The sequence below is a fragment of the Aeoliella straminimaris genome, from assembly GCF_024054565.1.
GTDB classification, from domain to species: domain Bacteria; phylum Planctomycetota; class Planctomycetia; order Pirellulales; family Lacipirellulaceae; genus Aeoliella; species Aeoliella straminimaris.
Genome location: NZ_JAMXLR010000026.1, coordinates 230,686 through 288,356 on the forward strand (window position 1 = coordinate 230,686; position 57,671 = coordinate 288,356).

Annotated in this window: 44 protein-coding genes (2 of these 44 only partly in view); 22 read left to right on the forward strand and 22 right to left on the reverse strand. The window is 60.2% G+C overall.

The annotated features are described in order from the left end of the window. Both fusA and NG895_RS07825 read left to right on the forward strand, forming a co-directional pair. Positions 1-869, forward strand: the 3' end of a protein-coding gene (fusA, locus tag NG895_RS07820) for an elongation factor G (RefSeq protein WP_252851917.1). It extends 1,240 nt beyond the left edge of the window; only the last 869 of its 2,109 coding nucleotides appear in the window; its start codon lies beyond the left edge, outside the window; it ends in the stop codon at positions 867-869. 128 nt (positions 870-997) lie between these two features. Beyond that, positions 998-2,401 carry a PhoPQ-activated pathogenicity-related family protein gene (locus NG895_RS07825; protein WP_252851918.1) on the forward strand — a complete coding sequence of 468 codons (1,404 nt, stop codon included), beginning with the start codon at positions 998-1,000 and terminating at the stop codon, positions 2,399-2,401. Positions 2,402-2,403: 2 nt separating this feature from the next. Here the strand turns inward: NG895_RS07825 and NG895_RS07830 are convergent, their stop codons facing one another. Then, entirely contained in the window at positions 2,404-4,257 is a 1,854-nt protein-coding gene (locus tag NG895_RS07830) for an ATP-binding cassette domain-containing protein (protein WP_341871434.1), read from the reverse strand. Positions 4,258-4,345: 88 nt separating this feature from the next. On the opposite strand from NG895_RS07830, the gene NG895_RS07835 reads away from it, so the two are divergent. From NG895_RS07835 to NG895_RS07850, 4 genes are all read left to right on the forward strand, one after another. After that, the gene (locus NG895_RS07835; protein ID WP_252851919.1) at positions 4,346-4,624 is read left to right on the forward strand and encodes a hypothetical protein; all 279 of its coding nucleotides are present in this window, start codon (positions 4,346-4,348) and stop codon (positions 4,622-4,624) included. Next, positions 4,575-5,135: a hypothetical protein gene (locus tag NG895_RS07840; protein WP_252851920.1), complete on the forward strand. Its 561-nt coding sequence runs from the start codon at positions 4,575-4,577 to the stop codon at positions 5,133-5,135. Before NG895_RS07835 ends, NG895_RS07840 begins: the two co-directional genes overlap by 50 nt. A 398-nt stretch (positions 5,136-5,533) precedes the next feature. Continuing rightward, positions 5,534-7,678: an NAD-dependent DNA ligase LigA gene (gene ligA / locus NG895_RS07845; protein WP_252851921.1), complete on the forward strand. Its 2,145-nt coding sequence runs from the start codon at positions 5,534-5,536 to the stop codon at positions 7,676-7,678. Between the two features lie 34 nt (positions 7,679-7,712). Further along, positions 7,713-8,306 (forward strand): HAD family hydrolase, encoded by a 594-nt coding sequence (locus NG895_RS07850; protein ID WP_252851922.1) that lies wholly within the window; start codon positions 7,713-7,715, stop codon positions 8,304-8,306. On the opposite strand, the gene NG895_RS07855 is transcribed toward NG895_RS07850, so the two are convergent. Both NG895_RS07855 and NG895_RS07860 read right to left on the reverse strand, forming a co-directional pair. Further along, a complete protein-coding gene (locus NG895_RS07855) occupies positions 8,303-9,961 on the reverse strand; it encodes an RNA polymerase sigma factor (RefSeq protein ID WP_252851923.1) in 1,659 nt (552 codons plus the stop codon). The two genes, NG895_RS07850 and NG895_RS07855, sit on opposite strands and share 4 nt — an antisense overlap. Positions 9,962-10,094: 133 nt before the next feature. Then, positions 10,095-11,123, reverse strand: a complete 1,029-nt coding sequence (locus NG895_RS07860; RefSeq protein WP_252851924.1) for a DUF1207 domain-containing protein — start codon at positions 11,121-11,123, stop codon at positions 10,095-10,097. A 295-nt stretch (positions 11,124-11,418) separates the two neighbouring features. On the opposite strand from NG895_RS07860, the gene NG895_RS07865 reads away from it, so the two are divergent. Next, positions 11,419-11,718 carry an MTH1187 family thiamine-binding protein gene (locus NG895_RS07865; RefSeq protein ID WP_252851925.1) on the forward strand — a complete coding sequence of 100 codons (300 nt, stop codon included), beginning with the start codon at positions 11,419-11,421 and terminating at the stop codon, positions 11,716-11,718. Positions 11,719-11,900: 182 nt separating this feature from the next. Here the strand turns inward: NG895_RS07865 and NG895_RS07870 are convergent, their stop codons facing one another. From NG895_RS07870 to NG895_RS07900, 7 genes are all read right to left on the reverse strand, one after another. Then, positions 11,901-12,335, reverse strand: coding sequence for a secondary thiamine-phosphate synthase enzyme YjbQ (locus NG895_RS07870; RefSeq protein ID WP_252851926.1), 435 nt, complete (start codon positions 12,333-12,335; stop codon positions 11,901-11,903). A gap of 251 nt (positions 12,336-12,586) precedes the next feature. Further along, a complete protein-coding gene (gene lhgO / locus NG895_RS07875; RefSeq protein WP_252851927.1) occupies positions 12,587-13,783 on the reverse strand; it encodes an L-2-hydroxyglutarate oxidase in 1,197 nt (398 codons plus the stop codon). Between the two features lie 10 nt (positions 13,784-13,793). Next, positions 13,794-14,270, reverse strand: coding sequence for a flavin reductase family protein (locus NG895_RS07880; RefSeq protein ID WP_252851928.1), 477 nt, complete (start codon positions 14,268-14,270; stop codon positions 13,794-13,796). A 10-nt stretch (positions 14,271-14,280) separates the two neighbouring features. Further along, entirely contained in the window at positions 14,281-14,757 is a 477-nt protein-coding gene (locus NG895_RS07885; RefSeq protein WP_252851929.1) for an SHOCT domain-containing protein, read from the reverse strand. Between the two features lie 93 nt (positions 14,758-14,850). Next, on the reverse strand, positions 14,851-15,717 hold the full coding sequence (locus NG895_RS07890; RefSeq protein WP_252851930.1) for an Lnb N-terminal periplasmic domain-containing protein: 867 nt from the start codon (positions 15,715-15,717) through the stop codon (positions 14,851-14,853). 194 nt (positions 15,718-15,911) lie between these two features. Next, a complete protein-coding gene (gene hisG / locus NG895_RS07895; RefSeq protein ID WP_252851931.1) occupies positions 15,912-16,763 on the reverse strand; it encodes an ATP phosphoribosyltransferase in 852 nt (283 codons plus the stop codon). A 61-nt stretch (positions 16,764-16,824) separates the two neighbouring features. Next, positions 16,825-17,157 carry a phosphoribosyl-ATP diphosphatase gene (locus NG895_RS07900; RefSeq protein ID WP_252851932.1) on the reverse strand — a complete coding sequence of 111 codons (333 nt, stop codon included), beginning with the start codon at positions 17,155-17,157 and terminating at the stop codon, positions 16,825-16,827. Between the two features lie 181 nt (positions 17,158-17,338). On the opposite strand from NG895_RS07900, the gene miaA reads away from it, so the two are divergent. Further along, on the forward strand, positions 17,339-18,286 hold the full coding sequence (gene miaA, locus NG895_RS07905) for a tRNA (adenosine(37)-N6)-dimethylallyltransferase MiaA (protein ID WP_252851933.1): 948 nt from the start codon (positions 17,339-17,341) through the stop codon (positions 18,284-18,286). Here the strand turns inward: miaA and NG895_RS07910 are convergent. The 6 genes from NG895_RS07910 to NG895_RS07935 form a co-directional block, all read right to left on the reverse strand. Then, positions 18,283-18,894 carry a hypothetical protein gene (locus NG895_RS07910; RefSeq protein WP_252851934.1) on the reverse strand — a complete coding sequence of 204 codons (612 nt, stop codon included), beginning with the start codon at positions 18,892-18,894 and terminating at the stop codon, positions 18,283-18,285. The two genes, miaA and NG895_RS07910, sit on opposite strands and share 4 nt — an antisense overlap. Before the next feature lie 127 nt (positions 18,895-19,021). After that, positions 19,022-20,020, reverse strand: coding sequence for a polyprenyl synthetase family protein (locus tag NG895_RS07915; protein WP_252851935.1), 999 nt, complete (start codon positions 20,018-20,020; stop codon positions 19,022-19,024). Then, on the reverse strand, positions 20,017-20,616 hold the full coding sequence (gene moaC, locus NG895_RS07920) for a cyclic pyranopterin monophosphate synthase MoaC (RefSeq protein WP_425267212.1): 600 nt from the start codon (positions 20,614-20,616) through the stop codon (positions 20,017-20,019). The genes NG895_RS07915 and moaC overlap by 4 nt, the downstream gene beginning before the upstream one ends. A gap of 24 nt (positions 20,617-20,640) precedes the next feature. After that, positions 20,641-21,216: a hypothetical protein gene (locus tag NG895_RS07925; protein WP_252851936.1), complete on the reverse strand. Its 576-nt coding sequence runs from the start codon at positions 21,214-21,216 to the stop codon at positions 20,641-20,643. Positions 21,217-21,280: 64 nt separating this feature from the next. Continuing rightward, positions 21,281-22,624 carry a hypothetical protein gene (locus tag NG895_RS07930; RefSeq protein WP_252851937.1) on the reverse strand — a complete coding sequence of 448 codons (1,344 nt, stop codon included), beginning with the start codon at positions 22,622-22,624 and terminating at the stop codon, positions 21,281-21,283. Positions 22,625-22,672: 48 nt separating this feature from the next. Continuing rightward, a complete protein-coding gene (locus NG895_RS07935) occupies positions 22,673-24,730 on the reverse strand; it encodes a DUF4139 domain-containing protein (RefSeq protein ID WP_252851938.1) in 2,058 nt (685 codons plus the stop codon). Positions 24,731-24,934: 204 nt separating this feature from the next. Between NG895_RS07935 and NG895_RS07940 the strand changes: the two genes are divergently transcribed. Then, complete coding sequence (locus NG895_RS07940; protein ID WP_252851939.1) at positions 24,935-25,672, forward strand: hypothetical protein; 738 nt, start codon at positions 24,935-24,937, stop codon at positions 25,670-25,672. A 22-nt stretch (positions 25,673-25,694) separates the two neighbouring features. Here NG895_RS07940 and NG895_RS07945 read toward each other — a convergent pair whose 3' ends face one another. After that, entirely contained in the window at positions 25,695-31,373 is a 5,679-nt protein-coding gene (locus NG895_RS07945) for a lamin tail domain-containing protein (protein WP_252851940.1), read from the reverse strand. 727 nt (positions 31,374-32,100) lie between these two features. On the opposite strand from NG895_RS07945, the gene NG895_RS07950 reads away from it, so the two are divergent. Then, entirely contained in the window at positions 32,101-34,476 is a 2,376-nt protein-coding gene (locus NG895_RS07950; RefSeq protein ID WP_252851941.1) for a glycoside hydrolase family 2 TIM barrel-domain containing protein, read from the forward strand. A 49-nt stretch (positions 34,477-34,525) separates the two neighbouring features. Here the strand turns inward: NG895_RS07950 and NG895_RS07955 are convergent, their stop codons facing one another. Both NG895_RS07955 and NG895_RS07960 read right to left on the reverse strand, forming a co-directional pair. After that, positions 34,526-35,908, reverse strand: a complete 1,383-nt coding sequence (locus tag NG895_RS07955; RefSeq protein WP_252851942.1) for a hypothetical protein — start codon at positions 35,906-35,908, stop codon at positions 34,526-34,528. A gap of 366 nt (positions 35,909-36,274) precedes the next feature. Beyond that, the gene (locus NG895_RS07960; RefSeq protein ID WP_145249560.1) at positions 36,275-36,847 is read right to left on the reverse strand and encodes a helix-turn-helix domain-containing protein; all 573 of its coding nucleotides are present in this window, start codon (positions 36,845-36,847) and stop codon (positions 36,275-36,277) included. 867 nt (positions 36,848-37,714) lie between these two features. Here NG895_RS07960 and ppc point away from each other — a divergent pair. Then, positions 37,715-40,477, forward strand: a complete 2,763-nt coding sequence (gene ppc, locus NG895_RS07965; RefSeq protein ID WP_252851943.1) for a phosphoenolpyruvate carboxylase — start codon at positions 37,715-37,717, stop codon at positions 40,475-40,477. A 1,016-nt stretch (positions 40,478-41,493) separates the two neighbouring features. Continuing rightward, positions 41,494-42,210 (forward strand): PEP-CTERM sorting domain-containing protein, encoded by a 717-nt coding sequence (locus NG895_RS07970; RefSeq protein WP_252851944.1) that lies wholly within the window; start codon positions 41,494-41,496, stop codon positions 42,208-42,210. A 115-nt stretch (positions 42,211-42,325) separates the two neighbouring features. Here the strand turns inward: NG895_RS07970 and NG895_RS07975 are convergent, their stop codons facing one another. Then, on the reverse strand, positions 42,326-43,699 hold the full coding sequence (locus tag NG895_RS07975; protein WP_252851945.1) for a hypothetical protein: 1,374 nt from the start codon (positions 43,697-43,699) through the stop codon (positions 42,326-42,328). A gap of 174 nt (positions 43,700-43,873) precedes the next feature. Here NG895_RS07975 and NG895_RS07980 point away from each other — a divergent pair, with 174 nt between their 5' ends. The 6 genes from NG895_RS07980 to NG895_RS08005 all read left to right on the forward strand — a co-directional run bounded on the left by NG895_RS07980 (position 43,874) and on the right by NG895_RS08005 (position 51,714). Further along, positions 43,874-45,304 (forward strand): D-arabinono-1,4-lactone oxidase, encoded by a 1,431-nt coding sequence (locus NG895_RS07980; RefSeq protein ID WP_252851946.1) that lies wholly within the window; start codon positions 43,874-43,876, stop codon positions 45,302-45,304. A gap of 153 nt (positions 45,305-45,457) precedes the next feature. Beyond that, positions 45,458-48,322, forward strand: coding sequence for an excinuclease ABC subunit UvrA (gene uvrA, locus NG895_RS07985; RefSeq protein WP_252851947.1), 2,865 nt, complete (start codon positions 45,458-45,460; stop codon positions 48,320-48,322). Next, complete coding sequence (locus NG895_RS07990; RefSeq protein ID WP_252851948.1) at positions 48,315-48,644, forward strand: hypothetical protein; 330 nt, start codon at positions 48,315-48,317, stop codon at positions 48,642-48,644. Before uvrA ends, NG895_RS07990 begins: the two co-directional genes overlap by 8 nt. A gap of 67 nt (positions 48,645-48,711) precedes the next feature. Further along, positions 48,712-49,764 carry a ThiF family adenylyltransferase gene (locus tag NG895_RS07995; RefSeq protein WP_252851949.1) on the forward strand — a complete coding sequence of 351 codons (1,053 nt, stop codon included), beginning with the start codon at positions 48,712-48,714 and terminating at the stop codon, positions 49,762-49,764. Positions 49,765-49,905: 141 nt separating this feature from the next. After that, positions 49,906-50,562 (forward strand): hypothetical protein, encoded by a 657-nt coding sequence (locus tag NG895_RS08000; protein WP_252851950.1) that lies wholly within the window; start codon positions 49,906-49,908, stop codon positions 50,560-50,562. A 225-nt stretch (positions 50,563-50,787) separates the two neighbouring features. Next, positions 50,788-51,714, forward strand: coding sequence for a serine/threonine protein kinase (locus NG895_RS08005; protein ID WP_252851951.1), 927 nt, complete (start codon positions 50,788-50,790; stop codon positions 51,712-51,714). A gap of 100 nt (positions 51,715-51,814) precedes the next feature. On the opposite strand, the gene NG895_RS08010 is transcribed toward NG895_RS08005, so the two are convergent. Beyond that, entirely contained in the window at positions 51,815-53,446 is a 1,632-nt protein-coding gene (locus NG895_RS08010; protein WP_425267213.1) for a sigma-70 family RNA polymerase sigma factor, read from the reverse strand. Between the two features lie 187 nt (positions 53,447-53,633). Between NG895_RS08010 and NG895_RS08015 the strand changes: the two genes are divergently transcribed. The 4 genes from NG895_RS08015 (at position 53,634) to tnpA (ending at position 56,944) form a co-directional block, all read left to right on the forward strand. Next, positions 53,634-54,587: an acyclic terpene utilization AtuA family protein gene (locus tag NG895_RS08015; RefSeq protein ID WP_252851953.1), complete on the forward strand. Its 954-nt coding sequence runs from the start codon at positions 53,634-53,636 to the stop codon at positions 54,585-54,587. Between the two features lie 60 nt (positions 54,588-54,647). Further along, the gene (locus tag NG895_RS08020) at positions 54,648-55,448 is read left to right on the forward strand and encodes an enoyl-CoA hydratase/isomerase family protein (RefSeq protein ID WP_252851954.1); all 801 of its coding nucleotides are present in this window, start codon (positions 54,648-54,650) and stop codon (positions 55,446-55,448) included. 60 nt (positions 55,449-55,508) lie between these two features. Beyond that, positions 55,509-56,264, forward strand: a complete 756-nt coding sequence (locus tag NG895_RS08025) for a DUF1559 family PulG-like putative transporter (RefSeq protein WP_252851955.1) — start codon at positions 55,509-55,511, stop codon at positions 56,262-56,264. Positions 56,265-56,488: 224 nt separating this feature from the next. Further along, entirely contained in the window at positions 56,489-56,944 is a 456-nt protein-coding gene (gene tnpA / locus NG895_RS08030; RefSeq protein ID WP_341871435.1) for an IS200/IS605 family transposase, read from the forward strand. Between the two features lie 223 nt (positions 56,945-57,167). Here the strand turns inward: tnpA and NG895_RS08035 are convergent, their stop codons facing one another. Next, positions 57,168-57,671: the 3' end of a metallophosphoesterase gene (locus NG895_RS08035; RefSeq protein ID WP_252851957.1), read on the reverse strand. It continues 663 nt past the right edge of the window; 504 of the gene's 1,167 nt are visible here — the last part of the coding sequence; its start codon lies beyond the right edge, outside the window; the stop codon is at positions 57,168-57,170.

Sequence of the window (57,671 nt, forward strand, 5' to 3'; positions counted from 1 at the left end):
GCGACAAGCTGAGCAAGGCCCTGCAACGCTTCCGCAAGGAAGACCCCACGTTCCACGTTTACACCGACGATGAAACCAACGAGACGATCATCGCCGGCATGGGCGAGTTGCACCTCGAGGTCTACGTCGAGCGTATTCGTCGCGAGTACGGCGTCGACGTCGAAGTGGGTGCTCCGAAGGTGAGCTACCGCGAGAGCGGCCAGCAAGCCTACGAGTTCGACCACAAGCGAAAGAAGCAGTCTGGTGGTTCCGGTCAGTACGGTCACATCATCGGCGTCATGCGTCCGATGACCGACGAAGACCGCGCCGCGATGGAAGAAAAGGGCGAGTCGGGCGAACTATACTTCGAAGACCAGGTCACCGGTGGTCGTATTCCCAAGGAATACATCCCCGCGGTAAAGAAGGGCTTCGAAGAAATGATGTCCAAGGGCCCAGTGGCTGGTTACCCCGTGGTCGACATGGCTGTCGAACTGAAGGACGGCACCTACCACGATGTTGACTCCAGCGACATGGCGTTCAAGCTCACCGCGCGTGAGTGCTTCCGTGAACACTTCAACCGGATGAAGCCGCTGCTGCTCGAGCCGATTATGAAGATGGAAATCGAGTGCCCGGACGAATTCCAGGGCTCGGTGGTCGGTCAGGTCAGCTCCAAGCGTGGCATGATCGTCGAGACCGAAACCGCCAACGGTGTCACTCGCATTATCGCCGAAGTGCCGCTGGCCGAGACGTTCGGCTACTCGAACGACCTCCGCAGCCAGACGCAAGGCCAGGGAACGTTCTCCATGGAGTTCGCGAAATACGCTCCGGTACCTTCGAGCATCCAGGCCGAAATCGTCGAAGAGCGCAAGGCCGAGTTGCAACCTGCCTAACCGGCAACTGGTTATCTGCAGCGACAACCTGAGTTAGAATACGAGCCCGGCGCCAAAGCGTCGGGCTCGTTTTTTGTTCAAGCGGGCCCGACCGCGACTGAAACTGTTGCAAACCGAGGACTCGTCACATGAATAGTGCTTTACGAAGTACCATCGCCATCGCCCTGCTGACGGGCGGGGCAATTGTAGAATTCGCCCGCGCGGAACCAGGCAACCTTCGCCACCAACAAATGGGCAGCCCTGCCACTGGACTGGATGACTACGTCGCCAAGCCGGACGACTCGTACGCCTGGCAAGTGATATCGCGTCGCGACTCGGTCGACGGACAGTTCTTCGTCATTCAGTTAACCTCTCAAACCTGGCAGACCGAAGACGTTGCGCCGGGCATCTGGAAGCACTGGCTGAAGGTTTGCGTGCCCAAGAACGCGACCGGCCCGCTGGGCATGTTGTTCATTTCCGGCGGCAGTCACGATGAAACACCGCCGACTCAACCGGCGGCGGAATTGCTGGCGATCGCCAAGGAAACTTCTTCGGTGGTAGCCGAGCTGCGTTGCGTGCCCAATCAGCCACTGGAGTTTGGCGGCGACGGAATTGGCCGGTACGAGGATGACCTGTTAGCCGAATGCATGCGACTGGCTGTCGAAACCAAGGACCCCTCTCGCCTGGGTCAGCTTCCGATGGCCAAGGCGGCCGTCCGTGCGATGGATGCATTGCAGGAATGGTCCGCGAGCGATGCAGATGTCCCCGAGGTATCTCGCTTCGTAGTGTCGGGAGCCTCGAAACGGGGCTGGACCACGTGGTTGGCGGCGGCCGTTGACGGGCGCGTCGACGCCATCATTCCCATCGTGATCGACGTGCTCAACGTCCGCCCCTCACTCGAGCATCAACTGGACGTCTATGGCGAGTGGTCCCCAGCGCTGAAAGACTATCAAGACCGAGGATTTCAAGGAGAGCTGTCGCACCCCAAGTTCGACAAGCTACTGGAGTTAATTGATCCCTACACGTACCGGCAGCGTTACAAATTGCCGAAACTGATCGTCAATGCCACGGGCGATGAGTTCTTTCTACCCGACTCGTCGCAGTTCTATTTCGACGATTTACCGGACGAGAAGCACCTGAGCTACGTTCCCAACGCGAGTCACTCGCTGCAGGGCTCCAGCGCGCTGGACTCCATCATTGGCTTTTACTCCCTGGTGCTTGCCGACCAAGAGCGTTCTTCGATCGAGTGGCACCCCACACCGCAGGGCGGCTGGCAAATCACCTGCAGCCACACGCCCAAACGTGTGCAGCTATGGCAAGCCAACAACACGGAGAATCGCGATTTTCGTCTTGCCACGCTGGGACCAGCATTCAAGCCCCAAGAGCTTTCGGCCGGAGCGGACGACGCCTACCTGGTGGCTCGGCAGCGGCTCACGGGCGAGCAAGGCTGGACAGCTTCGTTTGTCGAAGCCGAATTCGATACCCCCAGCGGGCGAACGCTTCGGCTAACGACCCCGGTCTGGGTAGAAGAAGCCACTCCTTCCAGCAAGTAGCATCAGGGACCATGCTGCTCGAGTTCTTCCCAGCGTTCGTAAGCTTGCGCCAGTTCGTCGCTCAGCTGCTTGGTTCGTTCGCTGGCGGTCGCGATCTCCTCGGGAGGTTTCTTGAAGAACTCCGGATCGCTCATCAGGGCGGTCAATTCCAGCGATTCCGCCTCGAGTTTCTCGATCAGCCCGGGCAGCATCTCGAGTTCGCGTTTGTCTTTGTAGGACAGTTTGACCGCTTGCGGTTTCGCCGCGTCCGGTTTGGGTTCGCTTGCTTTGGGAGCTGGTTTTGTCTCCTTCGCCGGCGCGGCGGGCTCTTCGATCTTCCGCTGCCGAATCCAATCGTCGTAGCCGCCCACGTACTCCCGCGCGCCGCCCGGTTCGAACGCGATCACGCTGGTCACCACGTTGTTGAGGAATGCTCGGTCGTGGCTCACCACGAGCAGCGTGCCATCGAACTCGGTGAGCCGCTCCTCGAGCATCTCGAGCGTCTCGGCGTCCAGGTCGTTGGTCGGTTCGTCCATCACGATCACGTTGGCCGGCTTGGCGAAGAGCTTGGCCAGTAGAATACGGTTCTGCTCACCGCCAGAGAGGAACCGCACCTCGGTGCGGGCTCGCTCGGGCGTGAACAGGAAGTCCTGCAGGTAGCCGAGCACGTGCCGACTGCGGCCATTGATGGTGACGCTATCGGATCCTTCGCCCACGTTTTCCTGTACGGTCTGGTCGCCGTCGAGGCTGCGCCGCAGTTGATCGAAATAAGCAATCTCCACGTTGGTACCCAACCGGACGCTGCCCTCCTGAGGCTCGAGTTGCCCCAACAGCAGCTTTAGCAGCGTGGTCTTGCCCGCTCCGTTCGGCCCGATGATCCCAATCTTGTCGCCCCGCATGATGTCGGTGGAGAAGTCCTCCACGATTGGCCGATCGGCGTAGGCAAAGGAGATGCCTTCCACCTTGGCCACCAGGGCCCCGGTCTTTTGCGAGCTCTGGATTTCTATCTTCGATTTGCCAACCCGCTCGCGCCGCTGGGCCCGCTCCTCGCGCATGGCTTTCAGTGCCCTGACGCGTCCCTCGTTGCGGGTGCGGCGGGCTTTGATGCCTTGGCGGATCCAGACTTCCTCTTCGGCCAGTCGCTTATCGAACAGGGCGTTCTGCTTTTCTTCGGCCGCTAGCGCCTGCTCCTTGCGAACCAGAAAGGTATCGTAGTCGCACGACCAATCGAAGATGCGGCCGCGATCGATCTCCAAAATTCGCGTAGCCAGCCGCCTGAGAAATGCCCGGTCGTGCGTGACGAACAGCAGCGTCGTGGGCCAGCCTAGCAATAGCTCTTCGAGCCAGGTGATCGCGTCGATATCCAAATGGTTGGTCGGCTCGTCCAAGAGCAGCAGATCGGGCTCGGTAACCAAGGTCTGAGCCAGCAACACACGCCGCTTCATGCCGGAGGATTGCGATTGAGCGTCGAGCGAGCCGTCGAGGTTCATACGGCCGAGCAGCTTTTCCACGCGGGGCTCAAGATTCCACTCCTCCAATTCGGGATCATGCTCGTGCAGCGCCGCGGCCACCACCTCGGCGATGGTGCCCGGCAGGTGCTGCGGCACGTCTTGCGTCAGAATGGCCACGCGGCTGCCCGCGGCCAGCGCCACTTCGCCGTGGTCGGGCTGCACCTGGCCGGCCAACAGCCGCATGAGCGTGGTCTTGCCAGCACCGTTGCGGCCGAGCAGGCCAATCCGCTGCCCCGATTCGATCTGGCACGACACCTCGTCCAACAGCGCAGGCCCACGGTAAGCGATCGTCACATTGCGTAATTCGGCCAGGGCCATAGACTGCAGCAGGTGGGTTGAAGGAGGCGAGCCGATGCCCTCGGGCATCGGGTAGTTGGGGTATTCGACCGGCCCCGAGCCGGCCCGATGGCTGCACTTTCGACTGGCGCAACGCACATGCTAGAATATAAGGGCCATGAACATTCCCGAAAACACCCAGATGGATGCCGAATTTTGGCGCGACGTCGAGCGTGCCAAGCGGCTCACGCCACAAGAGCGGGTGCGAATCGGCCACGAGTTGTTTGAACGCTCGATCTACCTCATGACTCAGGGACTGCGTATGCAGTATCCCGATTGCACGGAAGAGGAACTCGCTGCCATGCGGCGGGAGCGGTTGGCACGCATTCACCAGTGGGAGTCACGAAGTGCTCAAGTCGGAACTAATCGTGAAGCGGGTGCTGGCCTCGCTGAATGAGCACGGCCATGCGTTCATGCTGGTTGGCTCCTATGCCACGAATCTCTACTGCGTGCCAAGGGGTACGCAAGATATCGATTTGGTGGTCGAAAGCAAATTTATCTCGGCTGCTCAAGAAATTGCCAGCGAGCATCCCGATATTCACCTCGATCGACAGTTGGGTTTCGAATCAGTAACCGCCACCAAGAGAGTTCTGCTTACCGCAGATGATACCGATTTCAAGGTGGAAGTATTCGAACTGAGCAATGATCCACACGATCAATCCCGTTTCCAGCGACGCCTGGCTGTAGAACTATATGACGAAAAGGCATGGGTTGCGACCGCGGAAGACACGATTGTCACCAAACTGAATTGGGCTGCAAAAACCGGTCGTGGCAAGGATCGAGACGACGCTCAGAATGTGATGGCAGCCCAACACGAGACGCTCGACTGGCCCTACATCGAGCATTGGTGCGGTGAGCATGGTACCCTGGAGAAGCTCTCCGAGTTGCGGACTCAATTGGGGGTGTAGTCCAGCGACCGTCGATTTCGTGGCTTCTTCTCTTCTCAGGTGGAAATTGGACACGCCAGATGGTCCAATGTGGGTTTGTCCAGTACTCCAGCCAATCACCGACCGCACTGGGCAAGACGCCGGTACGATCCCACAATGGGAATGGAATTTTGTCGCACCTGCGGTGAACCGCGCGCAACAACTTGCCCCGGCTGGCCTGAGGTGACGAACGTAAAGCCTTGCCAACACAAAGCTTACGCCAATCGACCAGGCCCCGAGCTCCCGAGTTTTGCCGCACCCAATCGCTTATTTCATAACGCCGCGCGCGACAGAACTCGAACTGGTTGCTGTATAGAGACTTACAAAAAGAGGTTTCGTCGCACCTGCGACTTTATCCACCATCCGAATCGCCCCCTCCCATGGACGACGCCCAACGCATCCAGCAGCTTCGCGATGAGATTCGCGAGCACGATCGGCAATACTACGTCGACGCGAAACCAACCATTTCCGACCGCCAGTACGACCGGCTGCTGGAGGAACTCAAGCAGCTCGAGGCGGCCAACCCGGAGCTGATCACTCCCGATAGCCCCACGCAGCGCGTCGGTGGGGAACCGATCGAGGGCTTCGAGCAGATCGAACACGCCCGGCCGATGTACTCCATCGACAACAGTTACGATCCCGACGACTTGCGGAAATGGGCCGACCGCTTGCCTCTGGAAGTCGATAGCTTTGCCATCGACCCCAAGATCGATGGCGTGGCAATCAGCCTGCGATACGAGGATGGCCAGCTTGTGCTGGCCGCCACACGGGGCGATGGACGGCAGGGCGACAACGTGACGCAAAACGTCCGCACGATTCGCTCGGTTCCGCTGTCGCTCGACACGCAAGGCTCGCCGCCCCCGGCGGTGCTGGAGGTTCGCGGCGAGATCTACTGCCCTTGGGAGGTGTTCAACAAGTGGAACGAGCAATTAGAGGAGGAGGGTCAGCAATTGCTGGCCAACCCTCGTAACGCCACGGCAGGTCTGTTGAAGCGACACGACTCGCGGATCGTCGCCCAACGGCGATTGGAATTTTGCGCACACGGCCGCGGGCAGCTCGATGGCGTCGATGCAACCAGCGTCACTGAGTTTAACCAGCAGATCGCCGCCTGGGGCATCCCAACCAATCCCTTCACCAACACCGCCAACGACATCGACGAGGTGCTGAAAATCATCGCCGAGTTCGAAACCACACGGCATAACCTGCCCTACGCGGTCGACGGGATGGTCGTGAAGGTGAACCGTTTCGACTTGCAGGATGAACTCGGCTTTACCAGCCGGTTCCCGCGGTGGTGTATCGCGTACAAATATGCTGCCGAGCAGGCAGAGACCACGCTACTGGAGATCCTGTGGCAAGTCGGCAAGACGGGCAAGCTCACCCCCCGGGCGACGCTCGAACCTGTGCTGGTGGCCGGCACCACGGTGCAGCACGCTACGCTGCACAACATGGGCGAAGTGCTGCGAAAGGACCTGCGCATCGGCGATCGCGTGATCATCGAAAAGGCGGGCGAGATCATTCCGCAGGTGGTGCAAGCACTCACCAAGGAGCGCCCTCAGAACGCCAAGCTACCTACTCCGCCGACCCAGTGCCCCGAGTGCGGTGGAGACGTCGAAATCGAGTTCGACCAACGGCGGATGCACGACGTCAAGGCGTGGGAGTCGCGCGTCGAGCGCGAGAAGCAGCGTGCTGAAAAGAAGGGCGAGAAACCGCGCGAGATTCCGCAACCAGCGCCAATCACCGAGCTCGATGAAACGGCCCGCTACTGTATGAACCCGGAGTGTCCGGCCCAGTTTCGCGAGCGGCTGGAACACTTCGCCGGCCGCGGGCAACTGGACATCGACGGCATGGGCGAGAAAGTTGTCGAACAACTGACCGAAGCAGGGCTTGTTCGCACGATTGGCGACGTGTTCCGTCTACGCGAGCGACGCGATGAAGTACTCGAACTCGAACGGATGGGCGAGAAGAAAGCGGACAACCTGTTCGCCGGCATCGACGCTGCCAAACAACGGGGCCTGGCTCGGACCCTTTCGGCACTAGGGATTCGCCATGTTGGCTCCACGGCTTCGCGCATTCTGGCCGAGCACTACCGCACGATCGACAAGATGATCGCAGCCAGCGAAGAGGATATCGCCACGTTCAAAATTGGAGAGAATGAGTCAGGCATCGGCCCTGAAATCGCCAAGTCGATCTACGCCTTCCTGCACTCCCACACGGGCGAGGCCGTCGTGGAGGAACTCCGCACCGCTGGTGTATCGCTCGAGATGCCCGAGGAAGAAACCAGCGGATCGGCCGGATCGGCCCTGGCGGGAAAGTCGCTGGTGGTGACGGGGACGCTGGCCAAGTACTCTCGCAAAGAGATTGAGGAACTGATCGTCAAGCACGGTGGCAAAGCTTCGAGCAGCGTGTCGAAGTCGACGGCCTATTTAGTAGCGGGCGAAAAGGCGGGCAGTAAGCTGGAAAAAGCCACCAAGCTAGGGGTGCCCGTATTGACTGAAGAAGAGTTTGAGACATTGATTGCAGAGTAAATCCAGGCGCCAAACCAGACAAACGAAAGAGACTATGCTTCCGATTCCTTCCGATACGCAGGCTCTGCTGTTCGACTGCGACGGCACGCTCGCCGACACCATGACACTGCACTACGAAGCCTGGCACGAGACCCTGCTGTTGCACGACGTCGATTGCCCTCGTTCGTTCATCGACGAGCATGCCGGTGTGCCGACCGATCTGATTGTGGAAGAAGTGAACGCCCGGTGGGGCAAGTCGCTCGATCCTCCTGCGATCTCGGAAGAGAAAGAGGATCGCTTCCGCGAACGTATCCACCTCACCGAGCCCATCGAAGAAGTGCTGGCCACCGCACATGCCTATCTCGGTAAACTGCCGATGGCGGTCGTGTCGGGTGGCCCCTTGGATGTCGTTACGGCAACACTGGTTGCCATCAACGCGTTCGACTTGTTTCCCGTGTTGGTCACCGCCAGCGACCCGGTGGCGCCAAAGCCCTCGCCAGACATCTTTCTGGAAGCAGCCCGACGTTTGAACGTCGATCCCACGAAGTGCCATGTGTTCGAGGATGGCGATCCGGGCATCGTCGCGGCCCAGGGAGCGGGGATGACGTATACCGATGTCCGCGAGGTGATTGCCCAGCGCGGAGTTTAGTGTCGCACGCCGTCTACAGCAGGCCCATCCATGATGCCCATTTCGGCCCCGCGAATCGCCTTGTTCAAGGACGTGGCAGGTTGCGACTCCATCAACTGCGACAAGAGTTCATTGATTTGCTTGTGGACGTGGTAGGTCTGATTGATGATGATTCGATCGTGGACTTCTACGGCCGTCCCCTGCCCCTTGTTGACTTCCCAGGAGTCGGGTGCAACGACCTGCATGAGCTTATCAACGGTGAAATCCTTCAAGTGCGGATTCGGATAGACGCGAGCTTCCAGTCGATACTCTTCATCTTCCTCGGAAAGAATCAGCAGCACTTGCTTGTCGATAACGTAGGTCAAATCCAGTGGAGCGAGCATGAGTTCAATTGCTGACTCGAGGTTCACGTTCCTGATGTTAACGTCAATCGGTTCGTCTGTTGAGATGCCGATGCCGTCGAGAGAACTAACGTCGAGTTGGACTTCGATGTTGTATTCGTCTCGGAGGAAATTGACGACCTCGGAAAGAGGAGCGGACTGAAACTCGAGACCTAAGCTGTTCAACGGCTGCGCTAGCGCTCGTTCGATGGCCAACTCCGATTTCGAGCGAGGCTTGAAGTCGACAATGCGACGCCCCGATGCGGACTTGGCAGCGGTCGCGCCCGTTATCGTGCGGGTGGAAGGTGCGGCCACGCTAGATGCACTATCAGCAGCAAATGGATCGGCTGAGCTCGTCCGCTGGGCAGGTAGAGATGTGCTGGCGGCCGGCTCTTCCTCCGCCGAGGAGGAAGCCGCAGCATCCAGCGCAAAGGGGTTGCCATTGCCATGACCTTCGCCTTGGGAAAACGCGACCTGAGCCGTCAGCGCTGCGGCCAGAATACCACCGAAAGTCGCCGCAGCAACGACGGGCTTGGACAGAATCGTGACGTTCATGGCACTTAGCTCCTGAAGGGCAATGTGGGTAGATGTAGCTGGTTCGTTAGCAAGTGCGGCGATTGTTGCACTGCTTCCTGAAAACGCGAGATCGACTGTCGAATTGACCAGTTCCGACGGAATGTCGCTGGCAACCACGCGGGTAGATTTGAGCATGGCCACAACCACCGCTAGCGTCACACCTCGCCGTAGGAGTCGCATCCGCAGTCGTTGCTTGCCACGCTTGAGGCGGCCCTCTAACGCGCCGATCGTGATACCTAGTTCCTCGGCTACCTCGGCATTACTCCGGCCCACCAGGTACCGGAGCACCAGCGGTGTGCGGAGCGAATCGGGCAATTTGTTCAACTCCTCGTCGGCAACGTTGCCATCGTGGCGGGCGAGCAACTCGTCCAGGGGATCGACTTCGGGTGCCGCGGTGTCCATAAGCTCGTGCGTGCTCCGTCGGGCTGCATTTCGTCGCATTCGCATGGCAACTCGCGTCGCCACACCGTACAGCCATGCCGCCACGGAGTTGCCCTTGCGAATCTTGTTGGCCGAACGGGCGAGCACCAGAAAGGTAGCCTGGAACGCATCGTCAGCGTCGGTGCTGCAACTCAATCCACGGCGACAGGCAGCCAGCACTAGCGGCCCGTGTCGGTCGACCAACTGCCGGAAGGCATCTTCGTCCGCCGACTGGGCAAACCTCCGCAGCAGCGCACGGTCGGAAAGCTCGGTTAAATCAACCTGGGAAGTTTCGGCCATGCCGCTCATTCTAGCTGGTAGTCGGGCTGTCTACACAACTAGTGCATGGTCCGCTGTTCCGCGGGCGCGAAAAACAGGCAGAAAACACAAATTAGAGAACGCCCACGCAGCCAGGACGTGGCACCGCCAGCGATCAGAAGTCGTACCAGATACCCAGGCCGTACTGTTCTTCCGACTCGTTGTAGAACTGGTAGTAGTTGCTGTGACCGGTAAGCCATTGAAAACCGGCCCGGAACTGACTGCCCGAATCGCCACGCCAGAGCCAACCAAACTGCAGGGCGTAGTCGCCGCCGAAATTCAGTTCCTCTCGCAAGTGGCCGTTCGTGGCGAAGAACGGAGTACCATGGTAACCCGTCACGCCCGGCTGAGAATACTCGGCCCCGAACTGGAACTCCCAAGGTTCGGCACCACCAGCGGTGAAGAAGGCATAAGCTGTCTCGCCGTAAAGTCGCCACGCCGGCGTCGGGTTGAAGGACGCACCAAAGATGATCGCGTCCCGCACGTAGTTTTTTCGTTCCCAATCGGGCGTACGGACAATCCACTCGTCGCCCAGATGCGAGCTCAGGTGATAGTAGCCGAACTTGTACTGCCACCTTCCAACACCGTACGTGAGCGGCACACCGAAGCGGAAGTCAGAGGTATCCACATCGCGCTCGTTGTCGAGATTCAAGCGAATGATCGCTCCACCTTCGATATCAAGCTCCCAGCCCTCGGGTCGCAGCTCGTTGGTCGTACCATAGCGCCAGATAGCGCGGCGGCCACCGAGAATCACGTCCCACAGCGTCTCGCTGCTGGAAACTTCTTCGAGGTGCACCAACTGCATCTTCGGTTCCCGCGGCCCAGCCATGTAACTGCGATAGATCAGTCCATCGGGCAGAATCTGACTGGTCCATGGCTCGCAAGGTTCGCAGTAAGGCCCGCCCGAGTAGTAGTCGCTGAGCGTCAACTCGGGGTCGATCACGGAGCTACCGGCTGGCTCCTGACTGATCCAGACATCCCCCGACTCCGCAGGCATGGCTGGCGCCTGGAATTCATCGATCGGCATCATTGTCTGCGCGAGGAGGCTCGAAGCCATCGCCCATGCACAAACCACCAGCAGCATGCCGACATTACGGACACCTGGCGCAGTAGTTCGGCGGGTGGGGTGGAGCAAGGTAGGCACGGAGGTGGCTCAACTCAATACGATGGCACGAAACTGCAGCACACAAGATATGTTTAGGTATCGTCTATTACGAAGTGGGAAATAGGGCTCGAAGCTTAGCGAATGCGAAAAACTTCCAGAATAGCGAATTGGCCAAAACGTAAGTCGCGGTTTGACAACCACTTCCGGCATGGTCTTCAAAGGACAGCGAGGTCCGGCTAACTTAAGTTGCATAAGGTTTTACACACTGGCAGTTTGGCGAAGCTCGCACTGCCATCAATGCCACCAATGAGAGCAGTGTATGGTCCTTTTAGAAATGAGTATCGTCCCATTGGGACTAGGCGAAAGCGTCAGCAAGTATGTCGCCCAGTGCGTGGAACTGGTCGACAAAAGCGGGTTAGACTACGAGCTCCACTCGATGGGTACCATCGTCGAAGGCGAACTGCCTGAAGTGCTGTCACTGATGCAGTCGTGCATCGAGAAGATCGCCGAGTCAAGCAACCGTGTTACCTGCACCGCTAAGCTCGACTATCGCCAAGGACCGGGCGGACGCCTGGCAGCAAAGGTTGCTAGCGTTGAAAGCAAGCTCGGTAAGAAGAGTGCCAAACCGAGCTGAGCTTGCAATGCCAGCGGTGCCTCTTCGGCGCAGGTCTAGTCGGCGATCATTTTGACACCCAGGGACTCGACAATAACTTACAACCGGTCGCCAATTAGATTGCCTGTCAGGTTAAGCGCTGGTTGCTATAACTGACGCGCGCCCACGAGGTTCGCAATCTACTTTTGCTGACTGGAGGACGATCACTCCCCAATGATCTTGACCAGCACCCGCTTCTTGCGCCGCCCATCAAACTCGTAGTAGAAGATGTGCTCCCACGGACCGAGGTGCAGCTTGCCATCGGTGATGGCGACAACCACTTCGCGCCCCATGATCTGCCGCTTATGGTGGGCATCGGCATTGTCCTCGCCTGTGCGGTTGTGAAGATATCCTCCCTGCGAAGGATCGCCGCCCGGGTCGAACGGGGCGAGGCCTTCCAGCCATCGCTCGTAGTCGGCGTGCAATCCCGACTCGTTGTCGTTAATGAACACACTGGCGGTGATATGCATTGCGTTGACAAGCACTAGACCGTCTTGTACCCCGCTGTCGGCAACCAGCCGTTCTACTTCGTGATGCAGCGAAACGATGGCCCGACGCTCGGGCACGTTCATCCAGAGTTCTTGGGTGAGGCTTTTCATGATGGCTCCTTCGTAACTGGTTTCGCAATACCCGCGCGGATTGGCGCACCTTCCGCAACGCGTAGCACGCTGCTACCGCGTCATCGCAGGTACGCCAGTGCCCCTAGAGAACACCGTAAACAGCCACATTGCAAGTGAGGGGCTATCGTAGACTTCCGACATCTGTCTCGCGCCTGTGATCCGTCGCACACGACCGATGTTGGCCCAGCATCATTCGAGCCGGCGGAGCAGCCGCTTCACCCCGGGAATTGTTAGAACCGGTCGGCCAGGCGATCGACAATCAAATTGCCAATGTTGAGCGAAGCCGTGGCAGCGGGTGAAGGAGCATTCAGTACGTGGACGAAACGCTCGGTTTCCTCTACCAGAAAATCGTCCACCAACTGCCCATCCTGGCGCACTGCCTGAGCGCGGATACCAGCGGGCGCCACCTTCAAATGATGCCCGCGGATCTCAGGCACGAGTTGCTGCAGCGCCTTGACGAAGGCCATCCTGGAACAACTCCGCCACATCTCGCCCATGCCCGTGCGCCAGTACTTGCTGGCCAGCTTACGGAATCCGCCATATCCGAGTGTCTCACTCAGTTCCGACGGATTGACCTGCCAGCGGTGATAGGCTTCGCGCCCAAATGCCAGCACGGCATTCGGACCGCACTCGACACCACCGCCGACCATCCGGGTGAAATGAACGCCAAGAAAAGGAAATGCGGGGTCGGGGGTGGGATAGATCAGGTTGTTTACAAGGTGCTCGGCCGCCGGCTTCAGCTCATAGTACTCGCCTCGGAAGGGGATGATCTTCACGGAAGGCAGAGCCCCCGCAATGGCGGCCACGCGATCGCAATAGAGCCCAGCACAATTGACCGCGTGACTTGACGTGAACTCTCCCTTGGATGTGGAGAACACCAGCGCGTCCCCGGCCAGCCGCACGGCGGTAACCTTGGCACCAATGATGACGTTGCCGCCCGCTTCGATCACCCGATCCGCCATGCGGTGACACACGTCGACATAGTCGACGATGCCCGTCTCGGGAACATGAATCGCTTGTACGCCGCGGGCGTGAGGTTCCAGCTCGGCCAGGCGATCGCGATCGATCATCTCGCAAGCAACACTATTCGCCTTACCGCGCTCGAGGATGTTTTCGAGCGCCGGCACCTGCGAATCGTCGGTGGCTACGATCACCTTGCCGCAAACGTCGAACGCGATGCCCTCTCGCTGGCAGAACTCTTCCATGGCGAGCTTGCCAGCGCGACAGTTCTCGGCCTTAAGCGAGCCCGGCTTGTAATAGATCCCCGAGTGCAACACACCGGAGTTACGGCCGGTCTGGTGCAGCGCAAGCTGGGGCTCCTTTTCGAGCACCGTAACAGTCAACTCGGGCAGGCGTTGGACGAGTCGGTACGCGGTGGCTAGACCGACAATCCCCCCCCCGACGATGATTACACTGTGGTCAGACATTATTACGAGCTCAATAGTGCGCGCCGCTCTTGCGAACGTGAACCATCGGCTCTGCATCGGAGGTGAGCGCTCCGCGAACTACCCTAGCCACGAACACGCGATGGTCGCTCGAATCGACATGGCCGGCCGGTTCGCATTCCAGGTAGCCGAGCGCTGCCGAAAGCATCGGCACGCCGGTACGGCAGTTCTTGGTCTCAACTCCCTCGAAAGCAGCCACGCCGGGTTCGAAGCCTTTACCAAAATGCTTGAGGAACTCGGTCTGGCCATCCCCCACCAGATTCAGCACAAACGGCTGACCCTCGGTCAGCCAGTCACATACGTACCGGCCCTGCTTGACCGCCACGGTGACCATGGGCGGCTCAAATCCAGCCTGCATAACCCAACTGGCCAGCATCCCAGTGGCCCGATCTCCGGTGCCAATCGTGAGAATGAAGATCCCACTAGGTATTTTGCCAAGCGCTGGATCGAATTCGTTGATGTTGCTCATTCCGTATACCTCAGTTGCTGTCCAGCAGTTCCTTTTTCTCGCGTTCGTACTCTTCGGCAGTCAGGATACCATCCTTGAACAGGGCGTGCAGGCGTCGCAACTTTTCGTCGAAAGGCAGTTCGTCTGCACCGGCTCTCCCGCTTAGATCGATACCGGCCTCGTCCAAGGCGTCGCTGACGACTCCACCGGTCATCCGGGACCAGGGTTCGACGTCCTGGCGTGCTTTCTCGGGATCCAAAACCAGCCCCGAGCCGGCCGCGCCCTTGGCGCCAATGCTGGAGACCACACCACCGACGATGAGCAACCCCATTCCGGCAAGCGCCCGCATCCCTTCGTTGCGAGCACGCCGATCAAAGTCACGGAAGTTGCCAAAGTTCATCATACCGGTCACAAATACCGAGGCGAACAACAGGCCTCCGACTACCATCATCGCGTTGCCGAAATAGTACAGTGCCTTGCGCTCGGGCGAGATTTTACGTCGTTTCATGGCGGATCTCCTACGGTGCCGACCGCAGCTAGTATCAGTTTGGCAGGTGCACGGCGAGTTCGCAATGCTGCGAGACCGGCAGCGACACCACGACTAGCGGCGGATCAGCTTCGAGAAGTCCTCGCCGCTCGAGAGCTGCTGGACTTTGGGGTTCACGTAGGCCGCGGTCTTGGTTTGCTGGAACGTGCCGCGGTGGACTATGAGGCCCTGGTCATAGGCCAATTCGTCCGAGAGGCCCGGCAGCAGCACGCGGTAGTCGTAGGTTACCCGGCGAGGCTGGATGCGATTAATGTGCTCGATGATATTCGTCGTGCAATTGTTGGTCAGCGTGTCATAAAACTCCGGCTTCGCGGCCAACCCGTTTACGCGGGCCATCACGTCTCGAAACAAACGCTGCGACTGCTCAGGGGTGGCAGTGGATCGATAGAGATAGACGTCGCGATCCTTGAACCTGGTTTGCGATAGGATACTGTCCCGCTCATCGGCAACCACATAAGTCAGCTCGAACTGGCGGGTGCTCCCTTTCACTGGGCCATAAGTCTCCCCCTTCTCCTTGCGGACTTCAGCACTTACCACTAAGTAGTCGACCGGAGCGTTGGGAGGCGCAATTTCGAAACTGATCTGCGTATGCGCCAGTGCGGGGTTACCCGGGAACGGCATCAGCACAAAGTCCACCGCGCGGATGTCGCGAACGTCGAACGACTTATCGTACCAATCGGGCACGTAGGAGTCGGCATCGATGTACTTGCAGTAGCGGACATTGTGGACATTCACCTGCGAACCCTGAAACTCTGCCGTCGGCAACACCGAGTAGAGCGGCTCCCAATCGCGGTGCTGCGAAGGGGCAACCATCTTCTGCGCCGTTTGGCAACCAGAAACCAGCATCACTGCAACCAGCAGCGCACCGGCGCATCGACAGCGCGTGTGGGACTCGATCGCAATGGATGACGAAAATGGCATGAGCGTCACGGTAGCGGCGCAGACGTTCCCCCCACAGAAAAGTGTGCGGGAAGCATAGAAGGTCGCCGCACAGCGAGCAATGCCATCACCAAACTAATGCTAGCAAACCTTCCGGGCGATCTCTGGCCCCGAGCCGCGGGCACGAAACACAGTCCGAGGGCGCAGATAACCCGGACCGCGGGCCACTGGATAAATTAGAGGCGGCAATTCTGGATAGCGGTTTCGAGAATCGCTTGAGCGCCGGCGACTTCCAGCTTCTCCATAATGCCAATCACTTCCTTGCGAGGCACCATGGCACGCACGGCGTACCAGCCTTCGCGTTCCAGCTTGTTGACCGTTGGCGAGCTATACCCCGGAGTAATCTTCTCGGCGGCGCTGAGGTTCTTCTCCTCGATGTTGTACTCCAGCAGCGAGTAGCTCCGCGCAATGACCACGCCTTCCAGGCGGCGGACCACTCGGTCGGCGAGCTGGGCGTCCACCACCGAGTCGCTCTGCACCAGCACCGTTTCGTAAGAACCAATCGTTTCGAGAATTCGCAGCCGATTGGCGGCCAGCGTACTTCCGGTCTCTACCAGGTCGACGATGCCGTCGGCCACGCCCAAAGTGATGGTGGCCTCGACCGAGCCGGATAGCTCCACCGTGTGACAATCGGCGCCGTGCTCAGCCAGATAGTTGCGCGTGATGTTCGGAAAGCTCGTAGCAATGCGAGCACCATTCAGATCGGCAGCCGTCTTATAGGGCGAGTCTTCCGGCACACAAATGGCGAGCCGACAGCCACCAAGCCCTAAGGACAGACGCTGCGTGAGTTTGACGCAGGCTTCTTCAATTAAATCGCCACCCGTGATCCCCAGTCCAATCGCGCCCTCAGCACACATGACGGGAATGTCGTCGGTGCGGAGGAAACAGATGTCGATATCCATCTCCTTGACTTTGGCGAACAGGCTACGATCCTGCCGCCGGAAACTGAGCCCTGCCTCCTTGAGCAACTCGGCCGCGGCATCTGCCAGACGACCTTTACTGGGAATCCCGATACGTAAATTGGGCATGGTAAATATTAGCGGTAGGACGGTTAGCAAAAGGCAGCGAGGTGTAAGGTCGGTTCGGACGCTACTTGCTGCGTGAGGCTTTCTCTTCCAGTCCAGACATGCCAAACCGTCGAGCAAGTTCGCTTTCGACGTCGGACAATTTGATCTGACGATGGGCGAGCAGCACCATCAAGTGGTAGAGCACGTCTCCAGCTTCTGCGATGGTGTGTTCGCGGCCTGGTTCGCCGGGCTCCCCTGCCGCTTCGACCACTTCGGCGGCCTCTTCCACGATCTTCCTGCCTATTTTCTCTACGCCTCCGGCCAGTAGCTTGGCCGTGTACGACGAATCGGCGTCGCCCGCTGCCTGACGGGCGGCGATGGTGGCTTCGAGTTGGTCGAGCGGGCGATTGGACATAGCGGGTGACGTCAGTTGGGGCAGGCTTTCGAGGGACAAAAAGAGCCAGACCGCCGCGAGGTCCGGGAGAGTCGACCTGTCGGTCCGCTCCTGGGCCGCGTGGCGGTCCGGCGTGGAAAACCCTATAACCTAACAGTCTAGTCCGCGCCCCCCCGCCTGACAATGAACCACTTGGTGCTGCGTGTCGAAAGAGCTGTTTCTTGACGAATGTTGGTTTCTCACCGGTCCGACGGCCATCGGAAAGTCGCAGGTGGGGCTGTACCTTGCCCAGCAACTGAACGCCGAGATTGTCTCGCTCGACTCGATGGCCATTTACCGTGGCATGGATATTGGGACCGCCAAGCCATGCCCCAAAGAGCAGGCAGCGGTGCCACACCATCTGATCGACATTCGCGACCCTGCAGAGGAGTACAGCGTCGCTCAATATCTGGAGGACGCCGAGCAAGTAGTCCGTACGATCCGCAGCCGTGGCCGGCAGGTACTGTTTGTCGGTGGTACTCCGATGTGGCTGAAGTGCCTGCTGCGTGGACTGTTCGAAGGCCCTCCCGCCAACTGGGAACTCCGCGAGCAAATCGAGCGAGAAGCGGCCGCCCTGGTTCCGGGTGAGCTGCACAAGCGGCTGGAGCAAGTCGACCCACTGGCCGCCAGTCAGATTCACCCCAACGATACGCGCCGACTGATCCGCGCGCTGGAAGTGTTTCGCTCGACAGGCGAGCCGATCAGCCATCAGCAAATGGAATTCGAAGAGGCGCGACCGGCTGACCAGTGCCGAGTGTTCGTGCTCGACCGGCCCCGCGACGAACTGCACCGCCGCATCGAAGCCCGCGTCGACCGGATGCTGGTCGACGGCCTGGTGGACGAAGTACGGAGGCTAACGGTTGACGGTAAACAGCTTGGCCGCACGTCGAGCCAGGCGGTGGGCTACCAGGAGGTGCTAGCTTATCTGGCAGGCGAGCTCGACCACGACGCGATGACCGAGCGGATTAAATCCCGCACTCGCAGGTTTGCCAAACGCCAGGGCACGTGGTTCCGCAGCTTGAGCGAATGCCGCTGGGTGGAGGTTGGCGAAAGAGACAGCAGCAGTGCCACGGCTGAATCCATCCTGAAGTCAGCGCCCGATCAGGCTTAGGCGAGAATCAACAGCCCCAATAGGCCACTCACTAGAAGCACCATCAGCAATAGTACAACGGGAAACACTGACGATTTCTGCTCGCGCGGTCGGTCGGCCACTGCCGGAAACTCATCCGCTTCGTCCAGGATGAGCCCTCCCGACTCCCACAGATGCTTGGCAAATCGATTGTGGAGCGAAATCAGGAAGACCACTCCCACCACGGTACCCGCCGGGACGGCCAGCAATAGGAGGATGGAAATTCCCTTCGCCCAATTGGCGGATTGCCGGTCGAACCTTCTCAGCCCCCAGGCGACGGAGGTCAGCAGGACGCACCAGCATGCCCAAAATACCGATAGCAGCCCCAGGTCAAACCAACCAAGCGTGGCTGAACTCTCGGTCGCGACTGGGCCATTCGCCGCCAGGCCGATTGACATCAATCCGCAGACGATCGCAGCAAAGGCACCGTGCAGCGCCCCCAGATAAAAAAGCACACCCACAACCCGGATGGCGCGGCGCGTGTCCTTGAGCTTGTGCGGCGAAAGATCAGCCGATTGCAGGACGCAAGAGTCGAAAAACTCATCGGCGGCGAAAGGAAGGTTGGCCTCGAGAGCCAGTTGGGCGCCCATGGGGTCACTCCCACTTCGAATAGCTGGCCCCCCACCTTCCCAATCTCGGTGCGCAGCGGGGCCAAACTTTAACGATTACGCCGGCAATTCCAGCTAGCGTTGCAGTCACGGTCCAACGTTGGAGCAACTAGCCTTGTCGGCTGACCACGAAGGCTGCCAGGTGTTCGAGCGTTGCCTTTGCTGGCGAATCGGCGAGGCCCGACAGATCGGCTGTCGCTTTATCGGCGAACTGCAGGGCTACATCACGGGCGTACTCCAGCGAGCCGAGCTGCTTAAGAGTTGACATAGGCGTAGTCGACTGAGCCCCCGCTTCGAGCAGCGACAAGAAGTTGGTGCGAGGTCCATCGACCAGCGTGTCGCGAGCGTGAATCAGTGGCAGTGTAAGCTTCCGTTTGGCCAGATCCCGGCCCAATGACTTGCCGGTTGCCTGTTCGTCGCCAGCCAGATCCAGCAGGTCGTCGGCAATCTGGAACGCCATCCCCAGGTGGCGCCCGTAGCTGGAAAGTGCGGCGATGGTCTGTTCGTCCGCGTCGCTGAATCGTGCCCCCAACTCACAGCAGCAGGCGCACAGCTCGGCCGTCTTCGCGTCGATAATTGAGTAATAATCGTCTTCGGAAAGGGTTAAGTCGCCCTCGGCGAGTGTCTGCCGCATCTCGCCTTCGCAAACGCGGTTAGTGCTCTTGCCGATCAATTGACACGCCTCGGCGGTGCCTACGGTGCTGGCCAGATAGAACGCGTGCGAGAACAGGAAGTCGCCCAGCAGGACGCTGGTTTCATTTCCCCAGCGGGCATTTACCGTGTCGACGTGACGACGGAGATCCGCCTCGTCCAGGATGTCGTCATGCACCAGGGTGGCGGTGTGAATCATCTCCACCACCACAGCCAGCGTTTCATGATAGCTGGTGAGCTTGCCGGCGGCCTGGCCGGACAGCAGCAACAGGGCTGGCCGCAGCCGTTTGCCCCCCAGGCGATATCCGTGGCGAACCACTTGGTCGACGTTGTCGTGCCGGCTGCGAAGTTCCTCCTGCAGGCGGTGTTCGACCCCCTCCAGGCTGGTGCGAATGTCGGCGAACAAGTCGCCCACTGCTCGCTGATTGGCAGCGCTCGTGGCTCCGACTCGTGTCATGCGTGGTCCTTCGTACTCAAGTCCATGTCGTTGCGATTCCAATCGCCGCTCTTTCCGCCCGACTTGTGCTCGAGCTGCACCCGCTGAATCACCAGGCTGCGGTCCACCGATTTTACCATGTCGTACACCGTCAGGGCAGCCGTGGTGGCGGCCGTCAGGGCCTCCATCTCCACGCCCGTCCTAGCGGTAGTGGTCACTTCAGCCACGATGTTCAGTGTCGTCGAGTCCGCACACTGGAAGTCTACTGCCACGCTGTCTATCGGCAATGGGTGGCACAGCGGTATGAGGTCGCCCGTGCGTTTAGCCGCCATGATTCCCGCCAGGCGGGCCACCTCCAGGACATTTCCCTTCGCGTGCTCGTCGGATTGGATTTGCTCCAGCGTTGCGGGCTGCATCACGACCTGGGCCGACGCCACGGCCCGCCGGCGAGTGATGGCTTTGTCGCCCACGTCCACCATGCGACTTGCGCCCGATTCGTCAAAATGCGTCAGGTCACCCACTCGCAGCCCACCACTAAAGTCCTGAATTGCCGCCGAACGAGGGAATTGTAGCGAAATGGTAGCCGAAACCGAAGTAGCCGCGGCAATTTGACGCAACTGCCCCGACTCGGCGGGTCGCGGCTACTCTTCAATCCGTTCAAGCGGTACATCTTCCCAATCCTGGTCTTGGAGTATTTCCTCCGCCTCGTCTGGAAACCACCGCTTCCGCACCATATCGGCCACCAGAAACACCCCGGCTTCGCAAGCTCCGCAGAGATATCCAAGCAGTGGCCCCCAGATAACCGACGAAAACGCCACGCACAGGAACTCCCCGTCCCAGGTGCCGTAAACAACTACGAATGCCACCCACCACAGTAGACTGTAGGCCACGCCTGCAATGGCTGATGCCCAACGAGGCGCGTCGCCGTACGGAAAAAATGCCTGGGCGACTCCCACTGCGATGGTCAGCCCACCGATGAACGCGAATACGGGCCACTCGGCCCCCAGCAAGCGGAGCATCGTGAACAACAGAGAATAAGCAAACGATACGGTTAGCATCGTCGCGATGTCGAACCGGCGGGGCACGGAGTACAGTGTTTGCTCGGTACTTCGCTGCCGCCGCATCTGTACCGCGGGTGGCAATTCGATGCGCCGAGGAGGCTGAGCCCAGCGTTCGTCCTCGGGCGTCGGCGGGGGGAGATTGGATGAAGGTGCCATGGGGCCGGACGCGAAAGCTCACTGCCACTGATACTGCTTAGACCAAAATCCTGCTGGCAACAGCTTAGTCGAGCCGGAGGCGAAACACCACGTCCGGCTCGCCGGTGCGACAGTTTTCACCTTCCCAATCGGGGCCGGTGATCTCCTCTCCTGCGTCGTCTTGACGATCAAAGCCAACGCTGTAGATGCGCAGCTCACTATCGGTCTTCAGCAGTTTCAGGGGTTCGCCAGTAAATGGATCGAGCGGCACGGTCTCGAGCTGCGCGGGAACAAGCTGATCGATCGACTCTGGCCACGTGTTGTGCTGCAAGTGATACCTCACGGCGGCAATCGCCACGACTGCCGCCCGTACGCGTGCCGTGGTCTTGGCAATTCGTACCACGCGGGAGGCAATCATTGCGGGGCCCAACGACGGAGCCACGTCATTTGCCCCCCAGGGGGAAAGCGAACCCACCTTACGTAAGTCCGCCTCTTGTGGATAATTCTCTGCCAGCTCCAGCGGCCCTGGCCAGTCTTGCGCCAACAATGGCTCCACCTCGGCAGCCGCTCGGATGACAGAGAGCTGGTCGTCGCCATGCCACGCACTGCGTAGCTTGTCATTCCAGGACTGGTCTAAAGCTTCCAGTGTCTCAGCTCGATTACCGATAAGGCTCACGCGCAGGCTATCCAGCATGTCGACGCCAGCGAGTTCGTCCTGCAACTGCCGTAGTGACGCATCCTCCGCAGAGAGCGCCGGCAGCAGTACCTCCAGATACAAAAGCGAGTGGTGCACCATCTGCAGGCGAATCAGTTGGAACACAAGCAGCGGCTCGTCTTTCATGGTTTCGGTAGTTGCGAACATGCCCTGCAGGTTACTGAGCGCAGCGGATTGGCGATCTCCGTGCGTTTCGACAATTGCTCGCACCGCGAGCATCCGCCAAATGTAGCGCAGCCCGCCAATCGATGGCAGCGATATTGACGGAGGTCGGTAGTCTCTTACATACACACACCGGCCCGGTGTCGCCAGCGCCGCGTCGATGTCGCTGTACTCCGATTGGCGTTTGGCTACGAATGTCTTGGCCTCAGCCAACCTCGGCCAGGACTCTACCGGCAGCGGTGGCTCAGAAACATAACCGTCCAGCAGTTGTGCGGCCGAGGGTTCTACGCCGGCAACAGATCGCCAGTTACCCATGGGTACCAGCCAGGCGCCCGTTGCATCCGGTTCTCCCGGCCGCAACGCGACGTACTCGTTGAGCTCTATTGCATTGGTCGGCTGCCCCCGTTCGCGGAGTGCTTCGATCTCTGCGGCCGCCAGACCGTCTCGGTACCACCGCCTGCCAATGGTCCAGCCTCCGAGAACCACGACGATCACCGCCGCCAACAGAATGGCTTTTCGCCACCAGGACCACTGGGCGATCGAATTCAGCATTTCCACCCCGCTGATGACGACGGCAGTCGACTTCGAGATTCTGTACGATCAAAATTCAAACGGTGCAATGTCACCGATCTTGTTCTGGATGTCCTGCAGCTTCTTCCGCAGTTCGGCAAGCCTCACTCGTTCGCGTTCAATTCGGGTTTCCAATTCACCCAGTTTCTTGACGAACCGCTGGTACAGTTCACTAGTTCGATCGAGCCGATCCATCGACTTGCCGATCCGCTCCTGCTCCTGTGCAAGCGCTCGAAGTTCCGCTTCGGATGCATTCACCGCTAAGCGAAGTCGCGTCCGCTCGACTCGACGCTGGCGATAGCTCTCCAGCGTCTGCTTTGCCTGCTCGCTGACCAGTGGCGAATTAAGATACAACGCCAACTCCTCGTCGGAGAGTTGTTCCACGGCAAACTTCTCCTGGCTGGTTTGTTGTTCGACTACTGGCAGGGTCACCGACTCGCCGGCCGGCACCGACACCTCAAATCGCAGGGCATTGTCGGTGGTCCTGGCTGCTTTCGGTTCGACCAGTTCCCAGCCAGCATTCTCGGGACGTTGGATGACCACCAGCCGCGACTTGGATCCTTGATTGTCAAGCTCGTAGGTTGCTACCCGCTGCACGCGGTGCTTGGTCAGGATTACTCCGCGAGTGAGTCGCACTTCAACCAGCTGCTTCTCGACGGCCCCACTCTCGATGTTGACGTCGACTTCCGGATCCATGGCGTAGGTGATCAGTCGCTCGCTGCCGGGTGGCGTGTCCGCCATGCGCGAATCGCCCGCGTACTGGGCTTCGTCCAGCACTGTGATCGGCCCCCGCATCAGGTGCAGGTCCGTGGTGTTCTTGATTCGCAAACCATGTTGCGGATGCTTGGCGTTCACCGTTGGGTCGTACAACGACAGCTTCTCCCCTTCCACATTGGCGTTCACGATCGGTAGCATGGCCGACGTCTCGCTCGCCAGAGTCACGGGCGTATCAATCTCATAATGAAACAACTCGCCCACTTCGGTGGCTGTGGCCATGGCGGGCTGACTTTCGGAAAGCCGGTCACCCAGTGAACGATCGCGCCCGCCACCAAATTCCATCGCGTCTTCCGAACCAAAACTGCCACCAAAACCACCGCCGCCGAAGCCACCGCCACCAAACGCCCCTCCCCCACCAAAGCCGCCAAACTCTCCACCTCGTGGACGCGATCGCTGTAGTTGGCGGCCGTACTCGCGCGGCACCAGACCTGCCACGGCACTGGGCTGCACCTCTGGTCGCTGGACATACAGCGGTTCGTAGAGGTTCATCCGAAACGCAAAGGGCTGGCCGCTCACGAGACTCAGTTGAACGTCCTGCCAGTCCTGATCGGTGGTGTTCTCGACCATCGCCCAACCTTGCAACAGCGTCTTGCCATCGGCATCAATCACCAGACGGTAGCTCACCTTCCAGACGGGAAACTCCTGCAGATAGCCGATCCGTACGCGACGCTTTCCCTCCCCCCGAAACTGCAAGGTCACGCGTTTCGCAGGCGAGTCGGCCTGCATGGCCAGCAACTCCAAAGCTCGCTGAAAGCGTTGCTGCACTTCCGGATCGACCAACTTGATGGCGGCAATTTCGTCCAGTGGCAGTCGCATCAGTCCCTCGTCGGTCTGCACCAGCAATAGTTCGACCCCGCGAACTTGCTGCTCATCGCGGAGCGTTTGGGTTTCGATGCTGACGATCCGCCCCTGCCAGTCGTCAATCGCGATCTGCTGTCCTCGGAACTGCCCCAGCAGGTCGCCCAAGCTGGCCCCCGGCTGCAATTCGAAGGGCAACGTCCCCAGGCTGCGGGCGACGGGATCGCGATTTTCGTACATCACCGTGGCCGTCTTCCCACCGTCGAGATCCAACAGCACCAGCGTCTTCAGCAGGTCGTCCATGCTCTCGGTGGGAAACTCGAGCACCAGGTCCGCATTGCCCTCCACTTCCCCCGCCCGCTCGAAAAAGGCCACGCCCGAGGTGTAGGCCACCAGCTGCTTGAGCGGGACTTCGGTCTGGGCCTCGTCAGCGGCGCGGACCAAAGGAGCCCTGCTGATCGCAATAAACAGCAAGGCCAGAACGTAAACAGAGAGTAACCGGGCGGTTGGCATCATGAGTAGTCCAGGAGATTTCGAGGAGTTGGGTCAAGCTGCCCAACCATTCTACCGGCTCGGCAATGGTTATTCCAAATGGCAACACTTTCACTCGCCAGGCAAAGAGCTTCGATGTTTGCCCACCGGTGCTTTCGCCTTTACGATGGTGACAGTTGCAAGCGGTTGATCGTGATTTCGTGTCCGAGTCAGAGGCCCTTTCTCATGCTTAAGCATTCCTTCCTGCTGCTAGTAACTTGCCTGGTCTGTCCTGCGATGGCTCTTGCCGCGGAGGCGAAGCCCGAAGACTCCTGGGAGTGGCTCCAGCAGAAACTTTCCATGCCGACAACCCTGCACGTGCACAAGATGCCACTCAACCAGGTTGTAGAGCTGTTGGAGCAGCAAACCGGGCTGCAAATGATCATCGACACCACGGCCTTGGACGATCTGGGACTCTCGCCCGACGAGCCGGTCACCGTTTCTCTCGACTCAGTCACGTTCGGTGCGATGCTCGACCTGGCGTTCAAGGAATTGGAATTATCCTGGAGCCTGCGCGAGAAAGTGGTGATCATTACCACCGAAGAAGAAGCGCTGATCCACCAATTCGTGCGGGTTTACCAAGTGGACGACTTGCTGCAGATCGCCGATGGCTACCCAGACTACGACTCGGTGATCGACGTCATCATCAGCACGATCGCGTCCGACACTTGGGTAGAGAATGGCGGACCAGAGGCAGAAATCAGACCACTTCCTTCGAGCAACGCATTGGTGATCTCGCAGACGCTCCAGACGCACTTGCAGATCGAGCAACTGCTGATCGACATCCGCCGCGTCCGCCAGCGGCAAGGGTTGGCGGTGACCAAGTCGCCAATGAGCTCCACTCGCTCCGCCAAGCCAGCGGCACCTCGGCGAATCTATTACCAGCCTTCCTCCTCGGCGGCGCTGCCGCGGGAGTATGAATAACACCACCACTTGGCAGAAACGGCTATGGCCGCAGCTTGCTACGGAGCTGGCGATGCCCAAATGCGGCCAAGGTGAGTGACTCGTCTGGCTTTATTGTATCCAGTTCGCTTGGAAGACGCTGCCGCGAGTGCTGCAGGTGACTGGATGGCAGCTCTTGAGCTTGGTCGGCGCGTCGCAGCAATAACATGGTATCGTGAACGAGCGGAAAGTCCGCAAACACTTCGTCGAGTGCGTCGGCCCGCGAACCGTGTTCTGAATCGTGGCGACGCAGTGGTGAAGCATAGAAACCTCGGCTTGGCAATGCGCCGGTCGACGATACCTCCGTGTCGATTGTAAGCTCCTCCGCCTCACTCGATTTGCCAGGCACCGCACTCGAAGCACTGCCAACCACGACAGGTTCCAACGAATCGGAACTAGCCCCCGTAATGGCCTGAATTGCAGGGGTTGTCGTCGCCCCCAGGTGGTTACGCCACACCGCATAGTCGGCGAGCGACACAAGACCGTCCAAGTTGCCGTCGGCGCCCAGTCCAGGAGTCATCTGCTGGCCGAACTGTTCTTTCCAGAGCTGGTAGTCCAAGGTGTCGACGGTGCCGCTGCGATCATAGTCGCCGGGGAGTGCTGGCACCGGGGTGAAGCTGCCCGGTGTCCCGCCCATCGTGGCGCTCGCCAGCCAATTCGTCGGCAAGTCGGGATCGCCCAAGGGGTTGATCACCTCCAGCGAGTAGCCGCCCGACACATCCGGCCAGGGACTGTTGACGCCATAGGTCACCTCGGCAATCAGGTTGTCCGCTGCGTCGCGCAGCCGCAATCGTTCGCCATTGCCCGATAGATTGCCGGAGTACTCGCCCACAATTCGAATATCGTCTCCATAACGGGAGACGAACAGGTCGGTGTTGTCGACGACGACCACCGTTTCGCCCGGCGCCAGGCTGGTTAGCCAGGGGAAAGTAAATTCGACCCCCTTGTCGAAGGCAACGTTTGAAAGATCGATGGTTTCCATTCCCAAATTCGCGAGTTCGATGAACTCGAACGACCTACCGGTGCCGCCAATTTCGCCCGCCAGCTTGTCGCCGGGCAGCGGATCGAAATGAATCTCTGTCAGCCGCAGGTTAGCCGCCGAGGCTGGCAGGTAATCGGGAAGCTGCAACGCGCCGATGTCTGAACCGTTGGGCCCGGCATCAATTGCCGGTGAACCCTGCGATAGCGAAAGATCGCCCACCGCGGGATTGCTCAACAGTGGATCGTCCGACAGGTTGCCCACGCCGTAGCTGGCCCACTGCGAAGGCACGATCGAGTGATCGACCGTTAACTCGGTGCCGGCGGTAACTCCTTCCAGCACCAGCGGATTGTCCCAAAATAGGACGCCATCGATATCCACTCCGCGCCCTGGCCCCAGGACACTTGTCCCCCCGGGCTCTTCCAGGTGGATAGCACCGTAAGTGGCTCCGACCATCGTGTTATTGGTCAGCGTGGCGAACGACAGGTCTTTGAGCAGCAGATGGTGGTCGTTATCGAAGAAGACGTTGCCAATCAACGTGAGTTGGCTGGAAATCGTCTGACCACCGACCGACATGTATCCTGATGACACGGCATTGGAGGTGGTGGGCCGGGAGGTGTTCAAATGAAAGTTCGAGAACACGTTGTTCTCGAGCAACACTGGAAATCCATCCGTGTCGACGCCGTCGTCAAAGCCTCCCAGGAACGTGTTGCCGCGAAACACGATCGTCGCCGGCGTCAAGGTGTCGTGGCCCAGATCGATGACGTCGTCGCCACTGGTGTTCATGCCGAAAACGTTGTTCTCGAACACTAGCTGCTCACCCTGATCCAGTCCGAACAGGTGTACCGTTTCGTTGCCACTGATGCCCGGAATCATCGAATTGGACACCGTAAGCGTGGGATGCTCCAGGTCGAGAATCTGCACATTCACGTCTAACCAAGTGGTGTGGTCGATGGTCAGTCGGCCGTGATCGATAAACACGGCTTGGTTGGTTGCCCCGCCGCCCTGCTGATCGACGTAGGTCAGCCGGTTGTCTGCCTGGGTGTCGGTGAAGTTCAATCCATCCCACGGCAGTCCTCCCAACGCAGGATTGGGAGCAAAGCGGATGTGGGCGTCGGCAGTTCCCTCCGCAACAAGTTGGCCGCCGTTGGTGACGGTAAGCCCAGTTGCGTTGTTGAAGAAGACAGTCACTCCCGGATCGATCGTCAGCACTCCGGCACCGGTAATCGTCAAGTCTCCGGTCACGACATAGGGACCGTCGGCCGCGGTCCAGTGCTGCGTGTCGTCGATTACTCCCGATACATTTTGCCCAGCTGCGTTGTCGTACCACACGTCAACCCAAGTAGTGCCCAGCAACCGACCGGTACCCTGCTGACCATCGTAGGAGTTGACTTCGATTCGGTTGACACCAGGCACCAGCGGCACCCCGCCCGCAGAACTGGGATTACCTAGAACTCCTAACAGGTGTACATCGAGGCTAATGTCACTGCTACCGTTATCGTCTTGATGAATCTCGACGGCCAGCACGTTCTCGCCCTCGACCAAAAGGGTCGGATCGATGCTGTACTCGAAGAATGTCGCCTCCTGTCCGCCAGCGACGTTCCCCGATGCTGGAGTAGTGGAGGTGATGAAGCCGCCGGGCATGTTCGAGCGGACAATCTCGGTGCCATTCAGATAGACCACTGCGCCATCGTCGCGCAGCAGTTCCATGGTGAGTGATGTGTACTCGGCCGCGTCGGTCACATCGAACGTCGTCTGAAAGTACGTGGTAATATTCTTTTGCGTGCCCGATTGATTGGGATCGGTATCAACGTAGGGCACGTCGGTTGCCTGGGTATCGCCGAAACCCAGCTCCGAAGGTCCCGAATCGGGCCAATGGAGATTGTCGGCCCTCCAATCGCTGCCCGGCGAAGTAGTGGGGGCAAGCTCGGGGGACAGATAATGCCAGATGTGGCCGGTGGTCATCAGGTTGATCACGGCCCCCGTCGACTCCCCAACCGACCACTGACCTGACTCGACATCGTAGTCCGTCACGATTCCGTTGGCGGTCACCGATTGGGTACCCACCAAGGGAGCCGTACCGAGCAAGGCCACATTGTCTTGCGTGGTCCGCGGCAATCCGCCCTGCACCACCAGTGAGGACTCGGCTGTCAGCGATTGAGTCACTAGGTCCAGGATATGGTCTCGGCGGGCATCCATAAACGACTTCATGCCGGCGATCTGGTCAGCTGGCGTGAAACTGGTCAGCAAGCTATCCAGCAGCAAATCGAAGCTGGCTTTAGAGAAGGTCGTCGTCAGCAGTTCTTGCAGTCGGGCGTGGTAGGCGGGCAAGATTTGCGGATGGAGCAGAATGCGGCTCACTAAGGGAAGGTTTGCCGCCCGATAGATGCTGCCGGTGGGCGAGCCGGTGGTGTCACCACGCCCGAGGATTGTGTCGAAGTCGTGCGGGATGAGCTGGAATCGCGGATCGTTCTCGCCGCGGTACATCAGATAGTCGTCGCCCACGCCCGTCGCGAGCGAGGTTTCCTGGGACCCGAGAATAGCGAAGGTGGCGAAATAGTTGAGCCATTGGTCAACATCCACGATCTGACTCAGTCGATCGTAGAAAGTCTCGTCAGGCTCGTAGTTGAGCACCTGTACCAGCTCCATGATGTCGCTGTAGTCGGCCTCCGATACGTTGGTTTGCTTCTCGTAGTAAATGGCGTACTCGGCGGGATCATCTCCCAAATCGCGAAAGTCGGCCCGGGCCGAACCCGATGGACTGCGTACTGCCTTGTAGAAGTTGCCGCCGTCGTCATCGGGATAGTGATTGCCGATCATCACCCCATCGGCAGCTTCGATCTGGACATACACTCCATACGATGGCGAGCCGGCGAACGAAAGATCGGCGCCATTGACAAGCACTTCAACCGCCAGCGAATCCTCAGCGATCGCGCCAGTAGCCTGGAACAGTTTCAGACCAGCCAACTGGGAATGCGTGTACTGAGTGTTGAGGTTAAAGGCTTCGAGCCCTTGCCAGAGGTCGTCGCGGGGGATATCCACATGATAGCTGTTGGGCAACTGGCTCGAACTCGACTGTCCGCGATTGCGGAAACCGACGCGATAGCGGAAGTCGACTCCGCTGGGGGTGACCGTGACCAGGGTGCCGTTCATCCGCGCGTGACTGTACCGATCGGACGAACTCGATCCAATCTGCTGCAACTCGGCTCGCTCGGCCTCGGTCATGATCAGACGATAGATCGGCGCCTCGCCGGCGGCAGGCAGGTCGTTCGAATCGAAGCCGTCGTCGACTTGGTACAGCAGATTGGTTAGCTGCTCGCCACTGGGCTGCGTTGGTGAGGGGTACGTTCGGGTGTTGCCCGCTTGGTCCTCGGCCTGCACGTAGAACTCGACGATGGTCCCGTCGGTCATCGCTGGTAGTTGCGCCGTGAATACATGGTCGCCGCTGGTTGCATCTCCGCCGAGCCCACTGTCCGACATCGCCAGAGCCTGGAACGCTGGTGCGCCGTCCGTGCGGTAAAACAGCGTTCCCGAAACTCCGTTGGCCAACTCGTCCACCAGCTTCGCCGTGATGGTCACCAGGTCGGTGGAACTGGGAATAACAGGGTAATGCGTAACATTCACCACTAGCGGTGCGACATTATCGTCAGGGTCCTGCACCGAGTTGGCGACGCCAGGCGTACCGCCGATTGTGGAACTGGCTTTCCAATTCTGCCCCGAGTTGTTAGAAAGGCCGAAGCTCACCAATTCCAGCGAGCTGCCATCGCCATCATGGGCATCGCTCCAAACCCAACCTCGGTGGTTGTAGTCGAGAGGACCTAGTTGGCGGTCGGCCCAATCGCCCTGGTCGGTGTAGGTTACGCTGTCGACAAGCTGGCCATTGCTGCTGCTCAGCAGAATGGCCTCACCCCGATTGGAAAGCTGTCCTTGCCAACCACCCACCACGTTGGTAACCGCTGGATGCAACGAGGCAAAGGCGGATGCGTCGGCCGCTACCACCAGGTAGTCGCCCGCCGCGAGACTGACGGCCGGAAGCGCGTATTCCACCGCGCCCTCGAGAGTCCATCCCTCGAGGTCGATGCTGGAACCGGTGGTATTGTATAACTCAATGTATTCGTGTTCTGGCAAATCGGACGACGGATGGTACATGATCTCACTGATCAGCACCGCTGGCGCAAGTGCCGACAGCGAGTCGTTCGCGGCACCTGGAGTAGGATTGGTGAAGTAGACCGCGGCGCCCGTATCATCGATGCCGTAGGAGATGTCGGTCGACTGCGGTGGATACTCCGGCGCAAACTCCGATACAACCGCACCCGCAGGGTCGGTCAGCGCCAAATACTCCCCGCCTGCGGAGAGGGCGAATGTCGTGTGGCGGTAGCCCGATGGATCGATGAAGCCCGCGGTCGCCTGATTCGAAGCGAAGACCAGCAAGTATTGTTGCGATTCAAGTATCGTTGTGGGAAAGGTCCACTTGGTCGGATTGGAATCGTTGTCGGTCAGATGCCAACCACCAAGATCGATAGCGCTGTTTGAGGAATTATAGATTTCGACCCAGTCGGAACTACCTCCGAGCCCATCATCGATGGTCGTTGAATTCGAGGCCATGAACTCGGTGATCACGGGATAGCTGGACAGAACACATCGTTCCTCCAGGGTCTCGTGTCCCAACCTCCGCTGCCGCTTCTTCCCCATCCGAATCCACATGTGCGCGCCATCAATAGAAGTATGCCAAACTGAATCCAGAAGCCTCGAGTGTTTCTGCTGAGACGAAAACTCGGCCAAGCGTCGGGGCGCTATGCCTGAACGTATTGCGGTCGTGCAGTCCACATGACCAAGCTCTCGACGAGATCCACAGTTCAGGACCTATTATTGGTTATGGCGTCATCTGCTTCAATTGTCGGAATGGAGAAATAACCAATGGCCTCGGCAAGGTGCTACTAGCCGCACCAGCTGGACTGAGTCTCAACTATGGCAGTCCATTGGTATTCCGCATCGCTGGGAGCCAATTGGACTGGTGTATCAACAATCCAATACCTCAGATACACCGACTCCTTTTCAATGCACTCTCCTTGCCGCAAAGTCACCGGGTATCCTTGATGCTCCATACTCCGCGGAGTCCCTGGAAAGGTCGAGTCTCCCTGCTCCCACGCCATCAGACAGCATACTGCAAAAACCTGCATGTTGTCCTGCGTTGGCATCACGACTTAGGGGGGACAACGCTGGGTTCGCTTGGCAACGCTCGAGCACGTAGGATAGCATGAGGCTAACGGGCGCTCTGGGGGCCCCCTTTACGCGGTTGTTATCCTCCGTTTTGCGAGTTGCTGCTATGCCTTGTCTTGTGACTGCTCGAATACTCTTGTCGAACGCGTCTCGTGTCACGGCCGCTGTGCTCGTCATTATATTGCTGAGCAGCGCGTGCAATGGCCCATTGTTGGCAAAGGATGCTCCGTCGCCGCGAGTTCGCCAGAACTTCGATAGCAATTGGAAGTTCCATCTGAGCGATGTCCAGGACGCTGAGCAAGCCGAATTTGATGACCGCGAGTGGCGCGTCTTGCAGTTGCCGCACGACTGGTCCGTCGAACAGCCTTTCAGCAAAGAGTTCGCCAGCGGTACCGGCTATCTTCCGGGCGGTGTCGGTTGGTATCGCAAGACATTCGACGTCCCCAGCGAGTGGCAAGGTCGCGAGGTCACCGTCCATTTCGACGGGGTTTATCGCGATAGCCAGGTTTGGATCAATGGACACCACCTGGGCACTCGCCCTTACGGCTACGCTCCGTTCAGCTACCGTTTGACCCCTCACTTGAAGCCCGGCGAAGCGAATGCCATAGCGGTACAGGTAACCCGCAACGAAGTGGCCGACTCCCGGTGGTATCCGGGCACGGGCATTTATCGTCATGTGTGGCTCACCGTCACCGACCCTACGCATGTTGACCACTGGGGCACTTTCGTCACGACACCCCGCGTCACTCAAGAGCGTGCCGATGTGCTGGTGTCGAACGAAGTGGTCAACCGCAATTCAGAAGACATCGAACTTCTAGTTGCGACCGTGTTGATCGATTCCGATGGCCAGCAACTGTCCGAGCAGTCCAGTACGGCAACCATCGCCAGCGGCGGCAGCGAGACTTTGGCCCACTGGCATCAAGTTGCGGAACCCCAGTTGTGGTCAGTCGACACCCCGACACAATACACCGCGATCACCAAGATCTTCGCGGAAGAGCAACTCATCGACGAAGTCCGCACCGCTTTCGGAATCCGTACTTACTACTTCGATCCGGAGGAAGGGTTTTTCTTGAATGGCGAGCCCTTGCTCATCAAGGGCCTCTGCATGCACCACGACGCTGGCGTCGTGGGAGCCGCCGTGCCCGACGAGGTGCTGGAGTACCGCTTGCGTCTCGCCAAATCATTGGGGGCAAACGCTGTGCGCTGCAGTCACAATCCCATGGCCGAGGAGTTATACACCTTGTGTGACCAGATCGGCCTGCTCGTGATGGACGAGGCGTTCGACGAGTGGGAGCTTGGCAAACGCAAATGGGTAAAGGGGCGCAATGTGGGGCAAGCCAAGCGGTTTGGCTACAACAAGGACTTCGAAAAGTGGGCCGAGCGCGACATCGAAGCCATGGTCCGCCGGGGCCGAAATCACCCCTCCATCATCCTGTGGAGCATTGGTAACGAAATCGACTATCCCGGCGATCCCTACGTCCACCCCGAGTCCTTCGACCCGGGCGCCCCGCCCATCGACGATGGCTCACCCCGCACGACACGGCTGGCAGTGGTCGCGCCGCGACTCATTGCGGCGGTTAAGCGGCACGACCCCACTCGGCCGGTCACCATGGCGTTGTCGAATATGCCCGCTTCCAACGACATTGGCCTGGCGAACATGCTGGACGTTGCTGGATACAATTACCAGGAACAGTTCTACCAGCAAGACCATGCCGACTTCCCGGGTAGGGTGATCTACGGCAGCGAGAACGGACGTAGCCCACGAAGTTGGCAGGCGGTCGTGGACAACGACTTCATCAGTTCGATCTACCTGTGGGTCGGCTTCGACTTCCTGGGCGAGGCCAACGAGTGGCCCAACCATGGCAGCCAGGCGGGCGTGTTCGATACGCGCGGTTTCCTGAAGCCCGAAAGCCACTGGCTGAAGGCCGCCTGGAGCGAGGAGCCCTTCGTTCACTGCTTCGTGACTGAAACGCGCCAAGAGAGACAAGGCCGGCGCCGGTGGTTGCAATTCGCTGATGAGCCTCGCAGTTGGAACGGCCAGCAAGGCGAGCCGGTGTCGCTGATGATCGTCACCAACTGCGAAGAGGTAAAGCTCCAACTCAGCGACCAGGAGCTCGAACCCGATATGAACCGCTTCGGCAGCTTCCTGAGCACCACAGTCGACTTCCAGCCAGGTGAGCTACAAGTCATCGGGCTAAACGATGGCAAGCAGGTCGCGACCGATACGCTTCACACCGTGGGCGAAGCTGCGAAGCTGCAGATCAAGCCGCTCACCGATACTCCCTTCGTGGCTGGCGAAAGCCAGGACGTGGCGCTTGTTGAAGTTCGCGTGACCGACGCGGATGGCAACGTGGTTAGTAATGCCGAAGCCGAAGTGCATGTCGAAGTCACCGGCAGCGGGCGGCTGCTCGGCGTCGACAACGGCGATCAGAACGACACCACGCCGCTCAAGTCGCCCCGCAAAACTACGCGGGATGGCCGGCTGTTGGTCATTGTTCAAAGCACTCGTGGGAGTGAACCGGTACGCGTTACCGCGGCGGCCGAGGGGCTCGAACCCGCTGAGCTCATGCTTCCCGACGAACCGTGAACGCCGAAAGACCTCGCCACTTGTGATGGCCAGGCGGCAGGTGCCGCCGCTATGGCTGCTCCGTGGACTTCAAAAAGCGAAACACGATGTCAGGCTTGCCTTCCAGTCGCTCGTCGCCGTTGGAATCCACTTCTGGGATTTCAACTCCGCCGTCGTCCTTCAAATTAGGACCAACACTGTAGATCGTTATCTCCTCTCCAGTGCCGATCATTTTGAGTGGCTCTCCCGTGAAGGGGTCCATTGGCAATTCGTCCAGGAACTCCGGAACCATTTCATCGAGTGAGGCAGGCCACTGGTCGTTCTTATGGTGGAATCGAGCGGCGGCTATGCCCGCGGCGGCGGCGCTGGCCCTGGCTTGTCCCTCTGCGAAGATAGGGACGTCGGTGGCTAGCTTGTTGGCGCACAAACTGGGAGCGAACCATGCACCCCTGCCAAGTGGGGCACTCCTCTGTGCATCCTGCCAATCGAGAGCTGGATGCAGATTGTTGAGTGCAAGTGCCCCTTGCCAGTCGGCTTCGATACCTTCGTCCAGATCGCGCATTAACTGCAGGAATTCCAACTCGTTGTCCCCGATCCAGGCTTGGTAAATGGGCGTTGGCATGTTGCCGGCTCCCCCCGTCGCTGGGTTATCGAAAGCGACCATGCCCATCACGCGGTGGCTCATCGCAGCAAGCTCCAGTCCGCGATGCATGTCGACTTCCTCCAATAACGACTGCATCGCTTCCAGCTCCGACTGCTGAGCTTCGATGTGAGGAAGTAGTTGCTCCATAAGCGTATAAGTCAACTCCAGGTACCCCATGCGAGCGAATTGCGAAACCTCGTAAGGGTCGTCGCGGAGGATGGCAGCCGTTTGCAGCATGGCTCGTAAATCTCGGGCGGCTCCGGCCGTATCGCCGTCGCGCAGCCGCATGCTCGCTCGCAGCTTGAGTAGCTTCACAACCATCCGTCCGTACGTCACGTGGGGTAACAGGACGTGCAATCCTTGCGAGTGATCAGGAATAAAGCAGCATCGTCCAGGCGTTGCGATTGCCGCATCGATGTCATCGTAGAGCGACTTGTGCTGTTGGAGGAATTTTTGGGCCGCTTCGAGTTCGTCCCACGGCTCGCCAGGAGGCGGCGGAAGTTCGTGGCTTCCGTCCAGCAGCGTGAGCCCGTACGGACGTCGACCCAGCGCGCCTGCAACGAGCTGGTCCAGCGGCTTCTTCCAGGCTGCGGTGGCGTCTGGTTCACCGCGGGGAATGGCTACGAATGCGTTGAGCTCTTTCGCGTTCGTTGGAACCCCCGCCGCTCGTAACCGCGCGAGCTCCTGCGACACCAAGTGGGCACGGTACCCAGCTTTCGCGATGAAGAAACCCACCAACACCAACAGAACGAGCACGCACAGCGAGACAAACTTACGGCGTGTCGTCCAGCTTGCCAGTCGCTTGAGCACGGAAGCCTCTTGTCTGCAACTCCGGCCAAATTGAAGGTAGCCACCTCGAGGTTCCGAGCTTCGAGGCAACGTTGGGTGCAGTCCTCGATTGTAACATGTCGCTTGTAAAAATGCGCCGTGCAAGGAAGAGTTATTGCCGAGTACAAACGCCGAAAGGCCTCGCCACTTGTGGTGGCCAGGCCTTTCGAAGCTGGGCGGGTGCCGCCGGGCGAGTACGGGATCACTCGCTGGCGGCTGGCGGACCGAATCATTCGGCCCGTATACCCTATATTCTAAGCCACCCCAATTCTCGCAGCGTGGGTGGATAGTACGCTTATCACTCAACTCTCCAACATCAACCCAAACCAGAAGCCTTACGACGCTGGCTTAGACCAGCTCTTTCTTGCTGCCGATCAGCGTCCGCAGACGTTCGGCCAACAGAGCGGCGTCGAACGGCTTCTTGAACGTCTCGTTGATGCTCGAGCGATCGAAGCTCATCGAGCTGCCATCGTCCGGTAGCAGAGCAATCAGGATCGTTTCGGCGAAGTCGGGATTGCGACGCAGGTTTTGGCAAATCTGCAACGCTTCGACCTGACCGATCGAGAAATCGACGATGATGCAGTCGGGGTGGAAGCTTTCGGATTGAATGCCGGCTTCGAAACCGCTGGCGGCGGTGGAAGTCTTGAACGACTTTTCGAGCGGCAGTTCACGCTTTAGGTTTTCGATCAACACTTGGTCCTGAGCGACGATCAGAACCTTGGCCATCGCTTCGTCTTCCAAGTCACCAAGGGGCATGCCATGCTCCTTGAGGAACTTGATGAGGTATTCACGCGGGATTCTACGGTCTTGGGATCCCGGAATGCGGTATCCCTTGAGACGTCCCGAGTCAAACCACTTGCTGACCGTGCGCGGGGCCACTTTACAGATCTTTGCGACCTGACCAGTAGTAAAGACCTTCATCGGGCTCTCCAAATTCTACATGCTGTTTTTACTGCGAAGCTCGTTGCATGCCATCTAACATGCGGCGAGCGGCGTTGGCGCCTAACGAAAACTCTCACTCCGACGCTTGATCCCTGGTGTCGGTGTGCTGGGTCGAGTTCCCGCCTCTGGGTCGGTGCCTCTGCGCTTGGGAATTCTGGTTTTGGGTTGGGTCAGGTCCTTCTGATCCGCTCCTGCGTAATGTTCGCATCGGTCGGACGGGTGCGGGGAGATTGGTAAAAGTGCTTGCAGAAGCTGCTCTACCCGGCGGTCGGGCCGCATAACCACTACAATCCAATCTTTCCGCACATCGCCAGTCCGCAGGCGAGTGCATGCACGCATCTCTAATGAACGGTTTAGCAGGCGACTGGGGCACCCATTGGCATGGCTCGGTGGGAAGTGCGCGGCGCACTGTGAGCCAAAAAACGGTCGGTGGATACCGACTTCCTCAGGCAGGGCCCCCCCTGCTGGCGTTCTGGCTCTCCCAAGACTCGCCGCGCGGTGCGGGGTTGGGCTTTTGCCGGAACAAACCATCCGAAGTATTATTTCGCCCGTTCCTGGGGCAAGACTTGAGGAACTTTCGACAGTCGCAACGCAAGAACTGGCTGAATCGGTCCCAATCGACCTGACGTTTGCTCCTTTTTGGCTGGCGTTAACGACTGCGGACCTTTTGACTCCACCCGAGAATGGCAACAAGATTACCAGGGCTGCGGGAACTCCATGCGGCCACGGGGGTCGGCGCATCGACGGCGATCCGCGATACTCTGACCTGATTATGGGCACGACCAACAGGCGAGTTGTGCCGCTGCTTACGATTTCCAACGCCTCTCTTGTTTGCCTGTGGTCCTCATGAGTGCTCCCCAACAATCCGAGCTGCGCCGCGAAGTCGACTCCCTGGGCCGACTGTTTGGCGAAGTCATTAAACATCACGCCGGCCAACAGGGCTTCGACCTGGTGGAAGAAGTCCGCAGCATGGCCCGCCGACTCAGCGAAGGCGACGCCTCGATGGCGACGCAACTTCGCGATCGAATCGCCCAGCTGTCGGGCGACGAACTTAGCATCATCATCCGCAGCTTTACCATCGTGTTGGAGCTGGCCAACCTGGCCGAGGACCGCCATCGCATCCGCGTGATCCGCGATCGCGAGCAGCAGGCCTATCCCGACGCGCGGAGCGAGTCGATCGGCGCCGCTTTCGCCACGCTGCACGACGATGGTCTTTCCACTGCCGAAATTCGCGGACTGCTCGAGCGGGTGAAGATCGAACTCGTGTTCACCGCTCACCCCACCGAAGCAAAACGCCGCAGCGTCCGTCGTATCCTGCATCGCATCCGGCAGCTCCTCAACGCCGGCGACGACGACGAACTGCTGCCCCGCGAGCGTGAGCGCAACAACTTGTTCATTCGGGGCGAGCTCCACAAGCTGTGGCAGACCGACTTTGTGCGGCCATGGAGGCCCACTGTGCTGCAGGAGGTGGAACGCGGCCTGGCGATCATGCCCGGGCTGTGGAACGAGGCCCCTGCCCTGCTGAACGACCTGGAGCGGGCGCTCCAACGTTACTATCCCAAGGTGGCCCCGCCCGAGAGTCCGCTGGTCAGCTTCGGCTCGTGGATCGGTGGCGACCGCGACGGCAATCCGTTCGTCACGCCCGCGGTCACGGCCGAAACACTCACGCTGCTTCGCCGCCATGCGGTGCTCGAGCACCGCAGCAAAGCACGCCAACTGGCACGCTCGCTCAGCATGTCCGACCGCCTGACGAAGCGGCCCGCCAAGATCGAGGCCGCCCTGGCCGACGTCAGCAACCGATGGCCCACACTGGCCAAGGAACTGGAGAAGCTTGCGCCGCTGGAGACCTATCGCCGCTGGCTGTTCGCCATGCGGTGGCGGCTGAACAAGACGCTGCAGTGCTCCATCGATCAACCAGCGGGCAAAGACAGCCCCGCGTACTGGTCCCGCAACGACCTGGCTGCCGACGTCGAACTGGTGGCCGAGTGCCTGCGCGAGACGGGCGACGAGTTGCTGGTGACCAACGAAGTGGAACCGTGGCTCGCCCAAATCAAGGTATTCGGTCTGCACACGGCGCGGCTCGACCTTCGCCAGCACTCGGCCGTTTATCGCTCGGCGATCGACGAGATGTGCCGAGTCGCTGGGTTGTGCGACGAGCCTGCCGGGCTCGACGAACCACGCCGCGTGGAGCTGCTGGTCAACAGCATGGCCAGCGAGCAGTTGCCCGGCCTCGACGCCGAGGTGTCTGACTCCACCCGCGAAACGCTCGAACTGTTCGCCCTGGTGCGGCGCACGATGCGGCTGCGGGGCGCCGGTCCGTTCGGGGCTCACGTGCTGAGCATGACCGAAAAGGCCAGCGACATCGTCTCGATGCTGTGGCTGTGGAACTGGAGCGGCCGCGTCGATGGTGGCAGCCCCCGAGATGCCGAGTTGCACCTGCCGCTGTCGCCGCTGTTCGAGACGATCGACGACCTGAACGGCGCGCCGGACACCCTCCGCCAGTTGTTCTCCATTCCAACGTACCGTCAGTACGTCACCGAGCAGGGCGACGACCACATGGTGATGGTCGGTTACTCCGACAGCACCAAGGATGGAGGCTACCTGTCGGCCCAGTGGGCGTTGCAGCAGTCGCAGAGTGCCATGCAGCAGGTGGCCGACGAGTTCGGTATCAAGCTCACGTTCTTTCATGGCCGTGGTGGTTCGCTCGGTCGTGGTGGAGGTCCCGCGGCACGCAGTATTCTGTCGCTGCCCGGTGATGCCTTCAGTGGTTCGCTGCGACTCACCGAACAGGGCGAGGTGCTGGCCGAACGCTACGGCACACCGGCCATTGCCTATCGCCACTTGGAACAGGTTTGTTGGTCGACGCTCACGGCCGCATCCCGGGTGGCGGATCCACCACCCCCGGCGTGGGTCGAGATGATGGAGCGTCTGGCGTCCTCTTCGCTGGCCGCTTATCGCAAGTTGGTCGACTCACCGCGCTTTGCCGACTTCTACCGCGAAGTAACGCCCATCGACGAGATCGAACGCCTGCCCATCGGGTCGCGGCCCTCCAAACGCAAGGGGGGTAATCGCATCGAGGACCTCAGGGCCATCCCCTGGGTGTTCAGTTGGACCCAGTGTCGGGCGATCCTGCCGGCGTGGTACGGGATTGGCTCGGCCGTGGAACCGCTATTGGACGACCCCGCGGCGATCGACCTGCTGCGTAAGATGCTCAAAGAGTGGGCCTTCTTCGAAGCCACGATCAGCAATGCCGAACTCGCGTTGGCCAAGGCCAATATGCCGGTGTTCCAACTCTACGGCGAACTCGGCAACCAGATCGAAGGGGGCCAGCAACTCGCCCAGGCGATTGTCGACGAATACGAACGCTCCCGGCGTGCCGTATGTGCGATCAACAACACCGAGAACCTGCTGGAGAGCATCCCCTGGCTGGGACGCAGCATCCAGGTCCGCAACGGCTACGTCGATGCGCTGAACGTTGCCCAGGTGGTGCTGCTGGAGCGCGTGGCGAACGACCCCGACGCGTACCAGCACGCGATGCCCGACGCCCTGGAGCACCTGGTGAACCTCGGCATCAACGGTGTCTCGGCTGGCATGCGGACCACCGGTTAGTCGGCGCGCCGAGTGCAAGCCTCTGATTTCGTGTAGCTACCGTCGCCAGCCGGTGGAGATTGCTCAAGTCTTAGCATCCCCCCCCACCAAATTTGGTCGCGGGCTATTGAAGCATTCTCTACTTCCGTCTGGTTAGGCCAACTCGTTTTGGGCCACCACTGGGGGAACAACATTCGCGGTACCAATACTCCTGGGGTTTTGGTCCCCCCCGACTGGCGAAACCCCTTGTTATCTCGAACAAACCAAACGAGGGAGGGGACAAAACTCGCCGCGTTGTTCTCCGCATGTTTAGCTAGTTGGCCCAAAACTCACTCGAGGGTGGGGGATTCAGCAGTTGCTCCCCAACTCTCGTTTGCGGAGCCAGCGGCCAACCCCAGCGCGCACCGCTAGCGCCACCCTACAGCTCTTCGCCGAGAGCTTAGAGCCTGCTGAAGTTGTGAAAGAACCAGCGTATACAGAAAGAACCGCCATTATTAGACCTGTTGGGTAGGCGATTTCAACAACGATTTTTGGACACTTCGCGCGACAGACGTCCTGAATCTCCAAAGCTCGCTGCTGCATGTGCATGTTGAATGCCCGCAACCTCAATGACAGCGTCTGGCGGTACATCGTGTTCAAGACAAACGTTACGCCAAACGACCCCCACTGGGTGGAGGAGTAGGGACGGGTGCTGACCAGTAGACCGATTGAAAGCCACGAAACGGCGAATCATCGGCTGCACCGCGAGACGCTGAATGACCGGGCAATGTTGCGCCGGCGGAACAACGCGGTTCTGAATGGGATTTCGCGTTAGGTTGTCCGCAGCCTTCACGCCAACGTTCGGCGCTTTGTCACTTTTTCGTGCTTTTTTCGCGAATTCTTCTTTTAAAGCGTTACGCAACGCCCCTTTTCTGGACTTAGTAACACGAAGGCGGATGCAGCTATCGTTTGCGCGGCGCGGGGAGCGCCGTGCTCTTTCGTGTTCCTTCTTTATTCAAGCGTGCATCCTTAAATTCTGCACCGGGAGTGATTGGCTCATGAGATGTTTGAGTGTGCTGGCGCTATGCGCCTGCGCGGTTGCGGCGACCGCGAGTTCGAAAGCCGCTTATTTGGACGTTACGTCACCGGGCGACGACGTTGCGGCTACACAGTTGATTTCGGATGGATCGCTTGATCCCTATACCAACTTCCCCGGTCCTGAAGGTCCGGCGCAGAGCATCGACGATGACACCGGCTCGAAGTACCTGAGCTTTCAAGGCGCCGGCCTGAACAACGCGGGCGAACTAGAGACAAGCCCGACTGGTTTTGTGGTGGTTCTCGATTCGCCCGCCGCCATTGGTGGCGTGCAATTCACCACCGCCAACGACTACGCCAGCCGCGACCCCGGCATGGTGCAGATCTACGGCACCAACATGGCTGGTTCGGCCGCCGAGATCGCTGATACGGCAATTGCCGATGACCTGACACTGGTTTACGACGGCACCACGGGCATTCCGGCCTATTCGGAAGTTGGTGGTTCCGCAGTAACCGAGGGCCGCTACGAAACGGCGCCAGCGCAGTACTTCCCCGAGAGCGCCGAGTACGGTGCGTACGTGGTAATCATCACCGACCTGGTGCGCTACGAAGGCAATGCACCAACGAACTTCCAGTTCTCGGAAGTTGCCCTGCTGCAGGTGCCAGAACCCAGTACCCTGGCCCTGGTAGGCCTCGGTGGCCTTGGCCTGATTGGCCTGGCTCGCCGCCGCGTCGCCTAGGTTCAACTCACCCCCTTTGCGGCAACGCAACCAACAATGCCCGCTGCCGGCCGATTCCCCTACCCGGCAGCGGGCTTGTTGCGTTAACAGTCGTCTCGTGCCAAGGGCATCGCGATCACTCGGGTGCCGGCTCGTAATCGTCGCGGTTGGCTTCCCACCATTTGCGCAACGCCTGGTTCGCCTGCTGCCTGGATTGCTCCGTCCAGGGCGCGGCTGGATCACGATCGATGAGCTCCCACGGACTCTGCTCGAGCACCATGGCAATCGCCCGCAAGGCATTTTCACCAACGCTGTGGGCCCCATCGTGGTCGATCCAACGAGTGGGGCGGGAGTCGTCTAGCAAATCAAACAGTTTGGGCAGGTTCTGCCTGCTGGGCGTGAATCCAGCATGGACCATCTCGAACTCAGTGGTGATGCTGGCGTTGCCATCGTCCGAGGAGTTTTTCACCACCATCCGCCGCTCGGCCCTGCCCCAACTGCGAAGCACGTCGGCCAGCTCAGCGTCATCGGCCGGCTGCGGTGGCAACTCGAGGGCGGCCAATAGCGCGTCGACCTTCGCCGCCCGGTGCTGAGGATCGCCCTGGTCGAGGGTGGCCTTGGCCAGCTTGGCAGTCAGCTCGGCCGAGTAAGGTCGATCGTCCTGAGTGAGCATGTGGAAGAAATATCGATGCAAGTCGCGGCGAAACGCCACGTTTAGCGGCTCGACGGAATAGGTCTCGTGCTCGGCCTCCCAGTTTTCCTCGGCCTGCTCGAAACCTTCGAATTGTTCGGTGGGATCAAACGGCGTGGCCCCTTCCAACCAAGGCTGCATCCTCCAGTAGTCGCGGCACCGACTGTCGGCAATCGTGTAGCACAGCACATCTGCATCGCTGGCGCCGGCTCGCAGCAAAAAACAGACACCGAGCGTCGTGTTATTGCGAGGCAACTGCAAGTACCGCCACAGCGAAACACCTTGCTCGACGCCTTGCTTCATCGTATCCAGGTCGTCGGTCCGAATGTCGGCGAACCACTCGGCAAAGTCTTCGTCTGGCTCAAACGCAAACTCCACCGTGGCCTGCTCCAGCACGTTGTCCAGGTCCCGCTTGGTGAGTTGCCGGGTGAATACCTGCAGACGGTCGTCGGGCTTTACCAGATACCCCAGACTGATCAGCCAGCTTCCATCGGCCAGACGGAAGTGTGGTCCCGGCACAATGTACTTATAGATCATCTCTCCAGAGTCGGGCACCGTTTCCTGGATCCGCGAATACTGCATCGGCACCGCAGTCGACTCGGTTGCCGGATCCAATTGCTGCTGCACGTAGGCCGGGCCGACGAAGTACTCGCCACCAGCCACATCGGGCATGCCCAATGCGACCAGTTCGTCCACCAGCGATACGATCTTCTCGCGCTCGGCGGCCGGTATCGCCACGCCGTGCTCCGCCTGGACACCGGATGAAAGCGACAGAAACACCGCGGCGAGCAAGCCGCAGATAGTACAATGGGATGTCATCACCTGACCCTTCTTACTGAGCGGAAACGCTGTAGTGAGCAGTCCGCATTCTATGGCGGCCAGCCGCAACGACGCAACAACTTCACTTCACATGCCGAGCCCTCTTAGCTTTGCTTGTGCCCCGTGGCGCGACTCTGCTACGATCCGGCTTTCCGACACACACGGGGGGATCGCATGCGTACGATCAGGAACTTCGGCCGGAATCTGCAGTTCACCCCGGAGTTCTGCCTCACCCCGAGGTCCGTGGAGGAGTTGCTGACGATCCTCGCCGAGCACAAGGGAAAGCACATCCGCGCTATCGGAGCGCTACACTCCTGGAGCGAAGCCCCACGCGAAGAGGAAGTGGTGCTCGACCTGCGTCACCTGAATAGCGTGAGTGTAGAGCAGCGCGGCGACGAAACGTGGGCCATCATCGCGGCGGGCTGTCGCATCAAGCACGCGGTTGCCGTGCTCGACCGCCAGGGACTGTCATTGCCGACCTTGGGGCTAATCACCGAGCAGTCCATCGCCGGCGCTGCCGCCACCGGCACGCATGGTTCGGGGCGACACAGCATTTCTCACTACGTCGACGATGTGACCATCGCCCATTACGACCCCACCAGCGGCGCTCCGACCCTAACGCTGGTCTCGGAACCCGGCGACCTGCGCTCGGCACGTTGCAGCCTGGGTTGTTTGGGCATCGTGGTCTCGATAGGTATGCGCTGCCGCGACCAGTACCGGGTGGAGGAGCACTTTCAGTTGTTCGATCAGTTGCCACCGGTCATCGCGGCCGAGAGCGAATACCCGTTGCAGCAGTTCTACCTGATGCCACACGTGTGGAAGTATTTGGTGCAGCATCGTCGCGAGAGCAAGAGTCGCCGCTCGTATCTGGCGCCGCTATACCAGGTGTACTGGTTTCTGTGCGTCGACGTGGGGCTCCACCTGAACCTGCTGCTCCTGGCCCGGGTGCTCAAGGTTCGTCGGCTGATCGAGTTCTTCTATCGCCACGTGGCACTGAACACCGTGATCCGCAACTGGCGCGTTGTCGACAAATCGCCCCGAATCCTGACCATGGAACACGAGCTGTTCCGCCACATTGAGATTGAAGTGTTCGTCCGCAGCGATCGACTGGACGAAGCCCTGGGATTCGTAGAACAATTGCTGCAGTACGCGATGGGCGACACGGAGTTGCAGGAAGAATGGCTGACCGCCGCGCACAGGCTGGGCATCGCGGACGAGCTCCAGCGGCTGCATGGTGCGTACGTGCACCATTACCCCATTTGTGTTCGTAAGGTTCTGGCCGACGATACGGCCCTGTCGATGGCCAGCAGCGAGCAGCTGCCGTACTACGCGGTGAGTTTCATCGCCTACGCCAGGCCCAGCGATCGCGCGGGCTTCAGGCTCTTCGCCAAGGTGCTCGCCGAACTCACGGCGACGATGTTCGCCGCGCGGCCCCATTGGGGCAAGTTCTGCCCAGTCGACCACGAAACGGTCCGCCAACTGTACCCGCAACTCGAAGAGTTCCAAAGCTGCTGTCGCCGCTTCGATCCGGCAGGGGTGTTTACGAACGATTGGGCGCGGCGATTGATCTTCGGCGATAAGGAAATGCAGCCGAAGGCGACCTAACCGCCCGTGATCGCTAGCACCCCTGAAAAACGGGCTCGCCCCCCCTGCCCTGGGCCGACTGGGCGATGTTTCTGGCCGGTTGTACCATCTAGCGTTTCTGGCTGGCCGTGTTTATCATAAGAGGTTTTTCCGGACGGGTTTATCGCCAGCCGTATGAAACCAAAGCAGCCGATCGTCGTGCGGGGAGCGCGAACGCATAACTTGCGGGAGGTCGATCTCGATCTTGCGCGGGGCAAGCTCACCGTGTTCTGTGGCGTCTCGGGCAGCGGCAAGACCAGCATGGCCATCGACACGCTGCATGCCGAAGGCCAGCGGCGCTACATCGAGAGCTTCTCGGCCTACACCCGGCAGTTCCTCGAACAGCTCGATAAGCCGGACGCCGATCGCATCGATGGCGTGCCCCCGACGATTGCGGTCACCCAGCAAAACGGCAGCCGCTCGAACCGTACCACCGTGGCCACCACTACCGAGGTGGCCGACTACCTGCGGCTGCTCTTCGCCCGGGCCGGAACCGTACACTGCGTAAACTGCGGCAGCGTGGTCGACGAGCACTCGGCCGAGACCATCTCCGCCGAGTTGATGACACTACCTGCAGGCGCGCGGGTGATGATATGCTTCCTGCGCGAAGACCTGGCCGGAGAGGAAGCCGACGCCACGCTGGCCGATCTGCGCGAAGCTGGCTTTCTGCGCGTAATTGTCGGCGAACGTACCGCCACGGTCGATGAGCTTTCGGCTGCCGACTTCCAGGACCAGGCTGGCAGCCTGGTGGTGGTCGATCGCATTACGGCCGGCAACACCGAATCGAGCCGCGTGCAGGAGTCGATCGAAACGGCCCTCGGCGAAGGGCATGGCGAGTGCGCCGTGCTGTACGGCGACGAGTCGGGCGCGGTGACTATCGATGGCCGCACCTGGTCGCGGCTCGATTTCCGAACCGACCTGCACTGCGCGAAGTGCGACCTGTCGGCCGCCCGGCCCGAACCACGCCTGCTGGACTTCAACAGCCCGCTGGGGGCATGCACCGAGTGCGAGGGATTTGGCAGCGTGTCGGAGATCGACATGGCGAAGGTCGTGCCGGACGATACGAAGAGTCTGAAAGACGGGGCCGTCGCACCGTGGAACACGCCGGCCTACTCGCACGAACTGCAGGAATTGCTGGCCCTGGCCGACGACTACCAACTGCGTGTCGACGTGCCTTGGAATGGGCTAACAGACGCCGAACGGAACATTGTCGAACACGGTGTCAGCGAGCGCGACTTTGGCGGGCTCGACGGCTTCTTTCGCTGGCTGGAAAAACGCAAATACAAGATGCACCTACGGGTGTTCCTCAGCCGCTGGCGTTCGTACCGCGACTGTCCGACCTGCGGTGGGGCTCGACTGCGGCCCGAGGCGTTGGCCGTGAAGCTCGGCAGCTACAGTCTGGCCGACGTTTACGCGATGGAGATTCGCGACACGCTCTCCTGGCTCCGCTCGCTTCAGTTGGACGAAGCCAAGGCCGAGATCGCGCGGCCGATGCTGGCCGATGTCGTTCCCCGACTAGGCTATCTGGCCGAAGTAGGCGTCGATTACCTGACGCTCGGCCGCCCGCTGCGCACCTTGAGCACCGGCGAAGCGCAGCGCGTCGCCATGACTACCACGCTCGGCTCGGCGCTGGTCGACATGCTATACGTGCTGGACGAACCCACCAGCGGACTGCACCGCACCGACTCGCAGCGGCTGTTGGAGTCGATTCGCAAACTTCGCGATCGTGGCAACACAGTGCTGGTGGTCGAACACGACGAAACGCTGATCACCGGCGCGGACGAAGTGGTGGAGTTCGGCCCGCTGGCCGGTACCGAGGGAGGCGACATCGTCTTTCATGGCCCGCCTGCGGAACTCACCACTACCGAAGGCACGTTGACGGGCGATTGGCTCGCCGGACGCCGGCTCTTGGGCGACGCCTCGAATCGGCGACCTGCCGAAAACGGGATGCTGAAGCTCACCGGCGCCCGGAGTAATAATCTTCGGAACATCACGGTCGAGTTCCCGCTCGGCGTGTTCGCTGCCGTGACCGGGGTGAGCGGCGCCGGCAAGAGCACGCTGGTGCAGCAGACCGTGTATCCGGCGTTGCTAGAAGGATTGCACAAGTCGAACGGCAAACTCGACGAACCGCCCGGCGTGTACGACGAACTGATCGGCAGCGGTCAACTGGAGGACGTGGTGCTGGTCGACCAGTCGCCCGTGGCGCGTTCGCCGCGCTCGAACCCGGTGACCTACGTCAAGGCGTTCGACCCCATTCGCAACGTGTTCGCCGAGCAGCCCGAGGCCACTCTTCGTGGGCTCACGGCCAGCCACTTCAGCTTTAACGTCGAAGGCGGACGGTGCGAACGCTGTGGCGGAGCGGGACAAATTGAAGTCGACATGCAGTTCCTGGCCGACGTCTACATGACCTGCGGCGACTGCCAGGGGCGGCGTTATCGGCCCGAGGTGCTCGAAGTGCTGTACCGTGGGGTGCCGATCGACGAAGTGCTCGACATGACCGTGTACGACGCGTTCCGCTTCTTCCGCGGTCACCCCAAGCTGCAGGCGAAGCTCAAGTGCCTGTTGGACGTGGGGCTACACTACGTGCGACTCGGCCAACCGGCCAACACGCTCTCGGGCGGTGAGGCCCAGCGACTGAAGCTGGCCGGCTATCTTTCGGCCAAGCGCCGTGGCCGCACGCTGTTCATCCTCGACGAACCCTCCACCGGCCTGCACTTCTCGGACGTCGTGCAGTTGGTCGACTGCTTCGATGCCCTGATCGACGTGGGGCACTCGGTGCTGGTGGTGGAGCACAACGTGCCGCTGCTGCAAGCGGCTGATTACATCATCGATATCGGTCCCGGCGCAGCGGGCGACGGTGGCCGCGTGGTAGCCACCGGCACGCCCGAACAAGTTGCCGCGTGCGAGGAATCGGCCACCGGGCGAGTGCTCAAAGTGGCCCTCGAGCGGCAGGAACTGGCCATCGCCGAAGCCCGCCGTCAGGAGAGCGAGCTTGATTGAAGGCGCGAGTGTAAAATGCACGTCGGCCGACGTGGCGCTGGCCGTGCTGGTGGTGACGCCTATCGTTGCCGACGAAAGTGCAGCCCTGCCCCCTGTAACCGGCGCGGTTCGAGGTCCCTACAGCAACGCCTCACGAACCCTGCCGGCCGAGTTCAAGCTCCGGCCAAGCGGCGACGGCACGCTGACCACCAAGGTGGTCGATCCGTGCTACTCAACGAGCGAACTAAAAATGGAGTACGAGCTGGAGCTACAGATCGTGCAGAACGACAACCGCGTGAGCAAGTACAACACGCGATTTGAGCTGGCTCAGAAAGGCACGTAACCTGGCCGCGCTGGCCATGATTTTTGTTTTGCCACGCCCGAGGCGGCCATGGTACGATTCGGTCCCCATGTCTCACCACGACTCTAACGCCGGCCCGCTCGACCGCTATTCGCGGCAGGTGCGATTTGCGCCGCTCGGCGAACAGGGACAGCAGCGCTTGCTGGAGAGCACGGCGCTGGTGGTGGGCTGCGGGGCACTGGGCTCGGCCATCGCCAACACGCTGGTACGCTCGGGCGTAGGGCATGTGCGGATTGTCGATCGCGACTTCCTCGAACTCTCCAATCTGCAGCGGCAAGTGCTTTACGACGAAGCGGACGTGGCCGCCGGCCTGCCGAAGGCCATTGCCGCGGCGCGGAAGCTCGAGGCCATCAACTCCCAGGTCCAAGTCGAACCGATCGTGGGCGACGTGACCCACAAGAACATCGCCGACCTCGCCGAAGGATGCACCGCCATTGTCGATGGCACCGATAACTTCGAAGTGCGGTTCCTGCTGAACGACTATTCGCTGGCCAACGGCGTACCCTGGGTGTATGGCGGCGTGATCGGCAGCGAGGGACAGTGCATGACCATCGTGCCGGGCGAGACGGCCTGCCTGGCCTGCCTGTTGGCCGAACCGCCTCCGCCGGGTGTGACGCCCACCTGCGATACGGCGGGTGTGATAGGGCCGGCCGTGAACATGGTGGCCGCCGTGCAAGCGGCCGAAGCAATGAAACTGCTGAGTGGCAATACCACGGCCATCAGCCGCCGCCTCACCATTGTCGATCTGTGGCGCAACTCGCTGCGGCAGGTCGATCTCACCAAGCTCCAGGAGTCGGGCACCTGCCGGGCCTGCGGCCAGCGTGACTTCCCTTGGCTCGAAGGTCGCCGCGGCAGCAAGTCGGCCGTGCTATGTGGCCGCAACGCCGTGCAACTTCGCCCCGACGCCGAGCAGCAGCTCGACCTCCAAGCGATCGCCAAGTCGCTGGAAAGCGTGGCCGACGTCATGGTGAACGAGTTCCTGCTTCGCGCCGAAACCGAAAAATTTACCCTCACGCTTTTTCCCGATGGCCGGGCGATCATTGCAGGCACGGACGATATAGCGGCGGCTCGAAGCGTTTTTGCGCAGCTGGTGGGCGTCTAGCGCGCACCGCCCCAAGTTGCTCGGGTGGGAGTGTAGTCTTACAATCAGGTTGCTATAGGTTGTGCCCCGCTCCTCCCTTCTCCATCGCTGATGGCCATGTCTATCGCAAGGCAAGCTCTCCGACCCCAACTCGGGCTGCGTATGTCACTACTGCTAGTGGCCGGCTTTTGTGTAGTAGCAGCATGGCAGGCGGCGAGCTGGAAACTGGCCCGCCTCGAAGCCGAGAAAAATCAATTACAATTGCGCTACCTAAAATCAGGAATCGGAGGCGCTGTGCTTGATCCTGCGACTGGGAAAATTCACGGCGCGCATATGATGGGAACACAAGCAACGGCTTTTTATGGCCAGTACCGCAACCACCCTATTGTCTCGGCCACGGTATGCCTTCCAGTTTCTGAAGACATGGAGATCTTACCTCGCTTCGAAGGCTTGGAGGTACTGCAACTCGAAGCAGACGGCGACCATCCTCCGTTAGCGGAAACGGACTTGGAGCATCTCTCGAACTGCAAGAGCCTACGATCGCTTTTCATTCGTACGCCGCTCACAGAAGATGCCCTATCGGGACTGATGAATTCCAGTAGCCTGACATCCCTGGAGCTGTGCGATATGGAAATCTCCAGGCACATGTTGCTCGAACTCGAAAAGCTCCCAAGTCTGCAGAGTTTGACCATTAAGGCCAACCTTCCCGACGGCGCCGTGGAGCGACTCACCGCAGCTCTACCCAACTGCCAGATCATGATAGAGGGCCCTGAATCGGATCTAGTCGTTGGCGGCCCCGCCGATCCAGGTGGCTTTTAATCGCCGCCGGTACGCACGACCGACGCGAGACACCAAGCGTTGCTTCACACTCGCGGCCCGCAAACTTCCGCTCCTTTACCCACCTTGTGCTAGCAGCCGTTCGAATCTCCGCAAGTGTTAAGGTCTGCCGCCTGGGCAACCGATTCAGTCCTAAGACCCAAACTTCGATTGGCGGCGCGAATCCCGGCTTATCCTCAGCGCCGCTGCAGCTTCGACGGACTCGCTATGCCCACAATGGTATCGGATTCCACTCGCCTGGTTAAAGTCGTTGGCGAACAGCCGCCGCTCCGCCGTAAGTTGGTGGGGCGCGCGGGACCATGGCAATTGGTGCGCCAGGTGGCCGAGACCAACCTGGCTCGCCTGTACACCGCTCGGCCGGCCGACGCCAGCGAGTCGCAACCAGTCGCCTACATGGTGAAGATGCTTCGCAAGGAGTGGTGGCGCGACACCGCGGCTATCGAGATGTTCCGCCGCGAAGTCATGGTCGGCAGCAAGGTTTCGCACCCGCACGTGGTGCCAATCCTGTCGGCCAATGTGCGGCAACCACCGTTCTATGCAACGATGCCGCTATTGGAAGGCACGACGCTTCGCCAGCGACTCGACACCGGCTGGAAACCCACGCTCAGCGAAGTATTGTGGGTGGTGCGGCAGATGGCCGAGGGGCTGGCCGGATTGAACGATTCGGTTCGCATGGTCCACGGCGACATCAAGCCCGAGAACGTGATGCTCTCGAGCACCGGGCACGTCACGCTGATCGACCTGGGCTTCGCCCGCGGCGAAGGGGACGATCATGGCAACCTGGCCAAGGGCGTGATGGGCAGCTTCACCTACATCGCCCCCGAGGTGGTCACCAGCGCCTACTCGGCCAGCATCGCCAGCGACCAGTACAGCCTGGGCGTCGTGATGTACGAGTTGCTCTCGGGCCGACCACCTTTCACCAGCCAGGACCCGGCCGAGTTGATCGCCTTGCACCGTGGCGGCAAAGCCCCCTGCATTCGCAGCGTGTGCCCCGAGTTGCCCAAGCCGGTCGCGTCGATCGTCCACACGCTGCTGGGCAAAGACCCGCTGCGACGCGGGATGAGCTATCGCGAACTGATCGAGCGTCTGGTGCGACTCGAAATCGATACCTTCGTAATCCCCAAGAGTGCTTAGGGTTTGCTTGTAGCTGGATTCGCAAGAGTTCAGAGCGTTACCAGGTGACTCCGAAGTCTTGCGACTCCGGCTACGAAGTGCATTAGAGGGAGAGTTGGAATCAATCCACTACCGGTTCTTCCACACCATCCAGGAAGCCGTGCAGGCTGCGAGCGCGGAACGGTTGCTGGAGCTTCCGGACCGCCTTCGACTCGATCTGGCGGACGCGTTCGCGGGTGACGCTGAAGATCTTGCCAACCTCTTCCAGCGTGTAGCTGTAGCCATCGGCCAGGCCGTATCGCAGGCGGATGATCTCCCGTTCGCGGTACGAGAGTTCGCTCATCACGTCCTGCAGGCGATTCTTCAGGGCTTCGATGTGCGTGTCGTACAACGGGTCGTCGTCGCGACCTTCTTCCAGGAACTCGCCAAAGTAGTTGTCCTCGTGATCGCCCACCGGTTGGTCCAGCGACAGCGGCTGGCGGGTCATCTTTAGGATGCAGCGGGCATCGTCGAGCGGCATGTTCAGTTTCTCGGCCACCTCCTCCGGATTGGGCTCGCGGCCGTGCACCTGGAAGAAGTCCATCGCCACCGCACGAATTTTGCTCATCGTATCGATCATGTGCACCGGCAGACGAATGGTGCGGCTTTGGTCGGCGATGGCCCGGGTGATGGCTTGGCGAATCCACCACGTGGCGTAGGTCGAGAACTTGTAACCCCGGGCGTGTTCGAACTTGTCCACGGCACGCATCAAACCGGTGTTGCCTTCCTGAATCAGGTCGAGGAAGCTCAATCCGCGGTTGCGGTACCGCTTGGCGATCGAGACCACCAGTCGCAGGTTGGCAGCACTCAGACGCCGCTTGGCAGCATCGTAGACAGCGCGGCGTTCGACAGTGCGGGCTACCAGGTGGGCTAGCGTGGCGGGGCTTTCGTGCGTGATTCGCATCAGGTACCGCAGTTCGTGCTCCAACTCGATTCGGTAGGCATCGCCGTGAATGGTATCGGGCTCGGCCAGTTGCTGCTTGATGGTCGCCATGCGATGTCCGATCTGGTGCAGTTCGTCCATGATCGGTAGCAGCTTCTGCAGGCGGAGGTTCATCTCCTCCACCAGACGAATCACCTTATTGCGGCGGATAATCAGCTCTCGCCACGCCTCGCGACGTTCACGCAGGGGAACCGTGCGATTGATTGCCAGGGCGTAGTCGTGGCTGTTCATGGCCAACAGGGCACGGATCGTGTCGAGGTTCGGACCAATCCGCTTGAGAATTCGCTTCTTCTCCGCAGTGTTGGTCACCGAGATCTCGATGGTGCGATCGAGCCGTAGCTCGCCCCGCTGGACCTTCTCGAGCATGTCCGCCGCGGCTTGCAACACGTAGTCGTTGCACAACATGGTGCGACGGAACTTCAACCGGGCCGACTCGATCCGCTTAGCGGCGGCAATCTCCTGCTGGCGGTTGAGCATCGGAATCTCGCCCATCTGCATCAGGTACATCCGTACCGGATCGTCGATGTGCGATTCTCCTTCGTGATCGATTTCTTCAGCGTGAAACGCATCATCTTCGTGGTCGAGTTCATCGTCGACCTCGGAGCTTTGAATGTTCGAGGGGCGTCCAGCCTTACTCTTAGACTTGGCGGAGGTGGGGTGCGAGTGTCCGTTGCGGGGCTTGGCGGGCTTGGCGGCAGTGCGTGAGCGTGGCACGGCAGAATCCTTTGGCTCGGGGCGACGAGTAGCGAGAAAAGCTCTGACGCCTCTCATTGCACTCGCCGCGCCACGAACCACGCGGCTGGCCGACCCCTTGACCTCAAGTGCTTGCAGCAGCGAGACTTACGTCGAGAGGTATCGCCGCAACACCCGTTTCCGTCGGGCCACCGCCGTGGTGGTTTCACAACGGCACCGCCGGTGGACGTTGCCAATTCGCAACAACCCAGCCTGCTATTTCCCTATGCATTTAGCCTGTCTGCCACATGGATCGAGCAGCCAGACGCTCCGCCGCGTCCTGGCCGGGGTGCCCGATGCAGGAGTGCTGGTGCTGCCCGCCTCGCCCGCGCATCGTGACGGCGGCCAGTGGCTACTCGAAATGATGAAAGAGATCCGCCGCGAGCTGTTTCTGCAGCCCGAACTGCAGGTGCTGGCTTCCGTCGATCCGGCCGCGGTGGAACGCGTCACGCTGGAACTCGCGCGCGCGCTGTGCGAGTCGCACTGCGATGCCACCAGTGTGGCGCGGGTTCGCTCGGTCGCCAATTCGACCACCATCGTCGAATGGCTGGCCGCAGGCGAAACGCTCGCGGACCGCACCACGGGCGAGGAACTGAACGACGACGCCGTGCTGCAGGCGGCCTACGTCGAACTGGGAGCAGCGCCGGTGGTGGAAGCCAGCGAATCGTCGGCCAGCATCGTGGTATCCGCGCAGCTTTCGCCCGGTTCGCTGGTGTTGGCGGCCGCGTACGAGGGGTTGCCGCTCGACGCGCATGACTGGGACGGTCTGGCCACGGCAGTCACCCTGGGTAGGATGATCGAACAGCCGCGTCACGCCGCGCCACTGTGGCTGGAGGTCGACGATGGAGGCCATGCAATGCTGGTGGCACTGCCGACACTAGCCCCCGAAGCGCTCGACAAGCTCCTTGAACTGGAACGAAATGATCTCGCCACAGGTGCGGCGAATGCCGATGTAATCGTCGACCTCAGCAACGCCTGCTGGCAATCCTTAGAACTGGGCCACTTCGAACTGGTCGGGGTGAAGGGTAGTCCGCCAAGTGGTCGCTACGCCACGGAGCTGGTGTATTCGTTGGGCGATGACGAACACCAGCACCTCTGGCCGACGAGCGTTGCCAAAACGCTGGTAGACTGGGATTCGTCGGTTCACCCAGCGAGCGGGTGGTTGAAACGGAAACGATAGCCGAGAATATTCAGGGCAATCTACCGACCATTTATTTGGTTCATCACGAAGGTAATCCCCATGTCCAGCAGCACCGTTGAAGTGAAGATCACTCCGCCGGTGGGCACGATTGTGCTTTCCCGTCCCGAGGCCGCGAACGCCATCAACCGCGCCATGGTCGACGACCTGCGACAGGCGCTGGGTGACTTGTATCTCGAAAAGCAGGTTCGAGCGGTGATTCTCACGGGGGTGGGCGACGTGTTTTCGGCCGGGGTGGACATGGCGGAACTTGCCGCCGACCAGGCCCAGGCCGCCGACGATCCCGCCTGGCGTCACCAGCAGTGGGGCGAACAGGCCGACGACCTGGGCGACCTTATCGGAGAAATGCTGGCCTTTCCCAAGCCGATGATCGCGGCCGTGAACGGACCAGTCAGCGGCTTGGGCGTGGCTCTGCTGATGGCCAGCGACCTGATCCTGGCGTGCGACGCCGCCGAGTTGAGCGTGCCCGACGCGCGATACGGATTGGTGGCCGGCGTGGTAGCCCCGCTGTTGGCCTACCGCGCGGGAGCGGCCGCTGCGGCTCGCCTGGCCGTGGTGGGGCAAACGTTCGACGCGGCCGAAGCCCATCGCCTGGGCATCTATCACGAGCTGGTGAAGCATGACCTGCTGTGGGCCCGCGGCATGGAAGTGGGCCAGCAGTGCGCGGGCGCCGCGCCGCAGGCGGTGAACCTGACCAAACGCCTGCTCATGGAAACGGTGGGAGAGAAACTGCTGACCGACCTGGCCAGCGGAGCGATCGCCACGGCCACCGCCCGCACGACCGAGGCGGCGAGCGAAGGCTTGAAGGCTCACGCGGAAGGGCGGGAGCCGCAGTGGGAATAAACCGTCTGAGCGGGAGCGAAGTCGAGATGGCTGGCATCTCATCGGGGAAGGAGGAGGATCATGACGGGACGCCACGCCAATCCGGACGAGCATCCGCAGGCTGGTCGCCATGGCTTGAGCACACCAGGGGTACGCGTGCTGCTGGCAGTAACAGCCGTGATCGTTTTGGTTTTCTTGCTGGTCCCTGCAGCACCGGGCCCGCGAGTCCATCCAGAGTCTTGGGGTTGCCAGAATAATTTACGGCAACTGGCGGTTGCCTTGATCAACTACGAGTCCACTCGCGGAGAGTTCCCACCTGCTTATACGGTGGACGATGCGGGCAATCGACTGCACAGCTGGCGGAGCTTGCTCTTGCCTTATTTGGACCGTCCGGATCTGTGCGAGCGAATCGACTTCAAGAAGCCGTGGGATGATCCCGTGAATGCAGAGGTCCTTGCGGCGATGCCGGAAGTCTATCGGTGCCCCGGCTTGCCGGGCAGCGTCGACGCATCGATGACGACGTACTGCGTTGTCGTTGGACCCGAGTTCGTCTTTAAGGGTGCGGATGGCACTCGCGTCGACGACCTGCTCGATGGTGCCAATGAGACGTTGCTGGTCGTGGAAGTCTCTTCCGACCATGCTGTGCAGTGGATGTCGCCGGAAGATATCGACGAACAGACCATACTACAATTACTGCAGAACAAGAAAGTGACACATCCAGGAAGGTTGATTGCGGCCTACGCCGACGGGCGGATAGAATCGCTGCCTTTGGAACTGCAGGCCGACGAACTGCACGACTTGCTCACGATCGCGGGTGAAAAACAGGACACAGAGTGAAACCCCGTTGGGGTTTTGTGGTGTTGTGGCAACGGTTTCCCAGGGTGCGCTACGCGACCCTTCGCTTTGCTGTGATATGCCTTCGGCATATGTTGCTCGACGCGCACCCTGGCGTGCAAAAACACCCTACGCCGCAGGCGTTATACAACAGAGCGAAGGGTCGCGCAGCGCACCCTGGTATAATAGGATCCTTGTATCTCCTCACACTCCGACGGATTTTCACCGTGCCGCAATCTTTGGCCCAACTCTACATTCACCTAGTGTTTACTACAAACCAGCGAACCCCCTTTCTGGCAGATGCGGCGTTTCGTAATCACACCCATCGCTATCTGGCTGGAGTCTGCAAGAATCAAGGCTCTCCCGCAATCAGCATCGGCGGCACCGAGGATCACGTTCATACACTACTGCGACTGGGCAAGACAAGTAGTATTTCCGAATTGGTTCGCGAACTAAAACGAGACTCCTCGAAATGGATCAAAGAGGAAAATCCACAGCTGGAACATTTTCACTGGCAGCAAGGCTACGGAGCATTCTCGATCAGTCCTTCGCATGTAAACGCAATTAAGTCGTACATATCAACACAAGAGGAACATCACCGAAAAGAGTCTTTTCAGGACGAATTCCGACGCCTCTGCACGAAATACGGCGTCGAACTGGATGAGCGTTATGCTTGGGATTGATGTGAAACCCCATTGGGGTTTAATCGTTTGGTGGTAACCCTTCGCCAGGGTGCGCTGCGCGACCCTTCGCTTTGCTGTGGTATGCCTTCGGCATACATTACACAGCACGTGCCACATAGTCTGCGCTGACCCTACGCCGTAGGCGTTGTACAGCAGAGTGGAGGGTCGCAGAGCGCACCCTGGTACGGCGATTCTATACTTCTAGGCGGGCTTCGCCGCTGACTTAGCCCCGCCGGAGCGTGATCAGGTTTAATTCCGGTGGGCAGCCCCAGCGGATGGGCGACAGGCTGCTGGTACCAGGGCTAACGTGCATGACGGTGCCGCGGTCGGAGAATACGCCTTGGGTGTAACGGGTGCCATAAATGCTAGGGGTTAAGAGCGCCCCGAGGATCGGGAAGCGAACCTGGCCGCCATGGTTGTGTCCGGCCAGGGCTACATGGAATCCGTGTTGCTGTGTCCACGCAAAGTGATCGGGCGTGTGCAGCAGCGCCAGGCGGAGTTCGTCTTCGGAGCCCTCTCGCGGCCCAAGCTGCGATACATCGGGCACCGGCAGGAACCAAGGCGCTTCGTTGCCCGCGGCGACGAGCCGCCCGCCTGATAGCGGCAGTTCCACCACTCGGCCACCGACGTTCACAAAGCCGCACTGCTCGAGCCGCCGGCGAGTTTCTTCGAAGTCGCTCTTGGTATCGTGGTTGCCTACCACAAACAGGCGATGCTCGGTGGCCTC

Coding starts and splice junctions, on each gene's coding strand:
- NG895_RS07825 (WP_252851918.1), top strand. CDS start 998: ATGAATAGTGCTTTACGAAGTACCATCGCCATCGCCCTGCTGACGGGC.
- NG895_RS07830 (WP_341871434.1), bottom strand. CDS start 4,257: ATGCCCGAGGGCATCGGCTCGCCTCCTTCAACCCACCTGCTGCAGTCT.
- NG895_RS07835 (WP_252851919.1), top strand. CDS start 4,346: ATGAACATTCCCGAAAACACCCAGATGGATGCCGAATTTTGGCGCGAC.
- ligA (WP_252851921.1), top strand. CDS start 5,534: ATGGACGACGCCCAACGCATCCAGCAGCTTCGCGATGAGATTCGCGAG.
- NG895_RS07850 (WP_252851922.1), top strand. CDS start 7,713: ATGCTTCCGATTCCTTCCGATACGCAGGCTCTGCTGTTCGACTGCGAC.
- NG895_RS07855 (WP_252851923.1), bottom strand. CDS start 9,961: ATGGCCGAAACTTCCCAGGTTGATTTAACCGAGCTTTCCGACCGTGCG.
- NG895_RS07865 (WP_252851925.1), top strand. CDS start 11,419: ATGAGTATCGTCCCATTGGGACTAGGCGAAAGCGTCAGCAAGTATGTC.
- NG895_RS07870 (WP_252851926.1), bottom strand. CDS start 12,335: ATGAAAAGCCTCACCCAAGAACTCTGGATGAACGTGCCCGAGCGTCGG.
- lhgO (WP_252851927.1), bottom strand. CDS start 13,783: ATGTCTGACCACAGTGTAATCATCGTCGGGGGGGGGATTGTCGGTCTA.
- NG895_RS07880 (WP_252851928.1), bottom strand. CDS start 14,270: ATGAGCAACATCAACGAATTCGATCCAGCGCTTGGCAAAATACCTAGT.
- NG895_RS07885 (WP_252851929.1), bottom strand. CDS start 14,757: ATGAAACGACGTAAAATCTCGCCCGAGCGCAAGGCACTGTACTATTTC.
- NG895_RS07890 (WP_252851930.1), bottom strand. CDS start 15,717: ATGCCATTTTCGTCATCCATTGCGATCGAGTCCCACACGCGCTGTCGA.
- hisG (WP_252851931.1), bottom strand. CDS start 16,763: ATGCCCAATTTACGTATCGGGATTCCCAGTAAAGGTCGTCTGGCAGAT.
- NG895_RS07900 (WP_252851932.1), bottom strand. CDS start 17,157: ATGTCCAATCGCCCGCTCGACCAACTCGAAGCCACCATCGCCGCCCGT.
- NG895_RS07910 (WP_252851934.1), bottom strand. CDS start 18,894: ATGGGCGCCCAACTGGCTCTCGAGGCCAACCTTCCTTTCGCCGCCGAT.
- NG895_RS07915 (WP_252851935.1), bottom strand. CDS start 20,020: ATGACACGAGTCGGAGCCACGAGCGCTGCCAATCAGCGAGCAGTGGGC.
- NG895_RS07925 (WP_252851936.1), bottom strand. CDS start 21,216: ATGGCACCTTCATCCAATCTCCCCCCGCCGACGCCCGAGGACGAACGC.
- NG895_RS07930 (WP_252851937.1), bottom strand. CDS start 22,624: ATGCTGAATTCGATCGCCCAGTGGTCCTGGTGGCGAAAAGCCATTCTG.
- NG895_RS07935 (WP_252851938.1), bottom strand. CDS start 24,730: ATGCCAACCGCCCGGTTACTCTCTGTTTACGTTCTGGCCTTGCTGTTT.
- NG895_RS07940 (WP_252851939.1), top strand. CDS start 24,935: ATGCTTAAGCATTCCTTCCTGCTGCTAGTAACTTGCCTGGTCTGTCCT.
- NG895_RS07945 (WP_252851940.1), bottom strand. CDS start 31,373: ATGTGGATTCGGATGGGGAAGAAGCGGCAGCGGAGGTTGGGACACGAG.
- NG895_RS07960 (WP_145249560.1), bottom strand. CDS start 36,847: ATGAAGGTCTTTACTACTGGTCAGGTCGCAAAGATCTGTAAAGTGGCC.
- ppc (WP_252851943.1), top strand. CDS start 37,715: ATGAGTGCTCCCCAACAATCCGAGCTGCGCCGCGAAGTCGACTCCCTG.
- NG895_RS07970 (WP_252851944.1), top strand. CDS start 41,494: ATGAGATGTTTGAGTGTGCTGGCGCTATGCGCCTGCGCGGTTGCGGCG.
- NG895_RS07975 (WP_252851945.1), bottom strand. CDS start 43,699: ATGACATCCCATTGTACTATCTGCGGCTTGCTCGCCGCGGTGTTTCTG.
- NG895_RS07980 (WP_252851946.1), top strand. CDS start 43,874: ATGCGTACGATCAGGAACTTCGGCCGGAATCTGCAGTTCACCCCGGAG.
- uvrA (WP_252851947.1), top strand. CDS start 45,458: ATGAAACCAAAGCAGCCGATCGTCGTGCGGGGAGCGCGAACGCATAAC.
- NG895_RS07995 (WP_252851949.1), top strand. CDS start 48,712: ATGTCTCACCACGACTCTAACGCCGGCCCGCTCGACCGCTATTCGCGG.
- NG895_RS08000 (WP_252851950.1), top strand. CDS start 49,906: ATGTCACTACTGCTAGTGGCCGGCTTTTGTGTAGTAGCAGCATGGCAG.
- NG895_RS08005 (WP_252851951.1), top strand. CDS start 50,788: ATGCCCACAATGGTATCGGATTCCACTCGCCTGGTTAAAGTCGTTGGC.
- NG895_RS08010 (WP_425267213.1), bottom strand. CDS start 53,446: ATGAGAGGCGTCAGAGCTTTTCTCGCTACTCGTCGCCCCGAGCCAAAG.
- NG895_RS08015 (WP_252851953.1), top strand. CDS start 53,634: ATGCATTTAGCCTGTCTGCCACATGGATCGAGCAGCCAGACGCTCCGC.
- NG895_RS08020 (WP_252851954.1), top strand. CDS start 54,648: ATGTCCAGCAGCACCGTTGAAGTGAAGATCACTCCGCCGGTGGGCACG.
- NG895_RS08025 (WP_252851955.1), top strand. CDS start 55,509: ATGACGGGACGCCACGCCAATCCGGACGAGCATCCGCAGGCTGGTCGC.